General features: G+C 64.2%; 43 protein-coding genes (1 of these 43 running past the window's edge). 28 read left to right on the forward strand and 15 right to left on the reverse strand.

Annotated elements, in window-relative coordinates:
* From FRC96_RS22085 to FRC96_RS11275, 4 genes are all read left to right on the forward strand, one after another.
* Positions 1-378: tetratricopeptide repeat protein (locus tag FRC96_RS22085; RefSeq protein ID WP_230470159.1), on the forward strand; the 378-nt coding region annotated here is incomplete at its 5' end.
* Positions 379-1860, forward strand: coding sequence for an LA_2272 family surface repeat-containing protein (locus FRC96_RS11265; protein WP_146974596.1), 1482 nt, complete (start codon positions 379-381; stop codon positions 1858-1860).
* 109 nt (positions 1861-1969) lie between these two features.
* The gene (locus FRC96_RS11270) at positions 1970-3022 is read left to right on the forward strand and encodes a coproporphyrinogen III oxidase (protein WP_146974597.1); all 1053 of its coding nucleotides are present in this window, start codon (positions 1970-1972) and stop codon (positions 3020-3022) included.
* Between the two features lie 142 nt (positions 3023-3164).
* Complete coding sequence (locus FRC96_RS11275) at positions 3165-4043, forward strand: helix-turn-helix transcriptional regulator (protein ID WP_146974598.1); 879 nt, start codon at positions 3165-3167, stop codon at positions 4041-4043.
* Positions 4044-4170: 127 nt separating this feature from the next.
* On the opposite strand, the gene FRC96_RS11280 is transcribed toward FRC96_RS11275, so the two are convergent.
* The 3 genes from FRC96_RS11280 to FRC96_RS11290 all read right to left on the reverse strand — a co-directional run bounded on the left by FRC96_RS11280 (position 4171) and on the right by FRC96_RS11290 (position 6405).
* Positions 4171-5124 carry a hypothetical protein gene (locus tag FRC96_RS11280; RefSeq protein ID WP_146974599.1) on the reverse strand — a complete coding sequence of 318 codons (954 nt, stop codon included), beginning with the start codon at positions 5122-5124 and terminating at the stop codon, positions 4171-4173.
* An 88-nt stretch (positions 5125-5212) separates the two neighbouring features.
* Complete coding sequence (locus FRC96_RS11285) at positions 5213-5593, reverse strand: hypothetical protein (RefSeq protein ID WP_146974600.1); 381 nt, start codon at positions 5591-5593, stop codon at positions 5213-5215.
* A 296-nt stretch (positions 5594-5889) separates the two neighbouring features.
* Complete coding sequence (locus FRC96_RS11290; protein ID WP_230470160.1) at positions 5890-6405, reverse strand: SRPBCC family protein; 516 nt, start codon at positions 6403-6405, stop codon at positions 5890-5892.
* 230 nt (positions 6406-6635) lie between these two features.
* On the opposite strand from FRC96_RS11290, the gene FRC96_RS11295 reads away from it, so the two are divergent.
* A complete protein-coding gene (locus FRC96_RS11295; protein WP_146974601.1) occupies positions 6636-8069 on the forward strand; it encodes a hypothetical protein in 1434 nt (477 codons plus the stop codon).
* Positions 8070-8304: 235 nt separating this feature from the next.
* Here the strand turns inward: FRC96_RS11295 and FRC96_RS11300 are convergent, their stop codons facing one another.
* From FRC96_RS11300 to FRC96_RS11310, 3 genes are all read right to left on the reverse strand, one after another.
* Entirely contained in the window at positions 8305-8964 is a 660-nt protein-coding gene (locus FRC96_RS11300) for an SRPBCC family protein (protein ID WP_146974602.1), read from the reverse strand.
* Between the two features lie 264 nt (positions 8965-9228).
* Positions 9229-9915 (reverse strand): hypothetical protein, encoded by a 687-nt coding sequence (locus FRC96_RS11305; RefSeq protein WP_146974603.1) that lies wholly within the window; start codon positions 9913-9915, stop codon positions 9229-9231.
* A gap of 103 nt (positions 9916-10018) precedes the next feature.
* Entirely contained in the window at positions 10019-10411 is a 393-nt protein-coding gene (locus tag FRC96_RS11310) for a hypothetical protein (RefSeq protein WP_146974604.1), read from the reverse strand.
* A gap of 289 nt (positions 10412-10700) precedes the next feature.
* On the opposite strand from FRC96_RS11310, the gene FRC96_RS11315 reads away from it, so the two are divergent.
* The 8 genes from FRC96_RS11315 (at position 10701) to FRC96_RS11350 (ending at position 24884) form a co-directional block, all read left to right on the forward strand.
* Positions 10701-11963 carry a DUF7282 domain-containing protein gene (locus tag FRC96_RS11315; RefSeq protein WP_146974605.1) on the forward strand — a complete coding sequence of 421 codons (1263 nt, stop codon included), beginning with the start codon at positions 10701-10703 and terminating at the stop codon, positions 11961-11963.
* A gap of 237 nt (positions 11964-12200) precedes the next feature.
* Positions 12201-13241 carry a hypothetical protein gene (locus tag FRC96_RS11320; RefSeq protein ID WP_146974606.1) on the forward strand — a complete coding sequence of 347 codons (1041 nt, stop codon included), beginning with the start codon at positions 12201-12203 and terminating at the stop codon, positions 13239-13241.
* A 107-nt stretch (positions 13242-13348) separates the two neighbouring features.
* Complete coding sequence (locus FRC96_RS11325) at positions 13349-15664, forward strand: TonB-dependent receptor family protein (RefSeq protein WP_146974607.1); 2316 nt, start codon at positions 13349-13351, stop codon at positions 15662-15664.
* A complete protein-coding gene (locus FRC96_RS11330) occupies positions 15652-16794 on the forward strand; it encodes an imelysin family protein (protein ID WP_146974608.1) in 1143 nt (380 codons plus the stop codon). The genes FRC96_RS11325 and FRC96_RS11330 overlap by 13 nt, the downstream gene beginning before the upstream one ends.
* On the forward strand, positions 16795-18135 hold the full coding sequence (locus FRC96_RS11335; RefSeq protein WP_146974609.1) for an HTTM domain-containing protein: 1341 nt from the start codon (positions 16795-16797) through the stop codon (positions 18133-18135).
* A 172-nt stretch (positions 18136-18307) separates the two neighbouring features.
* The gene (locus FRC96_RS11340) at positions 18308-20302 is read left to right on the forward strand and encodes a type I restriction-modification system subunit M (RefSeq protein WP_146974610.1); all 1995 of its coding nucleotides are present in this window, start codon (positions 18308-18310) and stop codon (positions 20300-20302) included.
* Positions 20299-21636, forward strand: a complete 1338-nt coding sequence (locus FRC96_RS11345) for a restriction endonuclease subunit S (RefSeq protein WP_146974611.1) — start codon at positions 20299-20301, stop codon at positions 21634-21636. Before FRC96_RS11340 ends, FRC96_RS11345 begins: the two co-directional genes overlap by 4 nt.
* 53 nt (positions 21637-21689) lie before the next feature.
* Positions 21690-24884, forward strand: a complete 3195-nt coding sequence (locus FRC96_RS11350; protein ID WP_146974612.1) for a type I restriction endonuclease subunit R — start codon at positions 21690-21692, stop codon at positions 24882-24884.
* A gap of 455 nt (positions 24885-25339) precedes the next feature.
* Here FRC96_RS11350 and FRC96_RS11355 read toward each other — a convergent pair whose 3' ends face one another.
* Positions 25340-26206 carry a DUF6261 family protein gene (locus FRC96_RS11355; RefSeq protein WP_146974613.1) on the reverse strand — a complete coding sequence of 289 codons (867 nt, stop codon included), beginning with the start codon at positions 26204-26206 and terminating at the stop codon, positions 25340-25342.
* A 346-nt stretch (positions 26207-26552) separates the two neighbouring features.
* Between FRC96_RS11355 and FRC96_RS11360 the strand changes: the two genes are divergently transcribed.
* Complete coding sequence (locus tag FRC96_RS11360) at positions 26553-27485, forward strand: DUF808 domain-containing protein (protein ID WP_146974614.1); 933 nt, start codon at positions 26553-26555, stop codon at positions 27483-27485.
* A 9-nt stretch (positions 27486-27494) separates the two neighbouring features.
* Here the strand turns inward: FRC96_RS11360 and FRC96_RS22090 are convergent, their stop codons facing one another.
* Complete coding sequence (locus FRC96_RS22090; RefSeq protein WP_230470161.1) at positions 27495-28748, reverse strand: helix-turn-helix transcriptional regulator; 1254 nt, start codon at positions 28746-28748, stop codon at positions 27495-27497.
* A gap of 286 nt (positions 28749-29034) precedes the next feature.
* Here FRC96_RS22090 and FRC96_RS11370 point away from each other — a divergent pair, with 286 nt between their 5' ends.
* From FRC96_RS11370 to FRC96_RS11390, 4 genes are all read left to right on the forward strand, one after another.
* Entirely contained in the window at positions 29035-30111 is a 1077-nt protein-coding gene (locus tag FRC96_RS11370; protein WP_146974615.1) for a hypothetical protein, read from the forward strand.
* Between the two features lie 234 nt (positions 30112-30345).
* Positions 30346-32331, forward strand: coding sequence for an FG-GAP repeat protein (locus FRC96_RS22650; protein WP_283808929.1), 1986 nt, complete (start codon positions 30346-30348; stop codon positions 32329-32331).
* Between the two features lie 99 nt (positions 32332-32430).
* On the forward strand, positions 32431-35400 hold the full coding sequence (locus FRC96_RS11380; protein ID WP_146974617.1) for a hypothetical protein: 2970 nt from the start codon (positions 32431-32433) through the stop codon (positions 35398-35400).
* Positions 35401-35489: 89 nt separating this feature from the next.
* Positions 35490-36593: a hypothetical protein gene (locus tag FRC96_RS11390; RefSeq protein ID WP_230470162.1), complete on the forward strand. Its 1104-nt coding sequence runs from the start codon at positions 35490-35492 to the stop codon at positions 36591-36593.
* Positions 36594-36660: 67 nt separating this feature from the next.
* Here the strand turns inward: FRC96_RS11390 and FRC96_RS11395 are convergent, their stop codons facing one another.
* From FRC96_RS11395 to FRC96_RS11405, 3 genes are all read right to left on the reverse strand, one after another.
* Complete coding sequence (locus tag FRC96_RS11395) at positions 36661-36951, reverse strand: hypothetical protein (RefSeq protein ID WP_146974619.1); 291 nt, start codon at positions 36949-36951, stop codon at positions 36661-36663.
* 87 nt (positions 36952-37038) lie between these two features.
* Positions 37039-37524, reverse strand: coding sequence for a hypothetical protein (locus tag FRC96_RS11400; RefSeq protein WP_146974620.1), 486 nt, complete (start codon positions 37522-37524; stop codon positions 37039-37041).
* Between the two features lie 61 nt (positions 37525-37585).
* Complete coding sequence (locus FRC96_RS11405) at positions 37586-38101, reverse strand: IS4/Tn5 family transposase DNA-binding protein (RefSeq protein ID WP_146974621.1); 516 nt, start codon at positions 38099-38101, stop codon at positions 37586-37588.
* Positions 38102-38404: 303 nt separating this feature from the next.
* Between FRC96_RS11405 and FRC96_RS22100 the strand changes: the two genes are divergently transcribed.
* Complete coding sequence (locus FRC96_RS22100) at positions 38405-39565, forward strand: hypothetical protein (protein ID WP_230470163.1); 1161 nt, start codon at positions 38405-38407, stop codon at positions 39563-39565.
* A gap of 162 nt (positions 39566-39727) precedes the next feature.
* The gene (locus tag FRC96_RS22105; RefSeq protein ID WP_230470164.1) at positions 39728-40936 is read left to right on the forward strand and encodes a hypothetical protein; all 1209 of its coding nucleotides are present in this window, start codon (positions 39728-39730) and stop codon (positions 40934-40936) included.
* 91 nt (positions 40937-41027) lie between these two features.
* On the opposite strand, the gene FRC96_RS11420 is transcribed toward FRC96_RS22105, so the two are convergent.
* On the reverse strand, positions 41028-44699 hold the full coding sequence (locus FRC96_RS11420) for a HEAT repeat domain-containing protein (protein WP_146974622.1): 3672 nt from the start codon (positions 44697-44699) through the stop codon (positions 41028-41030).
* Between the two features lie 259 nt (positions 44700-44958).
* Between FRC96_RS11420 and FRC96_RS11425 the strand changes: the two genes are divergently transcribed.
* Positions 44959-46563: a WGR domain-containing protein gene (locus FRC96_RS11425; RefSeq protein WP_146974623.1), complete on the forward strand. Its 1605-nt coding sequence runs from the start codon at positions 44959-44961 to the stop codon at positions 46561-46563.
* A gap of 1 nt (position 46564) precedes the next feature.
* Positions 46565-47455: a WD40 repeat domain-containing protein gene (locus FRC96_RS11430; protein ID WP_230470165.1), complete on the forward strand. Its 891-nt coding sequence runs from the start codon at positions 46565-46567 to the stop codon at positions 47453-47455.
* Positions 47456-47563: 108 nt separating this feature from the next.
* Here the strand turns inward: FRC96_RS11430 and FRC96_RS11435 are convergent, their stop codons facing one another.
* Positions 47564-49546: an Ig-like domain-containing protein gene (locus FRC96_RS11435; protein WP_146974625.1), complete on the reverse strand. Its 1983-nt coding sequence runs from the start codon at positions 49544-49546 to the stop codon at positions 47564-47566.
* Positions 49547-49895: 349 nt separating this feature from the next.
* Between FRC96_RS11435 and FRC96_RS11440 the strand changes: the two genes are divergently transcribed.
* The 4 genes from FRC96_RS11440 to FRC96_RS11455 all read left to right on the forward strand — a co-directional run bounded on the left by FRC96_RS11440 (position 49896) and on the right by FRC96_RS11455 (position 55174).
* On the forward strand, positions 49896-52067 hold the full coding sequence (locus FRC96_RS11440; RefSeq protein ID WP_146974626.1) for a hypothetical protein: 2172 nt from the start codon (positions 49896-49898) through the stop codon (positions 52065-52067).
* A gap of 54 nt (positions 52068-52121) precedes the next feature.
* On the forward strand, positions 52122-52973 hold the full coding sequence (locus tag FRC96_RS11445; RefSeq protein ID WP_146974627.1) for a hypothetical protein: 852 nt from the start codon (positions 52122-52124) through the stop codon (positions 52971-52973).
* Positions 52974-53567: 594 nt separating this feature from the next.
* Complete coding sequence (locus FRC96_RS11450; protein WP_146974628.1) at positions 53568-53972, forward strand: YsnF/AvaK domain-containing protein; 405 nt, start codon at positions 53568-53570, stop codon at positions 53970-53972.
* A 26-nt stretch (positions 53973-53998) separates the two neighbouring features.
* Complete coding sequence (locus FRC96_RS11455) at positions 53999-55174, forward strand: YsnF/AvaK domain-containing protein (RefSeq protein ID WP_146974629.1); 1176 nt, start codon at positions 53999-54001, stop codon at positions 55172-55174.
* Here the strand turns inward: FRC96_RS11455 and FRC96_RS22110 are convergent.
* Both FRC96_RS22110 and FRC96_RS11465 read right to left on the reverse strand, forming a co-directional pair.
* Positions 55114-55485 carry a hypothetical protein gene (locus FRC96_RS22110; RefSeq protein ID WP_230470166.1) on the reverse strand — a complete coding sequence of 124 codons (372 nt, stop codon included), beginning with the start codon at positions 55483-55485 and terminating at the stop codon, positions 55114-55116. The two genes, FRC96_RS11455 and FRC96_RS22110, sit on opposite strands and share 61 nt — an antisense overlap.
* An 83-nt stretch (positions 55486-55568) precedes the next feature.
* Positions 55569-56048, reverse strand: a complete 480-nt coding sequence (locus FRC96_RS11465) for a DUF2231 domain-containing protein (RefSeq protein ID WP_146974630.1) — start codon at positions 56046-56048, stop codon at positions 55569-55571.
* A gap of 116 nt (positions 56049-56164) precedes the next feature.
* Between FRC96_RS11465 and FRC96_RS11470 the strand changes: the two genes are divergently transcribed.
* Positions 56165-56803 carry a helix-turn-helix transcriptional regulator gene (locus FRC96_RS11470; RefSeq protein WP_146974631.1) on the forward strand — a complete coding sequence of 213 codons (639 nt, stop codon included), beginning with the start codon at positions 56165-56167 and terminating at the stop codon, positions 56801-56803.
* A 353-nt stretch (positions 56804-57156) separates the two neighbouring features.
* Positions 57157-57671, forward strand: the 5' portion of a protein-coding gene (locus FRC96_RS11475; protein WP_146974632.1) for a hypothetical protein. It continues 448 nt past the right edge of the window; the window shows 515 of its 963 coding nt (coding positions 1-515); the start codon lies at positions 57157-57159; its stop codon lies beyond the right edge, outside the window.

Raw genomic sequence — 57671 nt, forward strand, 5'->3', positions numbered from 1 at the left:
GCCGATCCGGGCGCCGCATCGGCCCGCAGCACCGGCGCCGCCCCCGCGCGCCAGGCCAAAACCCGCGCCCCCGGTCCGGCCATCCTGCGCCTGGAGGCCGAAGAAGCCATGCGCCGCCGCAACTTTTCTGAAGCCGCCGATCGCTACGAAGATCTGCTGGAGGTGCTCGGCCCCCGCGACCGGGCCGCGGCCACGGTGCGCCTGGACCTGGCGCTGCTCTACTACCGTCAGCTGGGCGACGAGCGCCGCGCCATAAACCACCTGACCTACTTTGCCAACACCTGGCCCGACGATATGGCCGCGCCTATCGCCATCAATGAGCTCTGCCGGCTCCTGGGCGATCGCCGCGCGCAGAGCCCCCACTGCGGGGGGCGCTGAGTGCGCGCAAGGCTCGCCAGCACCCTCACCTTCACCCTCGCGCTCCTTGCGGCCCCCCTCCTCCGCTCCGCTGTAGCGCAGGAGACGCCGGCGGCGGAGCGCCTCGAGCTGCAGACCGTCTCGGCCTGCGCCGACAAAAACGCCGCCGACGAGCTGCGCGCCGAGCTCGCGTTGCGCCTCCCCGAGCTCGACGTCTCCGACGACACCACCTCCGCAGCGAGCTCGCCGGCGCGCTGGCGCCTCTTCTGGGTACCGGAGGGAAGCGATCGCTGCGTGGTGATTTTGCGCACCCCCAGCCTGGAGCACCGCGCGCAGCTGGGCCCCCAGGCCGACCCCGAGGCGATCCGGGAGGCCGCCAGCCGCCTGGCCTGGGTAATCACCGCCGCGCGCCAGGCCCACAGCGATGAGGCTCGCACCCTGGGCGAAGAGCGCGCGCTGGAGATCGTCGCGCGTGTTCAAAGCCTTGGTGAAGCACGCGCCGACGCCGCCCTCGATGACCTTTTCAACCAGGAAGCCGCGCGCCGGACCGCCCGCAGCGCCGCATCCCTGGCCAACCTCTCGGCGATGCGCACCCGCGAGGTCGCCGAGGCCGCAGCCTCACAGCCCACCTCCGCGTCGACGCTGCCCCCCCTGCCTCGCCCGCAGCTTGAGCCCCCCGGCGCGCTGCGCCTGGGGCTCTTCCCGGGCATCAGCATGGGGCCGCCCGGCGCCCCGCTGACGCTGAACCTCATCGGCAGCCATGAGCGCGCCGATGGCGCGCAGATCGGCCTCATCAACCACACCGCAAGCCGCGGCTCCGGCGCTCAGATAGGCCTGATGGCCAGCTGGAACGATGGCGAGTTTGAGGGCGCCCAGATCGCCTCAGCCTTCAACTACTCCCGACGCATCGAGGGGGCGCAGGTCGCCGCGGTCAACGTCAGCGACAGCCAGCACGGCGCCCAGGTCGGAATCGTCAACATTGCCGGCAGCATCGAAGGCACCCAGGTCGGGGTGGTCAACATCTCCAAAGACGCCAACTGGCCGGTGGGACTGGTGAACATTTCTACGGATTACCCCCCGAGGTTGTTTGGCTACTACGCGCTGCCCGGCCATCTCTACACGGGATTGAGCATGGGCGGTCGCCGGCTGCGCTACATCTTCCAAAGCGGCACGGCCTTCTTTGGCAACTCGGGCTCTATCGGGCTGGGCGCCGGGTTGCACCTGCCCTTTGACGATCGCCCTTACTTCGCCGATATCGAAGCGGTGGTCATGTTTGCAGACCTCAGCACGGCCTCGTCTGGGACACACGTCCATGTGCGCGCCCCCCTGGGCTGGCGATTTGCACAACGATTCGCGTTGATCGCCGGCCCCTCGCTCAACATCTATTCTACCGACTCCGCGTCCAACCGCGACTATGGGTCGCCGGTGGCCCTGATCGACCTGCGACAAAACAACGAACTTCTCCAGATCTGGGTGGATCTTATGGTGGGCGTCGTCTTCTAATAGGTCGCCCGACACGGGCGGCCTGACACCCTCAATCGATGCCCGTGCCGCGATCGGCCGACGATGCGATCCGGCGCGCTCTGCCTGAACCTTTTGCCCCTGAGCCCTCATGACCTCGACCGCACGCACAACCCCGGATTCGCCCCGCGCCGCCCGCGCCCTGCAGCTCGTCGAAGCTCTGCAATCCCAACTGGCCGCGCGCCTGGTCGCCGCGGCGCCCAACGACGATGAGCCGACGTTTAAGCCCATCTCCTGGCTGCGCGACGGGGGCGTTCACGGCGGCGGCACGCGTCTGGCCACCGCCGACACCCCCACCTTTAACCGCGCCTCGGTCAACGTCTCCTGTGTGCATTACGACGATCTGCCCGAGAAGCGCCTGGGCTCGGCCACCGCGCTCTCCACCATCGTGCATCCGGCCCACCCACGCGCCAGCTCGATGCATATGCACATCAGCTGGACCGAACTCAAAGGCGGCCCGGGCACCTGGCGCATCATGGCCGACTTAAACCCCTCGCACCCTGATGACGCGCAGACCTCGCGCTTTTTGAGCGCGCTGCGCGGCGTCAACGTCGATCTTTTTGAGGAGGGCAAGGCCCAGGGCGAGCGCTACTTCTACATCCCCGCGCTCAAGCGCACCCGCGGGGTGGCGCACTTCTATCTGGAGGGCTACTCCAGCGGCGACTTCGACGCCGATCTTCGCCTGGCCCGCGCCTATGGCGAGGCCGTGATCGCCACCTACGGCGCGCTGCTCGAAGAGAGCCTCGAAGGCGCGCCGGCTCCCACCGACGACGAGCGCCGCCGCCAGCTCGACTACCACACCCTCTATCTTTTTCAGGTGCTCACCCTCGATCGCGGCACCACCAGCGGACTTCTCGTCCACGACCAGAACGATGTGGGCATCATGGGCTCATTGCCCGCCGCCGTCGATCGGGAGCTCTTACGCAGCTGGGCCTCAAAGGTCCCCGCACCGCAACAGGAGCTCGTGGAGGCGCTGGCCGACGCGCTGCCTGAGGCCCACCCCGCCCCGGTCGATAACGCCACCCGCGCGCAGCTGGCCAACATCGTGCGCGCGCACTACCGCCGCCACCCCGAGGCCCTCAACCTCCAGGCCCGCGGCGAGGTGGTGCCGCCGACGGTGGATAACCACCTGGGTTCGCGTTGATACGCTCGGAGCGGGCGCAACTTCTGCGCCCGCTCGCTTGACACCCCGGCCTCCCACCCCCAAAAATCAAGGCTCGAAGTCCCCCTTCACGCCTCCGCTCTGAGGTCGTTTCCTCGCCAAAGAGCCTTTGCTTTGAGCCCTCATGCCGCGCTACTGGCAACGACTCAGCGACGCGCTCAGCACGCTCGCAAGCGCTCCTCAGCACCATCCGGATCAGATGGCCCGGAGCATCGCCGCGCAGGCCACCCATGCGCTGGCCGGGCACCGCGCGTTTTTGCTGATCATCACCCGCGACCGGGTGCTGCCGCGAAACTTAAAGGCCGAGCCCATCCAGGGCTGGACGCCCATCCAAAACTACGCCACCGGGACAACGCCCGAGCATCAGGCCCGCATCCAGGGGTGGATGCGCACCCGAGCGCCCCTCAACGGTGTACCCTCCTCGGTGACCATCGCGCGCTCCGCCGGCGTCTTTCGCGTGCTGCTTCGCGCCGACCTCATTGGCGAGCAACGCTGGGAGGAGACCCCCACCGGCGAGATGATGGCGATGCTGGGGTCGTGCGACCGCATCATCGGCGCGCTCCCCTTCAGCGAGACCGTTGAGGTCGTCATCGGCGTCGACCGGGCCATCGGCCAACCCCTCTTCAACCACGACGACCGCCTGGCCCTGGCGCGCTATATGGAGCGCTGCGGGCCTTACCTTGTGCGCCTGCTCATCAGCCACGGGCTGCTCTCCCATCAGGCCCCGCTGACCCCGCGGGAGCGGGAGTGTTACGAGCTTTTGCTCGACTCGCTGACCGAGCGCGAGATCGCCGAGGTGATGGGGCTCACCCCGCGCTCGGCCCACCAGTACGTCTCGCGCATCTACCAGAAGCTCGGGCTGAACAGCCGCGCCCAGCTGATGAGCGAGTGGCTCATCGCCGGCCAGATCTTTGAAGATATGCTCCCCTTCCCGCTTCATGAGCTGCTTGTCGAAGCCCGCGGGCTGCGTAGCGCCGAGATGGTCGAGAAGGCGACCGCCTGAACGCGTCGCGCCGCACTGAGCACTGACGCGCTGACCGTAGGTCGCATCTCCTCCTTGATTCGTGCGCTCTTCTCGGGGGTCCGCGCCGGTATCGCGCGAGCCCCGCATCGGCCCCCGACGGCCCTCCTCAGCGCTCCGGCTGTGACCGCAGCGGCCGGCGTCGACGCCGACGTTTTTTCTTCGGCGCCTCCGGCGCCGCGCGTCCCGGCGGCTGCCTCTTGAGCACGACCTGCTGCTCACGTACATCGTACGCGTCAATCTCCATCAACCTTTCGATCTCGTCCAACCAATGCGCGTAGATCTGATGGGTCGCGCGCCAGAACTCCACCCGAGGTGCAATCTCCAGACGTCGGTACGCCGCCTTTCGGTCATTTCGCAGACCCGCTACTACGGCCAGCGCAAACGCCATCGCCGACTGGGACATATACGCCAGCTTGCTCAAACGTATCTCTCTCGGGTTGCGCAAGACATCGCGCAGGCGAGTGCCGTCGTCGACCACCGGGCGCAGGGCGGCGTCGGAGGTGTAGGCCCCAAAACCGGTGAGGATGGCACAGAGGTCGGTGAGCTCCTCGTCGCGCGCTTCGCCACCGGGCCCCTCCTCCTCAATCTGATCAAGGATGTAGTGGCTGAGCTCGTGGGCGAAGATGCACACCAGCTCGCGTGGATCGTCTTCGGCCTCGGGACGATAGTTGATGATCACATCTTCGTCATCGGCGTAATAGACCGCCTGTGCCCGGGCCAGGGCCGGATTCGCCTCAAAGACCGACGCCTCGCGCAAGAGCGTGCAGGGCCAGTGGGCGATACCCATCTGCGTCTTCACCAACGAGAAGAGCTCCGCGGCCTGCTCCGCAGACAGCGCCCCCTGCCCCCCATCAAACTCGACAGGGAGCTCAAAAGGCGCACGCGCTCGCAAGGCCTCCGTCCCACCCAGATGGCGTAGAAGATAGTCCAGCCCATCCAAGATCCAGCGCTGATCGTCGAGGGGAACCTGACACCTGCGCTCACGCACATAAACGCGGTGTCCCACTAGCCCCAGTATCACGACCAACACCGCCGCCAGCCCGCTTATCATTGCGCTCATCGAATACCCGCGAAGCGTCCTTGTTTAGCCTCACTGCCCCGACCCGGAGTCGCGCCTGAGCCCTTTATTGACGCGCCCAAACGCTACTTCAGCGACCGAGCATCCGCTCCAGGCTCTGGCGATTCTCCGAGCGCCACACCGGCCGCTCCACCAGCACATCGTAGGTGAGAATCTGACCGGCGCGCCCCTCGTGGTGCAGGACGGCGTGCTGGTGAAAGATCACCTCTTTGGAGCGCACCGCGTGCTCGGGAATCGCCCCCACCGGCAGGTGCGCAAGCACCGAGTTGGTGGGCCCCAGGCGCTCACCCGCGGCGACATCCCGGGTGAGCACAATCACATGCTCCTGGTCTACCTCCGTGATGATCTCGTCAAAATAGATGCCCCACATCAGCCCGAGCATCACCGCGTTGCTCGCCATAAAGATCATCACCCCCACGGCCAACATCGCTCGCATCATCTTTGATCGCATCGCATCTCTCCTCGTTGTGCAGGTGCCCTCGTAAGCGCATCGCCTCGTTGAGCGTAGCGAAGTCTCTGTACGACGTCGACGCCCGGCCCGCGCCCCCACATGCCTCTCGCAGAGCTCTACGGGCTGGCCGGACCACCACACTAAAGCTGGTATAAACACGCCGCACAGACCTCGGAGGTCTGTGCGGCGTGCGTGTGTTGCGCTGGATGTCTCAATCGGATGGCGCCCTCTACAACAGACCCGTCTCACCCGCATGAATCAAGGACTTCATGCGACCCCGGGTCCTGCGCCTTCGTTCACTCGCCAGCGCCCTCAGCGGGTGCGGCATCGTCGGCCGCTTCGCCACCTTCGGCCTCGTCGGCGGGAGCTTCGACTTCAGTCGGATCCGCAGCCTCGGCGGGCGCAGCTGCCTCGGCGGGCGCGGGCGCGGCCGCGGCGGCCGCCTGCGCGGCGGTGTTCATCGCCGTCAGGCCTTTCTCGAAGTCCGCGCCGATGGCCGCATCCATATCAAAAAAGAGCCCGAAGGCTTTGGAGATGAAGTTGTTTTCTCCCTCCAAGATCCAGCTCACCTCGGAGGTCTCCCCGGCCGGTTTGAGCACAAAACGGGTGGTGTTGGTGGACTCAAAGGGTTTGATGAATTCCAGCTTGATCACCACCTCTTCGGGCGGAGTGCTCTCGAGAATGGTCATGCGCCCCTGGCCCACGTCGAAGATATGCTCCCCTTCCCGCTTCGTGAGCTGCTTGTCGAAGCCCGCGGGCTGCGCAGCGCCGAGATGGTCGAGAAGGCGACCGCCCTCGCCTGAGTTGATCAACCCGCGTCGAGCCCGTCACGTGGAGCGGACCCTCCGTATTTGTTTTGGTGTAGCTGCCCCCCCTCTCCACAGCACCGGCACGCTCTCTGCATAAAAGGCACCCCCGACACCGAATCGTGCCGGGAGTCAGCCTCTCAACGTGCACCAACCCGTTGTTTTATGCGGCTCATCGGCACGCTCTCGGTTGTTTGCTCAATGGATGCACGACCCTCAATTTTCTGGAGATGCCCATGAAGTTTCGACGTTCCTGGTCCACGCTGCTCGTCTTCGCGCTCCTGGCCTCGGCCTGCTCCGATGCCCCCGACACCTCCAACCCGCAGGAGCCCGACACCGATCGGAGTGACACCGACCTCAGCGACACCGGCCCCGACGCAGACGAGCCCGACACTGATGACACCCCTGACGTAGACGACGAACCCGACACCGACCCACCCCAGACCTGCCAACACGACTCCTGTACCGAGGAGGGGCGCACACGCTGCGAGGTTGTCGATGAGACGATCTCCTGCCTCTGCGATGAAGGACGCGTCGAGATCGATGGAGAGTGCGTCGAGTCCCTCTGTGAGGCGCAGGGCCTGAGCAACCCCAATGTGCTGTCGGACACGCCGGGTACCTACACCGACGCCTCCTATGCCATCGCCGCACTGGGCTCGACCTACGCGGTCGTCTGGGCCGATGATCGCGATGCCCATGGCCAGGAGGTCGATCTCTATATGGGACGCTTTGACCACCGAGGGCACAAGCTCGGCGGCGATGTCGCCCTTACCGACACGCCCTTCCACGATGTGATCACTCCCGATGCTCTGGCTGCCGACGAAGCGAGTTTCGGACTTCTACGCCTCGAAGAGACTGCGGACCCTGACCTACGAAGGCTGATCTTTGAGCGTTTTGATGACCAGGGAGCGCCCATAGGCCAGGCACACACCCTGAGCGATGGTACGTTCATCGAGTCTCCCGCTCTTATCGCCACAGATCAGGGATGGCTTGCCTCCTGGAGCGAAGGCTCCCTTTCCGATGCTTCGAGTTGGCGCCATCGTCTGGCGTCGCTTAGCCCTGATGGCGAGTTGAGCACCGAGGTGCGCACACTCAATACCCACGGCCCCGATAGCAGCCCCCATATGGTCTGGGCTGACGATCATGCTGCGGTGGTCTGGCGCGAGGCCATCGATTCAACAGGCTCTGCCCGCGAGACCTACTTCCAGCGTTTCGACGCGGCGGCTTCCCCGCTTGACCCCTCCCCCAGAACCATCGGCGCATCGCCGTCGCTGGAGCCCCGGCTCCTCTGGACCGGCGACCACTACGTGATCGTGAGCATCGCTTCGGGGCGCTCACTGACTCTGACCACACTCGACGACGAGGCCGAAGATGTTCTGGTCGACACGGAACTGACCGTGACCGACACAAACATCTACCACATCAGCGCCGCCTGGACGGGAAGCTCCATCGCGCTGAGTTGGCGTGACAGCGACGCTCTTGTGCTCCAGGGGTTCGCCCTTGACGGCACCTCGCGACACGACCCGATTATGCTGGAGGAGGGGGTCATGACCTCGCTCCCCACGCTGGCAAATCTGGGAGGGATTAGCGCTCTGAGCTGGGGGCATTTCGACGACGTCGGCGACCGTACCAACGTCGAGACGTATCTGGCGATTTACTGCGCGTACTGACCCTGCCGGCCTTTCAACCCACGCAGGCCCCCTCACCGCCCCCCACATGGCTCGCGCAGAGCTCTACGAGCTGGCCGGACCACCGCGTTGAGGCCGGCATAAACGCGCCGCACAGACCTCGGAGGTCTGTGCGGCGTGCGTGTGTTGCGCTGGATGTCTCGAGCCGATGGCACGCGCCACCGACCCGTCACACCCGCATACATCCACCAGGTGACCCCGGGGCATGCGCCGTCGCTTACTCGCCAGCGCCTTCGGCGGGTGCGGCCTCGTCGGCGTCGCCGGCCGCTTCGCCACCTTCGGCCTCGTCGGCGGGAACTTCGACTTCGGTCGGATCCGCAGCCTCGGCGGGCGCGGCCTCCTCGGCGGCGGCCGCCTGCGCGGCGGTGTTCATCGCCGTCAGGCCTTTCTCGAAGTCCGCGCCGATGGCCGCATCCATATCAAAAACGAGCCCGAAGGCTTTGGAGATGAAGTTCTTATCGCCCGCTATGATCCAGCTCACCTCGGTGGCCTCCCCGGCCGGCTTGAGCACAAAACGGGTGGTGTTGGTGGACTCAAAGGGTTTGATGAACTCCAGCTTGATCACCACCTCTTCGGGCGGAGTGCTCTCGAGAATGGTCATGCGCCCCTGGCCCACGTCGTCGTTGCCCTGCCAGGTGTAGATGGCGCCCTCGCCAGTCTCGGCGCCCTCGTAGGTCACCTCCATGCTCTCATCGAGCTGTGCCCAGGGCGACCAGTCCTCCCAGTTTCGAAAGTCGTTGATCTGAGCGAACACCACCGGCGCGGGCGCCTCTATGGTCTGTGTGCGCTCCACACGAAACTCGGAGGGTTGCAGCGCAATCACCACCACCAGCACCACCACAAGAGCGGTAAATCCCAGCGCAATCTTCTTGATCATGATCCATCTCCCATCGCGAGGCTCAGCGGCGCGGGACAGGCCCTGGCGAGCGTGCGGCCCGAGCGGCGCCTCGTCGTCAAAAAACAGCTGTTGTCGGCATCGGGGGTAACCCGCCACACGGATAGCGCAGCTGCCGGGGCGCGGCGAGTTTTTTGTGCGGCGAGGGTTTGAAACGAAAGGTGTTGTGTGAGCCCCGAGCCTCGTCACACCCGCATGAATCAACAATCTTGCGCGACCCACGGTCAGGCCACAGCCCGGTCCGACTCACCACAACGCGTCGCTCGAGGCGTGCTCACTCGCCACCTCACCGGCCTCGCCATCACCAGCACTCGCTGCGCCTTCGGCCTCGGGAAAGCGCCTCGCCCGCGCGTCGATCTTTGCAGCCAACTCGATGGTGGTGTTGATAAACGCCAGGAGATCGCCATAGGACGCGAAGAGGCTCTGGCGGCTTCGTCGGAGCTGGCCTGCGCGAAGCTCCAGGTTGTCACCGGCGGCCTGCACCCGCTCAAAGGCGTGGCGAAGATCCGGGTCGTCGGCAAGCCAGCCGGTCAGCGCAGCGTCATTTTGACGAAAGGCGGCGGCAAAACTCTTTGTGGTCGCTTTCCAGTCGCCGGTCTCGTGCGCATAGGGCGCGCGCGGATCGATGCGCACCTCGCCGACGCTCGCCACCAGCGCGTTCACCGCAAGGGTGGTGACGTAGTAGGTGTGCGTGGAGCGCCCCGACTTCACCGAGAACATCTCCGAGCTCACTCGCAGCTGGTAGCCGCGGTAGCTTCCCTCCAGCTCCTGATCGGCCGCGCCCCGATCCAGAAAGTGCAGGCTGCAGTGGTCGGCGACCTCCTGCCAGGCCGAAGCGCTCTTCGCCCGGTGGCGACGTTCGAGATAGGCCCCCAGAACGACAAGGGGAACAATGGAGAGGTTCACCACAAGTTCGATTGTATCCCAATCCATCACATGTCCCGGAACGATCGCATCGAAGGGCGACTTTTTTATCGTGAAGCCGCAACGCCCGGTCGAGCCTGGTGGCCGATGTCCGGCCCTCAGTTTAAAAACCTCACTCCGGCCGCAAGAGATCCGCAAACTCGCTCATATCCATGCTGATCTTTTTCGGCTTCCAGCGCGTCGGGTCGTCAAACTCAAACTGCAGGCGCAGCTCATAGTCCGGGCGAGTCAGGTGAATCAGGCATTGCACAAACGCGCCGTCGCCATTGGCGATCATGGCATGTTTGAGCTCCCGGAGCTTGCGCATCACGTCTCCGCCGTTATCAGGCGTGTCGGCCTCGAAGCTGCCATCCTCCAGATAACGAAAGCCCGTCATCCGCCGGGTGCCGTCTTGAATCGTCACGACCAGGCCCAACCCCTGCCACTCCTGGGCCTGCAGATAATCATCGCCGGCGATCATCTCGCCAATCTCGGTGATAAGGGCCGCCTGAATATCCTTGCTCATACGTATACACCCTGTGCGTGAAAGATGGCCGTCAGGGGCCCCGGGGTCGAAAGTCGCCCGAAGACGGTAGGTCGGGCTCCCATGATTTTCAATCATCTGGCGAGCGTGCGACGCTCTTTTGGCGCCAACGCCGCGGGTTGCGCACCATGATCACGCCGCAACCTCGCGCTCGCAGTACGGCACACCGTCGTCCTATCATCAACCTGGAAAAGCCACGATAACCCGCATAAATACCGGGTCTTGCACGACCCTCGGTCGGCCCTGTTGCCCTTTGTTGTCGGAGTTGCTCATGCCCTGTCGCCTGCCCTCTATCGCGCTCTCGCTCCTGGTCGCCCTCACCGCCTGTGGGAGCCCTGAAGGCGACTCGCCAGCCCCCCAGCACGACACCGATGTCGACGCGGGCACCGACGCCGACCTCGAGCCCGAGGAGCTTCTGCGCGCGGAGCGTCAGGTGCTCACCGAGGCGCGCGACGAGGTGCGCATCGCCGAGGTGCTCGCTGCCCGGCCCGGGTGGGTGGCGATCTACGCGCTCGCCAGCCCCGACGATCCGGGCAGCGCTGGCGAGCTGCTGGGCAGCGAGGCGGTCGACGCTGGCGGGTCGCAGGATGTGATGGTGAGCCTCTCGCGCGAGCTTGAGGACGGGGAGTGGCTGCTGGCCCGGCTGCACCGCGACGCCCCGGAAGATGGCGTCTTTGACTACGATGCCGACGCTGAGGCGCCCGACGATCCTCCCGCGCTTGACGCCGAGGGCCAACCCATCACCGCGGTGGTTGAGGCGCGCATCCCCACCGCCGGGCTCACCGTCGTCGACCAGACCCTGGAGTTCTCCACCCGCGTCACCATCGCCTCGGTGAGCAGCGAGCGCCCCGCACTCCTCGCCATCTTCGACGCCGACGAGGTCGCGATCGCCGTCGCGCCGCTGACACCCGGGCTGGTTGACGATCGTGCGCTGACCTTAAACCGCCCCATCCCCACCCCTGGCGAGACGCTGCAGGCCCGCCTCTTTGAAGACGTCGATGAGGACGGTGCGCTCGACGTGAGCGTCGACACGCTTCAGACCGACGCCGGCGGCGCGCCGCTCGACCTCACCTTCGAGGCCACCCACGCCGACCCGGCCGACCCGGCCCCGGCGGTGCGTTTTGAAATGACCACACTCGGCCCCAACGCCTACCTCTTTGAGAGCGCCGAGCCCGCCGAGTTCACCGACGCCATCAGCGACACGCAGGCCTGGAACCCCACCGTGACGCTGAAGCGCGGCTGGCGCTACGCGATCAACAACCAGAGCATCAACGTTCACCCCTTCGATCTCCTCGATCTGGCCGCGCAACGCCGCGACGACGTGCTCCTCGCCAGCCAGGGGCGCGGCCTCGACCCCGCCCCCGAGTCCGACCCGCAGGTCGCCTGGGTCGATGAGGGTCCCATCATGCGCTTTACCCTCGCCGGCGCGCTGCTCGGCGATCCCGACGATGACGGCGTCCCCTCACTGAGCGGCTACCGCTGCGCGGTGACCAACCACGCTCAGATGCGTGGTGCCTTTGTGATCGACGATTGACCTTCCGCCTGCTGCGCCGACCCTCCCGGGAGCGCACGAGGTTTGGCGCTCGCGCATGCGACAACCTGCCTCATCCTTGATCCGCCCCGTCCTGCGGCCTCCCGGCGCTATCGGCGCGGGTTTCTTCCCCTTTTTGCTTGCCAACCCTGTCGACTTCTTTTACCTATCCCCCGCGTTTCAGCGCGTTTATGAAAATCAATTTCATTTTCATCCCCACACCAACGACAGGTTGTACGCATGCTCAAGCGACGTAAGTTCCACTGGATCCTCTCCGCCATGGCCGCCCTCCTGATGGTTTCGACCGGTTGCGGTGAAGCCACGGACACCGAAGAGCCCAACACCGAGGCGATCGACTACTCGGAGTTTCGTCCTTTTGACGAACAGAACATGACCAACCAGCTCGCCCGGCTGGAGTCGCACGCCGAGATCGTGACCCTGCGCAAGACGGCCACCACCGAAAACGCCGCGGAGGTCTACGGGCAGATCGAAGATCTCTATGAAGCCTACGACCTCAACGCTAAGGTCGCCGGTCGCACCGACGATCACCTCGACACCGAGGGCTGGGGCCACGAAAACGTCGGCGAGTTCTGGGACGGTCAAATCACCAACGCGATCGCGATGGGCGCCGCCGGTGCCACCGAGGCGGATGTCGCCTGGGCCGGTCAGGTCATCGATAAGGGCCTGCAGGTCTTCTTCTACTACTCGGTCTACCACGAGCTTTACCTCAAGAAGCGCAAGAACTTCGACGAGGCCTACGGCTACTTTGGTCTGAACTTCGACGGCACCCCGCGCGACGCGGCCCCCCTGGCCAACAACGCCGTGGCCCGTGAGGCGGAGTACGGCCTGACCCTGGTCACGCCGATCTTCAACTCCTTCATTGAAGCCCGCTACGCGCTGGCCAACGGCACCGCGAGCAACGACGACGTGCTCGGCGAAGACGCGGAGTACGACGCGGCGATGGCCAACATCGACCGCCTGATGCTCTCGGCCCTGGGCCACTACGCCCTGCACGAAGTCGACGTACTCACCGAAGAAAACGCCGACATCAAAATCATCGAAGCCCGCGTCATCTGGGACGCCCTGGCCCCCTACGCCGAGAGCGTCGACGCCGACGCGGCCCAGGCCGTGCTCGACGGCCTCTACCCCGACGGCATGGTCGAGCGCGATGACGCCAACTACTTCTACACCGGCCTGACCGAGATCCGTGACGGCAGCACCACCATCGACACCGCCGCGCTGCGCAACGCCATGCTGGACATTCTGGAAACCCTCGAATAATCCGGCGGGGTGGCGGGCCGAGCCTTTGCAGGCGGCCCGCCACCCCACATCGTTTTGACCGTGGGTTGGCCCCCTTCGTTGTTCTCTGCCCTTCCCCGGGATGTCTGATGCGTCGTATCCCCCACCTGCTCTCCCCCTCCCTGCTTCTTCTGGCGCTGGCGCTGCCCACCTCCGCGCTGGCTCAATCGACCGACGCCGTTCCCGACACATCGGCGAGCGATGCTCAGCCCGAGGCGTCGCAAAGTCGCGAAAACGCTGAAGAATCCAACACCCCCTCCGAGGCAACGTCCACCGAGGTGACCCGCCAGCGCGCCCGCGCCGCGGCCATCAACGTGGTCGGTGAAGCCCCCGACGATCTGGAGGCGGTGCCCGGCAGCGCCGAGGTCATCACCCGCGAAGAGCTCGAGCGCCAGCGCCCCTTAAACGCCAACGAGGCCCTGCAGATGGTCCCCGGCGTGGCGGTGCAGGATGAGGAGGGCATGGGCCTGCGTCAGAACATCGGCATCCGGGGCCTGAACCCCAACCGCAGTCGCAAGGTCCTGATGCTCCAGGACGGCGTGCCCATCTCGCTTGCCCCCTATGGCGAGCCGGAGATGTATTACGCGCCGCCGATTGAAAACATGGAACGCATTGAGGTGGTCAAAGGCTCGGGCTCAATCCTCTTCGGGCCGCAGACCATCGGCGGGGTGATCAACTACATCACGCCACAGACCCCCGACGAATTTTCGATGACGGCCGACCTCTCGGGCGGCACCTACGGCTTTGGCTCCGGGCGCTTCTCGGTCGGCGACACCCACGAGGGTTTTGGCTACCTGGTCAGCGGCATGCACCAGCGCTTTACCGGCCCGCGCAACCTCAACCTGGTGCGCAGCGACTTTAACCTGAAGCTCTCCGGCAACCCGGCCGACAACCAGGCGTTGACCTTCAGCCTGGGCATCTACGACGAGACCTCGGCCTCGACCTACCTGGGGCTGACGACGCCGCAGTACGAAACCAACCCCGATTTTAACTTCGCCGAGAACGACCAGTTCACGCTGCGCCGCTACGCCGCCGCGCTCACCCACGCGGCGTTTCTGGGCGAGAGCGCCATCCTGGAGACGCGTTTCTACGCGCATAATATTGCGCGCAACTGGCGCCGCCAGGACTTCGACCGCACCGACCGCGGCTTCGACTACGAGCGCATCATCGACGGTCAGGGCCGCGACATCACCGGCAGCGCCAGCGCGCCCGAAGACGGCTCGACGATCTTCTTTCGCGACTCCTCCGGCAACCGCAACCGGGAGTTCAACGTGGCCGGCGTCGAGCCTCGCCTCACCCTGGCCTGGAGCGCCGGCGCGCTGACCAGCGAGCTGCAGACCGGCGTGCGTTTTCACTACGAGCAGACCGATGAGGAGCGCATCAACGGTGAGCACGCCGCCTCCTCCTCGGGCGTGATCTCCACCGATCAGGAGCGCCTGGGCTACGCGCTGGCCGCCTACGCCCTCAACCGCTTCATGCTGCTCGACGAGCGCCTCATCGTCTCCCCGGGCGCGCGCCTGGAGAGCCTGTGGACGAACCAGATCTTCTACCGCCGCCCGGTGGAGCAAGAAGGTGGCGGCACCGCACCCACCGATCTCAACCCGGCGCCGGAGAACCCCAACCACATCATGGCGCTGCTGCCGGGCGTGGGCGTCTCCTTTGAGGTGGCTCGCCCGCTGATCCTCTTTGCCGGCGCGCACCGAGGCTGGGCCCCGCCCCGCACCAAAGACGCGGTGACCACCGACGGCGACTCCATCACCCTGGAGGCCGAGTCCTCCTGGAACTACGAGCTGGGCGCGCGCCTGCGGGCCAACACCTGGCTCTCGGCCGAGCTGGCCGCGTTTTTGCTCGACTTCCAGAACCAGGTCGTCGCCCCCAACGAGGCCGGCGGCGCGGTGGCCGAGGGCGTGGTCAACGGCGGCGAGTCGACCCATATCGGGGCGGAGGCCAGCGTGAGCCTGGATGCGGGCCGCGCGCTGGGCCTGAGCTTCGGCATCCCGGTGATGGCCAACTACACCTACGTGCACAGCGAGTTCGGTGAGGGCTGGAGCGGCGCGCTATTAGGCCAGACGCTCCCCTATGCCCCCGAGCATCAGGTGGCCGCCCGCGTGGGCCTGGTGCACCCCTCGGGCCTCACCGTGCAGGCCGACGCCAACTACGTCGGCGCGCAGTACACCGACAAGGTCGAGTCCGAGGAGCCCTCCACCGACGGGCTTCGCGGGGTGATCGACCCGCGCTTTCTCCTGGGCGCTCAGGTCTCCTACACCTTTGAGCCTTTGAACCTGACGGTCTACGCCGTCGCCAAGAACCTGCTGGATCAAACCTACATCGCTTCACGCTCGCCACGGGGCATTCAGCCCGGCTTGCCTCGACACATCTTTGGAGGACTTCGATGGACGCACTGAATCGCACGACGCTTCGCAACATCACCGCTTTTTCCGCCGCGGCCCTGGCGGGCATGGCCCTCGTCGTGGGCTGTGGCGAGGACGAAGCCGAGTTCGACCGCGGCGCGGTCATCGAGGGCATGGGCACGGGCGTGATCATGCCCACGGTCGACGCGCTTCACGCCGCCTCGCAGGAGCTGGACACGGCCGCGCAGACCTTCTGCGACGCCCCCGACGCCACCACGCTGGAGGCCGCGCGCGACGCCTGGCTCGCCGTCAAAGCGCCGCTGAAGCGCTCGGAGTCCTTCTCCTTTGGGCCGGCGCGCGTGCCCCGGGTGCAGATGTCGATGAACGTCGACAAGTGGCCCGGCCGCGGTGAAAACATCGAGGCGGCGCTCGACACCGAGGCGACCATCGATGAGGCCTACCTCACCAGCCTCGACTACCGCGATCGCGTCTATGGCTACCCGGCGGCGGGCTACCTGCTCTTTGGCGCCCCCGAAGGCGCCGCCGACACCCTGGCCGCCTACACCGACGCGGCGTACCTGCCCGAGAAGCGCTGCGAGTACCTGCTGGCCGTCACCGACCACGCCGCGGGCATCGTGGCCGAGTACCACAACCGCTGGTCGCCCGAGGGCGATGGCTACCTGACACAGTTTGTGGAGGCGGGCTCTTCCGACGCCTTCCCCTCCGAGCAGGACGCGTTCACGGCCGTCACCGGCACGATGCTCTTCGCCCTGGTGCAGATCTCCGAGATGAAGCTCGGTGTCCCCCTGATGGGCAATGAGGGCGCGCCGAAACCCGAAGAGGTCGAAGCCCCCTACTCCAACACGTCTGTCGACCACGCGCTCTGGGCCTTTGAAGGCGTGGAGCGCCTCTACCTCGGCACCGACGAGGCGATGGGGCTGAGCGACTACGTGCAGTTCCGCCAGGCCGCCGGCAACGTCGACCAGACCGTGCGCGAGCGCATCGCGGCGGCCCGCAGCGCGCTCGAAGCCCTCAACGCGCCCCTGGCCGAGACGGTCGTCAACGACGCCGACGCGGTGCAGGCCGCCATCGACGCCGTCGATCAGCTCAACCAGGCCCTCAGCGGTGAAGTCTCCACGCTCCTGGGCATCAACCCCACGACCGTGGAAGGCGATAACGACTAAATGCGCGCCCTCTTCGCTCCGGTCCCGGCCTCCGCGCTGGCGTTTTTCCGCGCCGCCTTTGGCATCGCCATCTTCATCGGCGCGACCCGCTATCTGGGTTACGGCTGGGTCACCGAGCTCTATGTCACCCCCGAGTACCATTTCACCTACTGGGGGTTTGACTGGGTGAAACCCTGGCCCGGCATCGGCATGCACGTCCACTACGCCCTGATGGGCGTGTTGGGCCTGTGTGTCGCGGCCGGGCTTTTTTACAGGGCGAGCATCACGCTGGTCTTTGTGATGTTCACGTATGTGGAGCTGATCGATAAGACCGCGTATTTAAACCATTATTATTTCGTCAGCCTCGTCGCCCTGCTGATGATTTTCATGCCCCTGCACCGGGCCTACTCGCTCGATGTGCGGCGAAAACCGGAGCTGCGCCGCGACTGGATGCCGGCCTGGTGTGTGTGGATCGTGCGTTTTCAGCTGGGCTGCGTGTACGTCTTTGCGGGCATCGCCAAGCTCGAAAAAGACTGGCTCGTGCATGGCGAGCCGATGACGATCTGGCTGGCCGCCCGCACCGATTTTCCGCTGGTGGGCCACCTCTTCGATCTGCCCTGGCTGGGGCAGGCGATGAGCATCGCCGGGTGCCTCTTCGACCTGACGATCGTGGTCTTTCTCCTCTGGCGCCCCACCCGGCTGGGGGCCTACCTGACCGTGGTGGTCTTCCATGTCGCCACGGGGCTCTTGTTTAACATCGGACTCTTTCCGCTGATCATGATCGCGCTCACGCCGATCTTCTTTGATCCGGACTGGCCGCGCCGGCTCTGGGCGAAGTTCAAAAAAGTGCCCTACCAGGCCCCCGAGCTCCCCGAGCATCTGCCGGCTCGCTCACCCCTGCTTCGCCAGATTGGCACGGCGGCGCTGGCCCTCTACGTGGCGGTACAGCTCGCTCTGCCCATGCGCCACCTGCTCTACCCGGGCAACGTGCTCTGGAACCAGGAGGGCTGGCGCTTCTCCTGGCGGGTGATGCTCATCGAGAAGAGCGGCTTTTTGAAATTCAACGTCCGCGACGCCAACAGCGAGCGCCGCTGGGTGGTCTACCCCCGCACCTTCCTCAACGACCGCCAGCTCCAGCTCGCCACGGGCAGCCCCGACATGATCCTGCAGCTCGCCCACCACATCGCCGAGGATTTTCGCAGCCGCGGGGTCGCCGAGCCGCAGGTCTTTGCCGACGCCCATCTCTCCCTCAACGGGCGGCCCTCCACCCGCTTTATCGACCCGAAGGTGGACCTGGCAAAAGAGCCCCGGGGGCTCACCCATTTTGATTGGGTGCTCCCGGAGCTGAGCGCGGCGCGTTGACGGGGTGGCGGCTTCGCCTTGACCCTTCCATAACCTTCGTCTTACCTATCATCCCCCCCATGTAAGGGTCGCTTCGCTTGTTTTTACCGGCTTGAGGCGCCGCTTTGCTTGATGCAGTCCACATCCCTCGCTCGGTCAAACTGGCGAGGTGGTTCATAGCAGGAGTACCCGCGTGAATACCGAAAACCACTCTCAAACCGCCGCGTTCTTATGGTCCGTCGCCGACCTCTTACGCGGCGATTTTAAGCAATCGCAATACGGCCGCATCATCCTGCCCTTCACGCTCCTGAGGCGTATGGAATGCGTGCTCGAGCCCACCAAAGAAGCGGTCTTGAGCGCGGCCGCGGCCCATCAAACAAAGCCGGACGCGGTGCGCGAAATGCTGCTGCTGCGCGCCGCCGGGGACCTGCAATTCTTCAACGCCTCGCCGCTCACGCTGGCCACGCTCTCGGACACCCAGACCGCCGCGGATCTGATGAGCTATGTGCAGTCGTTTAGCAGCGACGCGCGCGAAATCTTCGAGCATTTCGAGTTCGAGAATTTCGTGCAACAGCTCCAGAACGCCAACCTGCTCTATATGGTGGTGCAACGTTTTGCCGCCACCGACCTGAGCCCGAAGCACATCAGCAATTTCGGCATGGGCATCATCTTCGAGGAGCTGATCCGAAAATTCGCCGAGAGCTCCAACGAGACCGCCGGGGAGCACTTTACCCCGCGAGATATCGTCCACCTCACCACCTCGCTGGTGCTCACCGGCCAGGACGAAAAGCTCGCCCCCCACAAGATCGTCACCATCTACGACCCCACCGCGGGCACCGGCGGCTTTTTGTCGGAGGGCGACGAATACATCGAATCCATGACCCGCCAGGTCACGGTCTCGCTCTTTGGCCAGGAGCTCAACCCCGAGTCCTACGCGATCTGTAAGGCCGATATGCTCATCAAGGGCAAAGAGGTCTCGCAGATCAAGCTCGGCAACACCCTCTCCGACGACCAACTCGCCGGCACCAAATTCGACTTCATGCTGAGCAACCCGCCCTTTGGCGTCGAATGGAAGAAGGTCAAAAAGCAAATCACCCGCGAGCATAAAGAGCGCGGCTTCAACGGGCGTTTTGGCCCCGGCCTACCGCGGGTCTCCGACGGCTCGCTGCTTTTTTTGATGCACCTGGTCAGCAAAATGCGCGACCCGCAGGACGGTGGATCGCGCATCGGTATCATCCTCAACGGCTCGCCGCTCTTCACCGGGGGCGCGGGGTCTGGCGAGTCCGAGATTCGGCGCTATCTGCTGCAGAACGACCTGGTCGAGGCCATTATCGCCCTGCCCACCGACATGTTCTACAACACCGGCATCGCCACCTATGTATGGATTCTGTCCAACAAAAAGGCCGCCGATCGCCGGGGCAAGGTCCAGCTCATCGACGCCAGCGCCGAGTTCGCCAAAATGCGCAAATCGCTGGGCAGCAAACGCCACTACATCACCGAGGAGCAGATCGACCAGATCGTGCGCCTCTACGGGCGTTTTGAGGAGACCCCAACCAGCAAAATCTTTTCCAACGACGCCTTCGGCTACCGCCGCATCACCGTCGAGCGCCCGCTGCGCCTGAACTTCCAGGCCAGCCCCGAACGCCTCGCCCGCGTACCCGAAGAGCGCATGATCGAAAAGATGGACGAGGACGACCGCGCCGAGCTTATGCAGGCCCTGCAGACCCTCGACCCCGACGAGCGCTACTTGAGCCGCCCCCGCTTCAAAAAGGCGCTTAAAAAGGCCCTGAAGGCCCACGGTATCGAGCTGCGCGCCCCCGAGCGCCGCGCCGTCCTCAGCGCCCTGAGCGAGCAGGACCCCGACGCCGATATCTGCCTCGTCCCCAGCGGCAAATACAAAGGCGATATCGAGGCCGACACCTCCCTGCGCGACTACGAGAACGTCCCCCTCGGCGAGTCGGTCTACGACTATTTTGAACGCGAGGTAAAACCCCACGTCCCCGACGCCTGGATCGACGAAGACAAACGCGATGAGTTCGACGGCGAGGTCGGCATCGTCGGTTTTGAGATCCCCTTTAACCGCCATTTTTATGTGTTTGAGCCGCCGCGCCCGCTTGAGGAGATTGACCGGGATTTGAAGGCCTGTACGGACCGGATCAAGCAGATGATCGAGGAGTTGTCGGCATGAGTTATTCTAAATATCCAGCGTATAAAGATTCTGGGTTGCGATGGTTAGGCAAAGTTCCAGAGCATTGGGAGATAAAACGTCTTGGACACTATTTTGAGGACCGACGCGAAAAAGTTAGTGATAAAGATTTCAAACCATTATCAGTAACTCAACATGGTGTTGTCCCACGGCTTGAAACTGCTGCAAAAACCCAGAATGGCGACAACCGTAAGAAGGTAGTTCAAGGTGACTTTGTAATCAACAGTCGTTCGGATCGGAAAGGCTCTTCAGGACTGTCGACGATGGATGGCTCCGTTTCCTTAATATACACAGTATTAAAACCATTCAACATCGCAGGAGAATTTGCACATTACCTTTTACGAAGCGAGTCATTTCAAGAGGAATATTACCGTTGGGGAAAAGGTATTGTTGCAGATTTGTGGAGCACAAACTTTTCCGACATGAAAAACATCCCATTAAGCATCCCACCAGTCCACGAACAAACCCAAATCGTCCGCTTTCTCGACCACGAAACCACCCGCATCGACGCGCTGATCGAAGAACAGCAGCGCCTGATCGCATTGCTCCAGGAAAAGCGCCAGGCCGTGATCTCCCACGCCGTCACCAAAGGGCTGGACCCGACGGTGCCGATGAAGGATTCCGGGGTGGAGTGGCTGGGGGAGGTGCCGGCACATTGGAGGATTGGCAGTTTTAGACGATTGGTTTCATCAATAAGTAACGGAACCACCATTAATCAAACTGAAGAAACAACCACCACTATTGCAGTTAGTCGAATTGAAACAATTTCCACTGGTGAAATCAACTTCAACAAGGTTGGCCACATTGATCACGCCGAAGCAATACCCAAATTCATACTAAACAAAGGCGACATACTATTTTCACACATCAACTCGCTCCCCATGGTAGGCAATGTTGCGATCTACAATCACAACGAGCCACTCTTGCATGGCATGAACCTATTGCGGTTACAGCCTCACCGTAACATTGCAAGCAATTGGCTGCACTACTTGTTGAAATCAAAAAACATTCGTCAAGAAGTAGAGAGTCGAGCGAAGCCTGCGATTAATCAGGCAAGTATTTCTATTGACTCAGTCAAAGAAATCCCTGCCCTAATTCCACCAAAGGCAGAACAAACCCAAATCGCCCGCTTTCTCGACAATGAAACAGATCGAATTGATATGTTAGTCTCAGAAGCAAAGAATGGAGTGCGACTCCTCCAAGAACGCCGCTCCGCCCTCATCTCCGCCGCCGTCACCGGCAAGATCGACGTGCGCGATTGGCAACCGCCCACCCCTTCCAAAACGCATGACGTGGAAGAGGCCGAGGCCGTATAAACCCTTTTCTCGCGAACGAAGCCCCTTCGCAGTCCCCACCAAAGGTCGTACCCATGGCGAAAAGCACAGAAGCCCCCTTCCAGCAGGATATCATCGACGCCATGTGCGCCCGGGGTTGGCTGACCGGCCCGCCTAAGGGCTACGACCGCGAGGCGGCGCTCTATACCGAGGATTTCCTCGCCTACTTTAAAGAAGCGTGGCCCAAACGTTGGGAGAAATTCGCCAGGCTAAACCCCAATGGGCCCGAGGCGGTGTTGGTGCAAAAATTGGTGCGGGAGCTGGCGCAACAGGGGGCGCTCAAGGTGCTGCGCCAGGGGTTTAAGGTGCCCGGGGTGCGGGTCGAGACCTGCAGCTTTAAGCCCGACCACGCCATGAACCCGGAGAGCCAGCGGCGCTACGCGTGCAACCGCCTGCGCGTGGTGCCCGAGGTCGCCTACTCGCCGCACGCGCGCACCGGCGCCAACGCGTACAACCCCCGCCTCGATCTGGTGCTCTTTGTCAACGGCATCCCCACCGCCACGCTCGAGCTCAAGAGCGAGTTCAAACAATCGATCGAGAACGCCAAGCGCCAGTACAAACAGGACCGCCCGCCTAAAGACCCGCTGACCCGCAAGGACGAGCCGCTTTTGACCTTCAAGCGCGGCGCGCTGGTGCATTTTGCGGTGAGTCAGAGCGAGGTGGCCATGACCACCCGCCTCGAGGGCAAGGACACCTTCTTTTTGCCTTTTAATCAGGGCAGCGAGGACGACGGGGCGGGCAACCCGCGCCCGGCCGACGACACCCAATACGCCACCGCCTACCTGTGGGAGCGCCTCTTTCAGCCCGACGCCTGGCTTAAGATTCTGGCCCGTTTTCTGCACCTGGAGCAAAAAACGGAGGAGCATTTCGACGGCACGCGCACCGTCAAAGAGACGATGATCTTCCCGCGCTACCACCAATGGGAGGTGGTCAATCGGCTGGTCGAGACCACCCACAAAAAGGGCGTTGGCGAGCGCTATCTGGTTCAGCATAGCGCCGGCTCGGGCAAGTCGAACTCCATCGCCTGGACCGCCCACCAGCTCGCGTCCCTCTACGACGATAGCGGCGAAAAACGCCTCTTTGATTCGGTGATCGTCATTACCGACCGCACGGTGCTCGACGACCAACTGCAAAAGACCATTGACCAATTCGAGCACGCCGCCGGGGTGGTTCAGCCGATCAACCGCGAGATCAGCAGCAAGAGCAAATCCGAGCAGCTCGCCAATGCCCTGCTCGAGCAGAAGCGCATCATTATTGTCACCATCCAGACCTTCCCCGCGCTCTACGACGCGCTGGACAAATACCCCCAGCTCGCCGGCGGTCGTTACGCGGTCATCGCCGACGAGGCGCATTCCTCGCAGACGGGCCTCTCGGCGGGCAAGCTCAAGCAGTTGCTGGGCAGCGAGGGCGCCGACGCCGAGGAGCTCAGCGCCGAGGACCTGATCACCGCCGCGGCAAAAGCGCGCGGGCCCAACGAGCACATCAGCTATTACGCCTTTACCGCCACGCCCAAGGCCAAGACCCTCGAGCTCTTTGGCCGCCTCCCGGACCCGACGCTGCCGCCCGGGCCGGGTAATACGCCCGAGCCCTTCCACCTCTACTCGATGCGCCAGGCCATCGAGGAGGGCTTTATTCTCGACGTGCTGGTCAACTACACCACCTACAGCACGGCCTGGCGGATCGCGCACCCCAATGGCGAGCAGGACGACGAGGTCGACTCCAAAAAGGCGCGGCTCAAATTGGCCAAATGGGTGCGCCTGCACCCGCATAATATCGGGCAAAAGGTCGAGGTCATCGTCGAGCATTTCCGCGCCCACGTGCGCCACCTGCTCGGCGGCCAGGCCAAGGCGATGGTCGTCACCAGCAGCCGCCAGGAGGCCGTGCGCTACCAACTCGCCATGCGCAAATACGTCCAGGATATGGGCTACGACGATGTGCACCCCATGGTGGCGTTCTCGGGCAGCGTTGCCCCCGACGCGGTCATCCCCGAGGAGGTCACCGAGACCAGCAGCCTGCTCAACCCCGGGCTGAACGGGCGCGATCTGGCCAAAGCCTTCGACACCCAGGACTTCAACGTGATGATCGCGGCCAATAAATTTCAGACCGGCTTCGACCAGCCCAAGCTCTGCGCCATGTACGTCGACAAAAAGCTGCAGGGCGTCGACTGCGTGCAGACCCTCTCGCGCCTCAACCGCACCTTTGGCGACGACAAGCAGACCTTCATCCTGGACTTTTATAACGAGGCGGCCGACATCCTGGCGGCGTTTTTGCCCTATTATAAGAAGGCCGAGCTCAGCGACGTGACCGACCCGCAGAAGGTCTTTGATCTGCAAAACCTGCTCAACGACGAGGGCATCTACCAGTGGCAGGAGGTCGAGGCCTTCGCCCGGGCGTTCTTTGACCCCAAAACCCCCAACGCCAAACTGGCCTACTATTGCAAGCCCGCCCACTCGCGCTTCGCCGAGCGCTACAGCGCCGCCCGGGACGCCCGGGAGCAGGCAAAGGCGCGTCGGCGCGACGCGCAGGCCGCCGGCGACAGCGTGGCCATCAACCAGGCCGAGCACGACCTGAAAGTCGCCGGCGAGGAGCTCGACGGGCTGGAGCTCTTCCGGAAAAACCTGCAGAGCTTTGTGCGCCTCTACGAATTCATGTCGCAGATCATCCCCTACGAGGACCCCGAGCTGGAGCAATTGAGCGTTTTTGCTCGCCACCTGCACCCGCTTTTGCGCATCGACCGCCTCTTTGAGGAGGTGGATATCGGCGAGCTTCGGCTGACCCATTACCGTCTCAATAAACGGGCCGAGCAGAAGCTACGCCTGCGGGATCACGATGGCGAACCGCTCAAGCCGGGCTCCGACGTGGGCACGGGCAAGGCGCGCGACCCCAAGAAGAAACGGATCTCCGAGATCATCGAGGCGCTCAACGAGCTCTTCGGCGCCGAGGTCAACGACGAGGATAAATTGCAATACCTCACCGGCATCGCCGCGCGCATGAGCCGTGATGAAAACCTGATGGCCCAGGTGCAGAACAACTCCGACGAGAAGCTTATCGGCAGCTCCGATTTCCCCAAAAGCGTCAAAGACAATGTGTTGGACGCCATGAAGGACCACGAAAAGCTGTCTCTTGAGGTGCTCAATACGGAGAAATCTCAGCGCGCGTTCACGCGCATGGTCTTGCGCTTGCTCAAAGACCCGAAATTTTTGGAGAGCGCGCAATTGCTCAGCGCGTAATCGCCCCCCATACCCCCCCTCCCCCCCACCCACATGCCCCCCCGCGCCCTCCCGGGCCACCGAGGGGGGGATTGGCATGGGGGGCGCGGCGCGCATCTGACGCAAAATTTGCGCTCCTATGGCGTCTTGAGGCCCCTGAGGCCACCACACCCCCCATTCGCATCCCCCCCTGCGCGGCGGCGGTGGCTTTTGGGGGGGCATCTGCATGGGGGGGCCACAGGGGTCGGGGCCCTGCGGCCGGCAGAAAACGCCAGCCTCAGAGCCCCCGGGGGTCTCAAGGGGGCATCGGGATCCCCCCTCTTTTGAAAAACGCGGCGGCGCAGGGGGTATGCAGATCGGGGGCCTGGAGGGGTCGGGGCCCTGCGGCTGGCATAAAATCTCAAAACGCCCCGACGCAAAAACGCCCCGGGCCGCATCAAGCGGTCCGGGGCGTCGTGGTGAGCGTTCGGCGCGGATCAGGGCGTATCAAGCGCGGGGCTGGGGTCGGCGACCGGCTCGGCGACCGGCTCCGCCGGCTCCCCCGCGTTCGGGTCGCTCGCCACCTCGTCGAGCACCTCGCCGGTCTCCGGGTCGATCGGAGGGGCGATGCGCCGGCGCTTATAATACGCGCGCACGCGCTGCTCCTGCTCCTCGACCGGGGCCAGGAGCTTCGCGCGGGTGGCCGGGTCGTGCAGGTAGTCGTTCCACACGCGCAGGATCACGGCGAAATACGCCTCCAGCCCGACGCGGTGGGCCTCCTGGACCTGGTCGTAGGTGATGGCGTTGGTTTTGAGCCCCGAGAGACGCTCGGTGTATTCGGCGTTCACCGTGGTCAGTTGCGTGACGTAGATCTGCAGGCCCAGCGCGTCGATCTGGCTGGAGTAGTCACTGTGAAGGCGCCCTAAAAGCTCATCGATGGCGGCGTTCTGGTCTTCGTAGCGCAGAGACGTGGTCACCCCGACGCCCTCGGGGAAGAGCGCGGCCTGCATCGTGCGGGCCATCTGGCGGTTGGGGTGGTCGAGCTCAAGCTCGGCCCAGTTGGCGATGGCGCGCGCCAGCTGGCTGAGCGCGCGGTCGGCGCGGGCGTCGACCTCGGCGATGCCCTCGCGTTGCAGGGGCGCGGTCTTGCGCTGATTTCGCCAGTCGAAGGTCAGCGACCGGTTTTTGGTGTTCACGGCGATGGCCTCTTCGACCATGCCTTTGAGCGCCGCGTTATCGATCTCGGCCGGCTGCCCGGCCTGCGGACTCAGGCGCGCGTGCTGCTTTTGCAGCGCAAAGAGCATCGCGCCGGCGGTGGGTTGGCGATAGTTCAGAAGGTCCGTCAACTGCACATGTGCGCTCATGGTTCTCTCCATGCAAAGGGACCGCCCCCACTGGGCGAGTCGACAGGTTTTTACTGCGAGTGGAGATACGTTAGGGCGCTCGGGGGTTCGGCGCAACCGGACTGCGTTGCTCGCCAGGCCTTGAAGCTCGGTCTCCTGGATTACGCGCGGGCGCCCACAAGGGGCGCCCCTACGAAAACGCCTCAAAGGCGCATAAATAAAGGGGATTGTTCGACCCTGGGTCGATCGCGAAGCTGACCCGGGGTCGAAGGCCGCTCCCACGCAGGGGTTGCAGTCTGCGCGACTTAAAGCGAGAGTCTGGCGCGCACGGCACACTTCAAAACGACTTTATTCAGGATGGATTGCCATGGCCGGAACAAGCCTGCTTACGCTGATCGACGATATCGCCACGCTCCTCGACGACGTCTCGGTGATGACGAAGGTCGCCGCCAAAAAGACCGCCGGCCTCATCGGCGATGACCTGGCGGTGAACGCCGAGCAGGTCACCGGCTTTGGTGCCGAGCGCGAGCTCCCCGTCATCTTCGCCGTGGCCAAAGGAGCGGCGATCAACAAGGTGATCCTCATCCCGGCCGCCCTGCTGATCAGCGCGTTTTTACCCTGGCTGCTCGTCCCGCTTCTGCTCGTTGGCGGCGCCTTTCTGGCCTACGAGGGGGCGCATAAGGTCCACCACAAGCTCTTTCATAAAGAGGAAGAGGCCCACGAGAAGGAAGAGCTCGTCAAGGCCGCCCGCGACGAGAAGGTCGACCTGGTGGCCTTTGAGAAAGAGAAGATCAAGGGCGCCATCCGCACCGACTTTATTCTCTCGGCCGAGATCATCGTGATTGCCCTGGCCGCCGTCGCCGAACAATCCAGCGATTTTGTCACCCAGCTCGGCGCGCTCATCGCCATCAGCGTGATCGTGGTCGTGGGGGTCTACGGGCTGGTCGCGGGCATCGTGAAGATCGACGACCTGGGCCTCAAGCTCATCAAGAAAAACAATGGCGAGAGCGCCCTGGGCAGCTTCCTGCTCAACGCCTCGCCAAAGATCATGAAGGGCTTAGGGATCTTTGGCACGGTCGCGATGTTTTTGGTCGGCGGGGGCATCTTCTCGCATAATATCGCGCCGATTGAGCACCTCTTTCACGACCTGGCGCACGCCGCCGGCCCGCTTGCCGGAGCGCTGCGCTACGGGCTCGACGGCATCCTGGGCGTGATCATCGGCGCGATCATCGTGGCGATTCTCAGCCTGGGCAGCCGGCTCAAGCCAACCAAAGAAGAGGCGGCCGACGGGGCCGCGTAAGGCGAGGGCTCAGCTCAAGTCGCCGCCACCAAGCCGTCGCACGAGTTCCTCGCGCGAGTTGAGCCCGAGCTTGGTGTAGATGGCGCGGAGCTGGTTCGCGACCGTTCTTGACGAGGTCTCCCGACGCGCGGCGATGTCTTCATTGCTGAGGCCTTCGTAGACCTGACGCGCCACATCGCGCTCCGCCTCGGTGAGCTGCGCCGGCAGGTCGCAGGGCCGGTCCGCGAGCGCAAGCAGCGCGCTGTCCTCCATCGGGACGGGGCTCGGCGCTTCAAAAACCGAGCTGACCAGGCGAATCAGCCCGGCGCGACCTTCGACATTGAGTTTGAGCATCGCCGAGCGCAGCTGCGAGCGCACCGTGGAGGGTGAGAGCCCCAGCTCATAGGCCACCAGCTTGGTGTGGTGGCCGCGTCCCACAAGATAGGCGACCTGCCGCTCTCGCTCGCTCAGACGCACGGTGCTGCGCACATCGACGGCGTTCTCCCGCAGGATCGTGTAGGTGCGCCCGTCGCTGTCGACCACATCCAGCAACGACCAGCGCCCGGCCACCAGCCCCTGCCAGAGCGTCATCGCCTCCAGCGGTCGGTGCTCGGCCAGAGCGTCGGCCTGGCGTCGGGCGGCGATCATGGTGCGGATCGTCTCCCGGCGCGCGGCGGGTTTCAGCGTGGTTTCGCGAACCTCCAGGCGGTCGGTGCGAGGATCGTAGATGGCGGCGGCGCCATCGAGATCGGCCCGATCCAGGCGTTGACGCAGCCTGGCGCCGGCGGCGATATGCGCGGCGACATGCTCCCAGAGGGCACGGCGCGCCGGCTCCACACCCGCGACCTCGTCGCGCATCACGCTGAACATCCACCCCTGGCAGCGCGCCTCATCGACCCGCAGCATCTCAAAATCGATCACGTCGCGATCATGGGCCAGCCGCTGCATATCCGAGTCGTCGCGAAGATCCTCTAAGGCCGGGTGGGCCTGCGCGATCTCCGAGAGGCTGCGGTAGCAATAGGGTTGCTCGTAGGCCAGGCGCGCCCGGGTCGGGTCGAGGTTTTGCAACAAGGCCCGAAACATCGTCTCGTCACCCTCCCAACCTCCGCGGGTGATGAACTCCTCGGGAATCACTCGCCCCTCGTCCACCCGCCAGCGAAACCCCACAAATCCTCGCCCCCGATCAAGCCGGGGCCCCATCATCTCGACCAGCTCGTTGAGCCAACCCTCGTCATCGCCATCGAGGCGGTAGGCGGCGTGGGCAATCTGTACAACGTGACTCAAAACGCTCCTCGCATGATGCCGTAAGCTCGCCGCGCGCTCGTCGAACCACGCGGGTGAAGCTCCAGGGTGCTGTAGGTCCCTCATTATAGGCGTCGGCGGCGGCGCTGACAGCCGACGGCCCCCTGATAGACGAATTGACTATACGCGTGAATGGCCCTTTCGGACGCGCTCATCTGCATGCGGCGGTCGGCTGATGGACACGATGACTATGGCTCGCCAGGCGGCCCCTGCCCTTTGATACGAATTGTCACAACAACCCCAACGACGCTTTGTATCGAGGTGTTTCATGCGTGCAACTCCCTTCACGACCTTTGTTCTTGCGACGAGCCTGCTGCCGCTTCTTCTGCTCGCGCCGGCCTGTGGCGAGGATGCCCCGGCCGACGATGACCCCGCTCCCGTGCAGTCTGATGCAGGCGAAGACGCCGACGCCGGCGAGGACTCGGACGCCGGAGACGATCCCGACGCTGGCGAAGATACCGACGCCGGAGACGATCCCGACGCTGGCGAAGATACCGACGCCGGAGAAGACCCCGACGCCGGCGAAAACAACGACTGCACGCCGGATGGCGCGGGCACCTCGTCCTTCGACGCCCCCATCGCCACCGCGGTTGGCGAAGCCATCTCCGGAGTCGCCGACAGCGAGTGGGACTACTACCGCATCGAGGTCCCCGACCCCGAGGGCTTCTGGCAGTTTGAGCTCGTCGCCGACGACGATGACCTCGACGCGGCGGGCATCGAGATCGAACGCGTCGCCGGATACAGCGATGAGGCCGGCGAAGATCCCTACTGGGACAGCGAGGAGCTCGGCAAGACGCCGGAGGGCTCGGCCATCTGGCGAGGCGCCTACGATAACAAGACGTCTCCTGGCTGGTTCGAGCCCTGGTTTGGCGACGACCTGGAGCCCACCTTCATTCGCGTGCGCGCCGCTGAAGGCCAGAGCTGCACCCCCTACGAAATCAACATCACCTTCGACGACACCTACACCTGCTCGTCCAATACCCCCGGCGGCGGCCGCTCCCTCGACGCCGTTCCGCTGCCCGACTCGCCATTCTACGGCAGCTTCTACTCCCCCGACGTCGGCACCGATGACAACGACTGGTACAGCCACTTCGTCCCCTCCGGCACCGCCCGCTACTACGTCGTGCGCTCCCTCGTGCCCTACCGCTTCGCCCTCACCAACGCAGACGGCATCACCCTGGGCGCTGATTTTGGCGTCATCAACGCCCCCAGCCCCCTGACCCTGGGCATCGCCTATACCGAAGAGGGCACCTACGACTACCTGCTGCGCATGGAGCATATCCACAGCAGCTCGTTCGGGTGTGTGCCCTTCATCATCGACGTGATCGACGAGCCCCACCCCTGAGCGTCCGCTTCGTCTCCCCTCATCCTCGATCTCGGTGTCCGCCGAGCGGGGGTGAGGGGGGGGTGAATGCAGGGCTCGCACGCTCCAGAACCCTGATCCCCGGAGCTTCATCATACTGCGATATGCCCCCCGCGTGGGATGGTGGGGGGGCTGGACGCAATGACCATTCAGGCCGAGGCGCACACCTGCTTTGATACATCTCGTCACAAAACCAACCTGTGTATGAGGTGTTTCATGCTCCATCCCAAGCCCTCCGGCTCACTCCTTCCGCTGCTCCTGACCGCCCTTCTCACGCTCTCCCCCACGTTGGGGTGTGGCGGCGAGGAGGAGGCCGATACCCCTGATGTTGATGCCGGCGATCCGGGCGACGTCGAAGACGCCTCGGATGGCGATGCGGACGCCGACGCCGGGGAGAATCCGGATGCCGATCCCGACACCGACGCGGGAAGCTCCCCGGATGCGGATGCCGGCGAAAACACCGACACCGATGAAGATTCGGACGTGCTCGATCCTCCCCCCTGTCTGGTTGACGAATACGTCGACGCCGGCACCTGCACCGCCTGCCCCGCGGGCACCACCAACGAAGCCGGCGACGACCCGAGCGGCGAAGACACCTCCTGCGACCCCATCCTCTGCGCGGCTGACGAGCGCGTGGACGCCAACACCTGCGTCCCCTGTGGTGCCGAGCTCTCCAGCGTCGAAGGCGCTGACGCCTCCGGTCCCGACACCCAATGCTTCAGCGACGACGCCTGCTTCACCATCCTCGGCGTCGACTGCGACGCCTTCAACGGCACCTACTTCAAGGCCGCCGAACCCAATGGCGACGACCAGTTCGGCCAGGCCAACGCCATCAACGCCGACGCCACCGTCCTCGTCACCGCCGCCCCTTATGACGACGCCCCCGGCGCCACCGGCTTCGATCTCCTCTCTGAATACGGCGCCGTCCACATCTTTACCCGGGACGATGAGACCTGGTCGCTCCACTCCGAGATCACCGCCTCCAACCAGGGCGTGGGCGATAACTTCGGCCTCCACGCCCTCGCCATCGACGCCAGCGGCGACACCCTCATCGTCGGCGCGCCCAATGAGGACAGCGGCCCCGATAACCCCACCGAAAACACCCACCCCGACGCCGGGGCCGTCTACGTCTTTGAGCGTCAGACCACCGGAAGCGGTGATGCCTGGGTCGAGAGCGCCATCCTCAAAGCCTCCGACCTGATCGGCGGCGGCGATCGCTTCGGCTCTGCCGTCGACATCAGCCCCGACGGCAACACCATCGTCGTCGGCGCCCCGCTGGAAGACAGCCTCGACGACCCCGAAGATTTCAACGCCACCGACTCCGGCGCCGCCTACGTCTTTTTCCGCGACGACCAGGCCGACACGGGCTGGCGTGAGGTCGGGTTCTTAAAGGCCGATAACGCCAGCGGCGGCGATGGCTTCGGCGGCCATGTCGCGGTCGACGGCACCACCATCGCGATCGGCGCGCAGTACGAAGACAGCACCGCCACCGGCGTTAACCCCACCGACACCACGAACCCCGAAGGGTTGGAGTACGACGCCGGTGCCGTCTACGTCTTCAGCTTTGAGCCCGGCGTCAGCTGCTGCACGCAAGAGGCCTATATCAAAGCCTCCAACACCGACACCCGCGACCGCTTCGGCTACCGCGTCGAGCTGGCGGGCGACGTCCTGGCCGTCAACGCCCCCATCGAAAAGAGCAACGCCAGCGGCATCGACGCCGAGCAGATGAACAACGGCCAGCAAAGCGGCGCCGTCTACGTCTTCCGCCGCACCAACGGCACCTGGGCCCAGGAGGCCTACATCAAATCCCCCCTCAACCGTCAGGGCCACAACCCCGCCTTCGGACAGGGATTAGGCCTCAACGCCGACGGCTCCATGCTCGCCATTGGCGCCTTCCTCGACGACAGCAGCGCCGTCGGCCTCAATGGCGAGGAGCAGGATTGGGACCTCCCCGCCTCCGGCGCCGTCTTCCTCTTCGCCTTTGAGGGCGGGCAATGGACCTACTCGGCCTTTCTCAAAGCGCCGAACTCCATCAACGGCATCCGCTACGGCCAGGACCCCGAGTTCAGCGCCAGCGGCGAACACCTGGCCATCGGCGCCTACCACGAATCCGGCAATTCAAGCGGCATCGACGGCGACATGAACAGTTTTGGCACCACCCGCGCCGGCGCCCTCTTCATGCACCGCGTCGCGCCCTGGTAGCCGATCGTCGTGTCATGAGGCTGCGATGTCCTGTCGTGGCCTCATGACGATCCCTTCTTCGATCTCACCCCCTTAAACATACCGATCTGGAAAGCCGTCATGACGATCAAAACCCTGCACTCCTTCGCCCATCTAACCGCCATCGCCGCGCTCGGACTCCTCACGACCGGCTGCCCCCCTCCCGACAACGACCTCGATGACAGGCCTCCGATCGAAGATCCGGACGTGGGCACAGACGAGCCCGACGTCAGCCCGGACGCATTTGCCCTGTGCGAGGTTACGTCCGCCTCACCAGCGACCTACGCCCTCGACCAGGCGGAGCACGCCCTGGAGCTTCAGCTCCTCTGCGACACCCTGCCTCCGAATCGGCAGTTCGGTGAGTCCATCGCCTTTCGTGGGGAACGCACCCGCAGCGATGAGCCTGCCCTTCGCGTCGAGGCCTTCGACTGTGTGCCGGCCGAAGCGCTGCACGCCTGCTCGCTCAGCCTGGGCGGTCTTACTGCCCCCGAAGGCGTCGCCAACGAACATGTTGGCCCAGAGCGTTTGACCCTTGAAGACGCGTCGGGCCAACCGCTGGAAGTCCCCATCCGCTGGGCGCTTTCGGCGCAACAGATCGCTGACCTCATCCCGAACCGAGACATCTCGCGGCTGCCGGCTGCATTCTCGGAGCGCGGCCTCGACCTCTATGTCAGAGCGACCGAACAAGGCCGACTTATCGCCGGGACCATGCGCGCCGCCGAAGGCGGCGGCATCGAGATCGTTAGCGTCAACGACGAGGGCGAAGCCACGGTTCACGCGACCCTGGACGTCGATGACGAGGACCTCTCCGGATCGACGATCTCCCGGGAGACGGGCCCTTATTTCGAATTGGATGCGTGGAGCTTTGACCCGGACGAGGGCGTCTTTACCGGCACGACCGTCCTTTTTGACGCCGCCGGAGACTTCGAGCGCAGCGCGGGAGTGGACTCGGGCAGCTACGAGGGCCCGCAGCTCACCGAACTTCTCGGGATCACCTTTACCCCCGGCGACGCTCCCGGCGGACGGCGCCAGCACGGCACCGCGCTGATGCGCACCGCCAACGCCACACTCGCCATCATCGGTCTCGGCTACGGCTTCGACCCCGACGCCGTCATTCTGAGCAACCAGCTCGACGCCCTGGGCACCACCCCGGCCGCCGAGCTTGCCGAGGGGCAGGTGGGTCTGACCTCCATCCAGAACACCCCGCGTATCTGGTTTGTCGACGAGGCCCGGCAATTCAACCTCCTCACCACCTCCGGCGAAGCCCTGGGCTCGGCCTCCCTCGCCAGCTTCGGCGTCCAGTACCCCTTCGAACTCAAGCTACTCGCCAGCACCGACACCCGACTTCTCGTCGAGATCACCCGGGAGAACCAGCGTGCCCTGGCGTCGATTGAGGTCGATGGCGAAGGCATGGTTAACGGGAAGGTCGATCACCTCAACCTCCCCGAGAACTGCCGCCCCGACGGCCGCCGGTCCATCCTCGCCAGCAGCCCCTCCAGCCTCGCCATCCTCTGCAACGACTCCGCCACCGGCGCTCCCCTGCGCGTCGAATGGACTGGGCTTGGCGGCGAGGCTGCTGAGACGCCCAGCGCCCCCACCGCGGTGACGCCTCTGGTGCCCTCGCGACACTCTGGCCTCACCGCCGGTGACCTCGCCATGCGCACCCTCCTCCCGGACGGCACCATGCGCCTGGACAAGGTCAGCGACCTGAGCACCTCCTGCACCACCGCTGGCGACTGCAGCCTCCCCGTCACGGACTTTACCCCCGATGGCTGGCGCCTGAACCTGGCCCCCGGCAGCACGAGCTCCACCTGGTCGGTCGCCGCCTGCTGCGGCGGCGGCGATATCCTCATCGACGGCGTCCCCCTCTGCTGCGAGGGCCCGCCCTGGGAAGGCGAAGGTGGAGAGATCGACCTCAGCCTGACCGCCCCGCCCATCATCGTCGACGCTCCGGGTGCTTCCGCCGCCGACGACGTGGCCATGATCCTCATCAACGTCCGCCACGAGCGGGCCACCCACGCCGTCTGGACCCTCAACGCCCGGGGTGAAATCTCCGAGCCTGGCCTGCTGCACATCGATACCGGCGACGCCAACACGGCCGTGGTCTTCCAGAACGCCGAGAGCGAGGACAACGATGACGACGAGGCTCAGGAGGAAAGCGGCTTTATTGAAATTGAGCTTGTTGTCGAGTTCAGCGAGGGCGTCAGCGGCGACACCGTCGGGAGTACGTCCGGCACCTTCACCCTCACCGCCGCCCGGCTCGCGCAGGCCATCGGCGCCGACGAGCCCCTGAGCTTCTCCCTCGACGACCCCGCCTTCGATCTCTCCGACACGACCGTTCACACCGTCGTCAGCGCCCCGGCCACCCGCATCGCCACCGAAGATTCTGGCGATGGCGATCACCACGAGGTCCTCGCCACCCTCACCGCCGCTCAGGCCGCTCGCCCCCTGGTCTTCACCTACGGCAGCGAGGGCCTCGTCATGCGCAGCGCCGGCGGCAATGGCGACGAGGGCGATGCCCCCCTCGACGTCCTCCTCGACGACGAACCGCTCTCCTCGGAGAACCCCATCTTCGTGGGCGGCCAGGGCCCCGGCTCCAACATCCTGCAACACTCCGCGGCCGCTGGCGGTGTTCCCTTCCGCGGCAAGATCAAACGCATCGCAATCAAGAAAAGACGTGTGGGGACGAACCTCCACGCCTCATCGCGCACCGATGGCGAGTCTGAAGCCGTCATCTTCGAAGTCGTGCTCGAAGAGCTCACCCTCCCCGAAGCCCTGGCCGACCAGGAGCTCCGCCTCCTGGAGACCGGCGACTTCAACGGCGACGGCTTCGAAGACCTCGTCGTCCGCTCCTCCGAACGCGCCGGCGCCATCGTCCTCTTTGACGACGGCAACGGCGGACTCTCCCAAAACTTCCTCGAAGTCCCCGGCGGCCCCACCACCGTGTTCCCTCCCGGCGCCAACGCGGCCACTTCCGGAAATGGCAAAGGAACGCGCAAGGCCACAGCAGCCGTGGCCCGGCAAAGCAACACGGTACTCGAGCTTCTCTAAGTCCACGTCATCAACCCGGGTGATTCATGACAACGCGTCGCTAAATCACCCGGCCTTAACGCTCACGCAGAACACCTGGAGTGACACCCATGAACCCACGCATACTGGCCCTTCTCATCACCTTTGCCCTGGCCATTTCGGCCTGCAGTGGTGACTCCGATCCCACCGACGCCGACACCACGTCCGACTCCGGCGACACATCCGACTCCGGCGACACATCCGACTCCGGCGACAACCCCGACTCCGGCGACAACCCTGACTCCGGCGACAACCCCGACTCTGGAGACACCCCGGACTCCGGCGACAACCCCGACTCTGGAGACACTCCGAGCTTTGAGGCCTCCTGGTCCTGGGAGCTTATGATCGACAGCGCCCAGGCCGGCAGCCTGCAATTCGATGAGCACTATACAAACAGCACCATCGACGTGGCCTGCGAGATCGACGACACCGGCCTGCGCCTTCAGGCCCGCGTCCCCAGCCCGGTCTCCGGCTGTGAAGACGAAGAAGACGTCCTCCCCCTGATGGTCTTCGACTACGACGAGAACGGGTCGGTCAGCCAGACGGCCTATCCCGGCCCCTGGTCAGGCCTGGCCATCCCCCTCATCCATACCTTCAACGGAGACAACGGCACCTGCCACACTCGCCCCCTCTTCGAGCAGGACTATAGCGCCGACTTCACCACCGACGCCGAGGGCATCACCACCGTCGACATCGTCATCTCCGGCCAATTCGACGACAGCTTCGGCGGCACCTACCTCGAATTTACGAGCACCTTCGTCTTCGACGCCGACGCCTGCCAGTCCTATGACTCCGGCGACCCGGCCTGTGGCGGCGGTCAGACCGAGTGCGCCTACCTTCCCGCAGGCGAGCTGTGCACGGACTCCGGCTGCAGCACCGGGAGTCGGTGCACCTACCCCACCCAGGAGGAATGTGCCGCTCTGGACGCCACCGCGTGCCAGCAGAACCAACAATGCGAGTACTTCAGTGCTCAGGATCGGTGCATGTTAGGAACAGGCTTCTCCTTCTACCCGGAGAACTGCCAGCTTCCTCAGGTCACGGACCAGGGGCAGGCGTTCTGCGAAAGCCAGGGATGTGTCTGGCGAGAGGCCTGCACCGGCAGCGCCATCTCCTGCCAGGATGTTGCCCTGGAAGACGACCTGATGTGCTCCGGAGTCTTCGGCTGCACCTGGTAACGCCCCACCCGGCCGCCTCCCTCAAAGGTGAATATCTCCGGGGAGGCGGCCGACGGCTCATGATTGATCACATCTCCTCCATCATCTGCTTCGCGATCAGAAAGCCCTGCTCCAACTCCAGCAGATGAGCCCAGCCGCGGCCGAGCACCTGCCAGCCCGCCGGGCCATTGTTCTTGATGTGCCCGCCCAGCGAGGCGACCGCCGCCATAATGCGTCCGGCGGTGGCTTTTCGCTTCATGATCTTGGGGCGTTTCATCCTCAAAATCGCGAGCTGTGCGGGGGTGATCCAACCGCTGGCTTCGACGTCTTCGTGGTTGCGGCCCAGGTAGCGGATCACGAGCAGATTCGAGGCGATCATCGCCTTGACGCTCAACGCGGCAAGCAGCGTGTGGGCGCTCCGATGCTGCAATTTGGAGTAGGCCGCACCGGTCTTAAGTGCCTTAAATTACTCCTCAATCTGCCAGCGGGCGCGGTACCAGTCGACGATTTGCCAGCAGTCCTCGTCGGTGTCGATCGGGCGGTCGGTGACGAGCAGCCAGCGCACCGGATCTTCGCCTTCAGGCGCGCGGATCTCGCTGACCTCGACGACGTTCACACCGAAGCGCGCCGGAGAGTTGGCCGCCGGCAGATTGTCGGGGCGACGAAGCTCCACCCGGGTGGCGCGGATCTTGAGACGAGCGCTGCGGAAACGGCGAGCGCGGTGCGACTTGCTGGCCTTGCGTTTGGGCCGGGCGGAGAGCTTTATGGTGCGCATTGATTTCGACCATTCGACCTTATCGAGAACCGCCTCAAGCGGCGCTTTCTCGCTGCGTTTTGGGCCGGTGGAGACGTTGCGATCGCCGGTCATACGCACCACAAATCCATAGCCGGAGAACACCATCGGAAAGAGCGTGTTGAAGTCATCGCCCTCGCGATCCATGACGTGAATCACCTCGTCGACACCCTCCAGCCTGGCTTCGGCAGCCTCTACTCCGTCGAGCCAGCGCGCCTGTTCATTGTCCAGAAGTCCATTCTGCGCGCGCCAGAAATCTAAGCGCCTCCTGGCCCTCGATCTGCGAGGCGTGCACGTAGGGGCGACTGGCGACAAGTCCAAGCGGCGCGCGGGTTCCATCGGCGCTCACCGCCAGCGAAGCGTGCCAGTGAAAGCCCTGCTGATTCGCCCGCAGGCGCGCAAGATTCTCCCGAGATGGCTCGTCGTGAATGGCGTACGCAAACTCGGTGGTATCGTGCGCCACCAGCACGGTTTGCGACGCTTCGCTGCGCCGGGAAGTCTTGTCAAAATGCGGCTCAAGAAGGGTTTGGTGCTCGGCCGCATCGTTGCTCATCAGGCGATAATAGGCCTCAACCTCAGCGTGATTTTCCATCGCATCAGGAACCGATTTATCGGGTTGCGCGGCCAGTCGTCCGGCAATTCTGACGTAACGCTCGTTGCGCCGTTTATCGCCCAGATCCACGTCCTGGAGTTCATCGCTCAACGTCAGATCTGCCATCATCGTGGTCGCTTCCATCGCGCTCGTCCTTGTCTTCGAGTTTCATCGCTGTTGTCGGTGGCCAGTCGATCAAATTGAGGACGATTGCGCAAGGTGGGGCTGGGAGGGAAACGGGGAAGGCTGTGAGCGCGAGTGTTTATGCGGTGTTTAGGAGATGTGGGGGATCATGAGGGCCTCGGGCCTCCCCCTGGATTAACCTGGCCTATGGCATCGCCTCACGGCATTTTAGACAAATTACCTATTGCCACACTCCAACTGTAATAATATGTTACCTGACCTCGTTTTTGAATGCTGAACCTACCCCACAAGAGTGAGAAGACCATGCTTCAACGCCCGAACTGCCCCCTCAGCCTCATCCTTCTGATCATGCTCGCCAGCCCCCTGGCCTGCTCCTCCGACGACGGTGAGACTGACACCTCGCCAGACACCGGAGTGGTCGACACGGACACCGACACCAACACCACCCCCGACGCTGACACCACCCCCGACGCTGACACCACCCCCGACGCTGACACCACCCCCGACGCCGGCGACACCCCCGACGCCGACACCACCCCCGACGCCGACCCCAACCCGAGCTGCCCGCAGAACGGTTTTGACGCCCTCACCCTGGAAGACGCCACCGTCTGGGCCCCCCACTCGCTTAAGGCGTCCTTTCTGGGCGAAGCTAACGGCCAGGGCAAAGCCCGCGGCCTGATCATCAACTGGAACTTCAACAGCGGCGCCAGCAGCGACGTGGCCGACTACAACCCCTACGTGCTGCCCACCTTTGCCAACGGAAGCACCAACACGGTTGTGGTGATCGGCTACACCGGCTGCACCCCCGGCGTGCTTCCCTCGATCAACAGCTGCGAGGCCTCGTACTTCAACCAGTCGGGCAACCTGACCCTCAGCGCCCTGGGCACGCAGACTGGCGAGCAGCTCACCGGCGAGCTCTCCGAGCTGGTGATGGACGTTGTGGACTCCGAGGGTGAGACGAGCTGGTGCATCGACGCCTTCGACTTCGATCTTGGCGTCGTCTCCAACGTGCCCGCCCCTGGCGAGTGCCGCGTCGATGCGGACTGCGGCGGCAGCTCCTGCTTTGACCCGGAGGAGGCCCGGCGCTTTGCGATGTGCCCGCCGCAGAGCTGCAACTCCGAGCTGACCTTCTGCCTGGACGACGCGTCCTGCGGCGCCGGCGGCGTCTGCCAGCGCGCGCCGATGCACGAATGCGCCTGCAGCGCGGAGATGCCCATCTGCCAGCCCCGCTGCGTTGAAGACATGGACTGCGAAGCCGGCGAGGCCTGCGGCGACGATGGCCACTGCGGCCCGATCCCCTGCCAGGGCCTCGGCGCCAGCCCCGACTGCCCCGCCCACTACTCCTGCACCATCGACAACATCTGCGAGCGCACCACCTGCATGATGGATGACGACTGCGTAGACGGCCGCTGCGTCGAAGGTCGCTGCTACGAGAGCTTTGGCGCCTGCGCCTCTCAGTTCTGATTCTCGCTACTGAACACCGAAAAGCCCGGCTGCCGCCCACGCAGCCGGGTCTATTGATCGACGCCTACCCTTCACCCATCTGCGCTTGAAGCAGGTGGGTGAGGGTCTGGGTGTCGTCATCACCCCGCCTCCGCTCAAACCCACATCACACAGGTTCCAACCATGCACATGTTCACTCGCCAGACCCTCGGCCTCCTTCTGCTGCTGATGCTCGCCAGCCCCCTGGCCTGCTCCTCGGATGATGGTGACACCGACACCTCCCCAGACACCGGAGTGGTTGACACGGACACCGACGCCACCCCCGACGCCGACGACACCCCCGACGCTGACACCACCCCCGACGCTGACGCCGACGACACCGACGCCGACAACACCCCCGACGCCGACGACACCGACGCCGACAACACCCCCGACGCCGACGACACCCCCGACGCCGACGACACCCCCGACGTCGGGGATGACGACCCCGTGCCCGGCTGCGACTTCAGCGGGTTTGGCCCTCGCACCCTTGAGGTGGCGCGCTATGACCACAACGGCATCAACGCCATCTTCCACGGCGAAGCCGACGAGAACGGCAAAACCCGCAGCCTGGTCATCTACTGGCCCCAGGGCGGCAGCACCGATCTGGCCGACTACGACCCCTTTGTGATGAGCACCCCCGAGCAGGACGTGCCGATCAACGCCTTTGTGAACGGATGGACCGGCTGTGATCCCGGCGCCGACCCCACCCCCTTCACCTGCGAAACCTTCTTCTACACCGCCTCTGGCGAGATGACGCTCAGCGCGATCGGCACCCGCGCCGGGGCCTCGGTCACCGGCCGAATCAGCGACCTGGTCCTGCACCTGCTCGACTCCGATGGCGAGACCAAATGGTGTCTCAACGGCTTTGACTTCGACCTGACCCTGCCCGCTACCACCAACGATCTGGGCATGTGCAACGTCGAGGATGACTGCTACGCATTCGGGAGCAACTCCTGCCTGACGCCCGTGCAACATGAGCGCTACACCTACTGCGCGCCACGCACCTGCGTGCCCGCCGGTCAGATGACCGCCTGCGGCGACGACAGCGAATGCGGCACCGACGAGGTCTGCCGCCGCGCCGAAACGACCCGCTGCGCCTGCGACGGCTTTAATACCTTCTGCCTGCCCGGCTGCACCGCCGACGCCGATTGCGCCGAGGCCGAGTTCTGCGCCGCAGACGGCCACTGCAAAGCGATCGCCTGCGAGGATGGCGGCTGCCCCGATAACTTCTCCTGCTCTTCCGAGAACACCTGCCTGCGCACCTCCTGCACGACCGACGCCGAATGCGCCGGCGTGGGCTTCTGCGTAGAGGGCAAATGCCACGCCGAGATGGGGTACTGCGTCGACTAAGATCAGCGTTACACCCCCACAAAAAAGGGCCCCGCGGGGCCCTTTTTTGCGTTCTGCGCTCAGGGGTGCGAGCGCCCACCTCCCTACCGATTCACGACGCGACCTCGATCATCACAAGCTCCCCATTCTTTCCACCCACCACAATCGTCGGCCCCGGCCCAACGCCAAGGGACTCGATGGCGATGCCCGTCTCGACCTCCTGAATGAGCTCAAAGGTGTGTTTGTCGAACACCTTAACCGTCGTGCCGCTGCTGGCGCTGACCAGGTGCTCCCCGACCACCCGGATCGTGTAGAGGCTCTTGTCGAAGACGCCGCGGCGAATCACCTCGCCATGCGCGTCGAACACCACCACCGAGTCATCGCGCCTGCTGACGAAGACCTCACCATCGGCCGCCGCCATGCTCCAGAGCCCGCCGTAGCCGCTGACCGGTGGTAGCTTCCACTGCGCCGTCACCTTCAACGTGAAGGGGTTGACGACGAGTAAGCGCTCCCCCTGGTATTTGGCGACCAGGAAGTGGTCGTCGTCCAGCCGGACCATGCGTTGGAGGCCGAAGAGCGTCTTGGAGGTGTAGATATCTTCGCCCGTATGACGGTTGAGGATCCGCAGGGTGTCGTAGGGCGGGCTGATGAAACGGTCTCCCATCAGCGCGATCCAGTAGTCGAAGACACCTTCGCGCTCCCAGACCACCTCGCCATCGAGCGTACGACAGGCGGCAAACTCGCCACTGATGGCGTAGACGTGCTCGTCGTCCATGACCGCGTCGCGTAACCCGTCCTTAAACGCGTACTTCGCGAGAAGCGTGCCCTCGCGCGACCACCGAATCACCGACTTATCGTCGCAGGAGGTCAGCACCTGGTCGCCCAGGATCTGCACCGATCGGATGCGCGAGGTGTGGCCTTCGGCGTGGGCAGAGGCGCCAAAGGGTCGCGCGGAGAGTCCGAGCCCTGCCTTTTTGGCCTCCGCGTTGGCTTTTGCTTCGGCCTCGGCAGCGAGCGCCGCTTCGACCTCGGCGGCGTAGGGCCGCATGCGGGCGTGCAAATCGTCGAAGTTGTGTTTGATGTACTCCGCGCCCCTGTAATGCGGGTTGCTCGACTTCCAGAGCCGACACAGACGCCGCAGCATCGCCTCGGTGTCCAACTTCGACATCGCCTCAATGAGATAATAGGTGCGTCGGTGCGCATCCCTCACATAGCCGTTGGTGTAGCCGGTGAAGCGACAGTAGAGGTCGGCCAGCGCGAGCACCTCGGCGTCGAGCGCGTCGCCGACGCCCTCTTCCGCGGCCTTGATCACGAGGTTATGCCGGAAGATGGCGTTGGGGTCGGCCAGCGCTTCGCGCAGGCCCTCCACACCACGGCTCTCCCAGATGAGCTCGACTGTCGGACGGTCCATCCAGCGCAACCCAAGGTCGACGCCCGGCGCCTCCAAACCTTCGATCGCCGCCGTGCGCACCACGGCATACTCGTGATGCAGGTACTCCCGCAGCCGCGCTTCTGCCACAGCGGCGTCGGGATGATGCCGATACAGCCTGGCGAGCGTCTCATGCAGCTCCCGGTCGTCGTAGGTGGAGTTCTCAACGATCAGGTTGAGCTCCGCCACGAGTGACCAGTCGACAGCGTCGGCGCCGCCGGTCTGGAAGGCCGCAAACTGCTGCATGCCGTGCTCGTAGGCCAGGTTGAGCAGCGATCCGTTATTTTTGACGATGTAGGCGTCGATGGCGGATCGGGCCTCCTCGGTGCCGATATGCGCCAGGGCAAAGAGCACGGGCCGCGTCGCCTCCGAATCGACGTACGCGATCAGGGTCTGGGTCGCCGCCGCGTCGCCGATGCGTCCCAATGAGGCGGCCGCCCGGGGACGCACCTTGTCGGGCCCCTTCTCCATCAGTTTCATGAGGACTTCGACCGCCTCACTGCCGCCCAACGCCCCGAGCGCTTCAATCGTCGCGAGCAAGGGGTCGCTCTTCGACATCTCCATCAAGAAGTTGCCGTTCGGCCACCACAACTCCTTGACCATCGCGACCAGTTTGCCGACGTGCGCGGGATCGCCGAGCGCGGCAAACCCCCGCGCCGCCGCGGTCTGCGCGCGCCGGTACTCATCGCGCGTATCGAGCGCCGTCAGCAGATGCGGCAGCATACGCTCACCCGCCGCCGCGGCCGCCAGCCCCAGGCGCTTCCAGTCGTGGCCGGTCCAGCTCTCCGGCTTGCCGAGCAGCGGGCCGATAAGATCCGACGGCTCGCGCCAGATGATCTCGTAGAGCTCCTCGTCTTCGTAATCGTGCCCCCGGCCATCGCGGCTGCTTCGGTGCTCATCGATGAAGTGCCACCGGCGCGCCCACAGCTCCCCCTCGGGCGACGCCTCGATGACCCGGGCAAAGACGCGCTCGGTCGCCTCCTTATCATCGAGCTCCCACAGCGCTTCCTTCATCGCGTCGACATCCCCCTCGGCGATAAGCTGGTCGGCGCGCTCCATCGCAGCGTGGTGCGCCGCGTTCGCCAGCCGCTCGGCCTCTTCGTCCTCGCGGGCGCGCTCCTCGGCCCGGTCGGGGTCGAGATCGAGCGCCAAAAACTTCTCGCGCAGCGCGAAGATGTCTTCGATCGTGCCCAGCTTGGTGCGACCCTCCAAAAACGCTCGCACCAGCGCGACGCAATCGCGCACCACCGGCGAATCGTGCGATGCCACAAGCTGAAGACACTCTTCGAGCTCGGGCTTGTCGAACCAGAAGAGCCGCCAGATCCAGTAGAGCGCCGACGACGCATCAAAAGGCCTCGTTTTGGCCTGCTCGAAGTTCAACTCGGCGTGCAGGCTTTCGTAAAAGACCTCGGCGAGCTCCTCAAACGCGCCGATGCTGGTGTTGCGCAAGAGGTCGCTGATCCAGACGAATTTGTGGAAGAGGTAGAGCGCGTCGGACTTCGCCTCATAGCCCGGCTCAAACTCCGTCCCCTCTTCCAGCTCGTCGAAATGCCACGAGAGCGCGACGCGGCCCTCCAGCCGGCTCATATCCTCGGTGATCTGCGCCAGGCCGGGCGCTTCGTCCTCCGCGTCCTCGTTGTCGAAGAAGGCCACGTAGCAGCGGTTTAGCCAGGCGAAGGACGAGAGCGAATCGGCGCAGACAAAGCTCGGCGAACTCGTCTCATGATCATAAAAAACCACCTCGACGCGCTGCGGGTCGAGGTCGTCGATGTGCGCAAAATACTGATCGCCATTGCCCGCGCTGCCGATGCTCACCCAGCGGGCAAACTGGCCCATCATCGCCGTAGCCAGCACGTTCTCCTGATCCATGAGCACGAGCTGCTCGAAGAGGTTTCCTCGCTCCGCCTCCGGCAGCCAGAGGTCCTCATCCCACATCCGCCACTCGCCGAAGTTGCAATAGCCAAACCGGTGCGAGGAGCGCCAGGTCAGGTACTGGTCCAACTCCTCGGGCAGGGGTTTGGCGAGGTAGGCCTCCCACCGGTCGCGGTAGGCGATCGAGTCGGCCTCAGTCACGCCCATCGCTTTCCACACCTCGAGGACCTCGTGTTGCCAGTACGCTTTGACGCGCTCGTCCTGGCTGAAGCGCTCGTCGGGCGGAAGGCGCTGCACAAACCCGAGATCGCGCTGCGCTCGCGCCCTCTCGCGCATCAACGCCAGCGCCTCGCCTTCATCGGCGACCTCGTGCGTCTCAACGACCGAGCCGGCTTCGCCCAGGGGGCCTGAGCGGACGGTGACGATGTCGTCCTGATAGTCGACACGCCAGAATTCTTCAGCGTTCTCAAGGTAATACGTCATCGCGTCTCCAACACATGATGTCGCGCTAAGCGATCATTGACGGCATAAACAGCGGTCGCCATTCAGGGTGAGTACGCCGATTCTGGCCTACAGCGCCAACATGCGCAAACACGTTCCGGAGGCGCAGAATCATAAGTTTCCGTCGATTTTCTCGCTCTAACTTGGTATATCCGCGGCACTCACGAACATTGCAGGCCCGATTCAGCTCGCCCTCGCCGTCCCATGCGCATCACCTGGATTCCCCTCATCGGAGTACACCATGACGCATTACCTTGAGTACGTGGACGACACGTCCGCCAAGTTCTGGATGATCAAGCTTCTCGGCAACTCGCACACCGTCACCTACGGAAAGATCGGCTCCGAGGGGCGCGCCAGCACCAAAGAATTCGACTCCGCCGAGGAGGCGCAGAAGAGCGCCGCCAAACTCATCGCGTCCAAAAAGAAGAAAGGATACACGGCGAGCGCCAGGACCGACGCCAAACCCGCCGCTCAGCTCACCAATGACGAGGCTGTCGAGAAATACGGACTCGCCGACCGCTACGTGGGAAACATCCGATTCGCCAAAGTCATCGTCTTCGAGGGTGATGTCGAGATCTACGGTGACGTCAACAAGAACACCGTGGAGTCCCTCTTCTTTGATGGCGAGCGCGAGCCCACCGACGAGCTGGTGATCATCGACGGCAACCTCACCGTCCACGGCAGCCTGGATCTGACCGAGTATTACCCCTGCCTGCTCGTGCTCGGAGATCTTCACTGCGACTTTGTGACCAGCGTCAACTCCTACAAAGAAGTCACCGGCGACGCCTACATCACCACCGCCTTCATCGGGAACTACAATCACGGGCAGATGGTCGTGGAGGGGACCACCCACGTCCCGCTGATCCTCAACAGCGATCACGGCTGCACGATGACCCCCAACCTCAAAACGGTCTGCATCAATTATTGCGGCTACCACGACGACTTTTTTAAGTACGATTATTACGTCGACGAGCTAAAGAACCTTTTCCCCGACGAGTTCTTCGAATGGTTTGATGAAGATGACGACGAGGACTTCGACTTCGAGTGGTGGTCGCTGGCGGCGACCCTGAAGTCGGGTGCCTCGCCATTCCTGGAGGGCGCCGCGCCCGACCTCCTCTCCGCAGAAGAGATCCGCGCCATCGCATCGGGTGACGCGCCGGCCGGCGAAGCGCCGGCGAGCAACCCCAAACCGACCACGATGAGCCCGGCCGAGGCCAAAGAAGCGTTTGAAGCCTTTCGAGCCGAGCCGGCCCTGACCTTTTTGAGCATGTGCGGCGACGCCACGGTCTACCGCGGCAATGTCACCAGCGACGTGAGCGATATTTTGGATCTGGCGCTCACACTTGGCGAGCAGGGCACACCGATTGTCATCGACGGTGACCTCACGCTGACCGCCGATTCCGTGGAATGGGGCTCGGAGTCGGAGTGCAACCTGCTGCTCGTCACCGGCGACCTCCGCGTCAATCACCTCGTCATGTCGGAGGTCGGCGACATCACCGTGCAGGGCGACCTCCACGCCAAGACCCTCGTCGGCATGTACGGCGACAACGGCGGCAGCCTCAACGTCGCCGGCGATGCCCAGGTCGAGGTCCTCGTCGCCACGACCTATTTCTGTTTCGGCTTCGGCGGCAACGTCCAGGCAAAACACATCATCGGCGACACGACCTACGCCACCGACTTCACCGAGGACTACATCTCCACCGCATCGATCAACCTCTTTGTGCCCGAGATGATCGAAGGTGGCGAATTCTCAGCCTGGAAGCTCTTTGAGGCGCGCGTCGCCGGCAAAGAGGTCTTCGTCAACAATGGCCAGGCCCTTGAGGGCGCCTACGAACAGGAGTGGTAGTATGAAGCGTCCATCTATGTCGGCCGTTTATGGCCTCGCGCTCAACCCGGACGGAACTCTCCTGGCCGCCGCCGGGCCGGGCAAGGGCATCATCTTCGACACCGCCAGCGGCAACGCCGTCATAAAGATTCCCGGCGCCACCGGCCACGCGTATGACGTCGACTTCGCCCCCGATAGCAAGAGTGTCGTGATCTGTTTTCACGGCGGGCATGTCCGTCAGTACGACGTGCAGAGTGGCGATGAGATCGCCAGCTACACCGGACACGCCGGCGTCCCGCAGGGTGTGCGTAAGGTGAAGTTCAGCCCCGACGGCCAGCAGTTGGCGTCGGTCGCCGAAGACTCCACGCTGCGCATCTGGGACACCCAATCGACCGACGAGGTGCAGCGCTTCAAAGCCCGCGCCGACGTCAACACCGTGGCCTGGGGGCCGGGCGAAAGCCACATCACCTTCGCCACGGACGTCGGGCTGCACACCGTCGAGATCGCCTCGCGCCGCGGCAAGACTCTGGACACCGGCGCCATCGCCGACGTTCAAGTCGTCAATAACCAGATCCTTGCGGCCTGGGATGAGGCGATTCGTTTTCTCACCCCCGACCTCGAGATCACACGCACGCTCGAACAGAGTGCGGTCTCCCGGATGCGGGCCTACGAAGGTTATCTCTTCGCGGCCTCCTGGTCCGGCGCCGACGCCGGCGTCCACCGCTGGGATCTCTCCGACGGAACGCGCCAGCGGCTGCCGCTGCCCGCGCCCGTTGGCGATGGGCCCCACGCCGTCTGGGCCCTCGCCATCGACGCCGCTCGCGGGGTGCTCTACGCGGGCTGCAATCCCATGAAAGGTTCGTCGAACATTGTGGCCTGGGATTGCGCGTCGCTTGACCTGCTCGATCTCTGAGCCTGAATGACGGCGATCGTCATTCTGCTCACAAAAAAGGGCCCCGCGGGGCCCTTTTTTGCGTCTTACGCTCAGCGGTGCGCGCACCGCCGGCACAAAACGATTTTATTAATAATCGTCGAACACCACCGCCGCCGGCGTCGCGCCGGCCCCGGGCGCCTGACCCCAGCAGAAGATCTCCAGCGCCTCGGTCCACCCGCAGGTCAACCCGTCGCCGGCGTCGATCTGCACAAAACGCTGCGCGAAGCTTGCGGCCTGGGGGTTGGACTGGTCGGCGCTGAGCTCGCGGCCGAGGCGGCCACCGTCGAACGCTCCCCAGCAGAGCGCCTGGCCGGCGGAGAGGCCGCAGGCATGGTCGCGACCCACGGTCAGGGCCGTCAGGCCGCTCCCAAGGGGCAGGGCGAGCGTGCGGGGCACGTTGACGTCGGCGGTGGCGCCGTTGCCGATCTGCCCGCGGTCGCCCGCTCCCCAACACACCGGCAGCCCCGAGGGGCTCAGCCCGCAGCTGAAGTCCTCGCCGGCCTCCAGGTAGGCGAAGGTGTAGCCGCCGTCGATAAATTTTGGCACCTCGCTCGGGGTGGTGGGGGTGGTGCCATCGCCGAGCTGGCCGCGATCGCCCGCGCCCCAGCAGTAGGCAAAGTCATCGCTGGTGACCCCGCAGCTGTGGCGACTTCCGGCCGCCACGAGCACAAAGTCATGGCCGCCGCCGACCTTTTGAATCACGTGCGTCGACGCGCCAGCGTGGCCGGCCTGGCGCGCGTCGTTGCGGCCCCAGCAGTGGATGTCGCCCTGATCGTCGACCGCACAGGTGTGCTCCTCTCCGGCCGACACCGAGACAAAAGCCGCGCGTCCGCCACCCGAGAGGCGCGCGCCCAGGATTTGCGACGGGACGAGCACCGGATCGCCCGCGGAATCTCCCGCCTGCCCGTAGTCATTGCGGCCCCAGCAATAAAGTTCGCCGGCCGCGTTGATCAAACAGCCGTGCCCGCCGCCCAGGCTCACGTCGCGCAGGCCCGGGCCGTAGCCCAGGCGCACCGCCGCGCCGCGATCGTCGAGATCCCCCACCCCGAGCTGACCCTGGCTGCCCTCACCAAAGCAATAGAGCTGCTCACCCGAGATCACACACCCGGCCCCCTCGCCAGCCAGCACCTCCTGCACCGAGAAGATCACCTCGACCTCCACCTCATCATGGAGGTCACCGACCGACGCGGAGATCGTCGCCGTGCCCGGCGCCACGCCGGTGATCACGCCATCTTCGACGGTGGCCACCGAGGTGTCTGACGAGGCCCAGCTCAGCTCCACCCAGGGCATCGGATCGCCGAGCTCGTCGAGGGCCATCGCCTCCAGCGTCACGCTCCCGAGCGGGTAGATCGCCGCGGGGTTGCGCGGGCTTATCGCCACCGCGTCCACCGGGGCGTCCACCACCGTGAGGGTGGCGCGCCCCTCGATGCCGTCGATGGTCGCGACCACCTCGACCGTCCCCACGCTCAGCGCGCGGGCGATGCCACGAGCGTCGATCGAGGCCACACCCATGTCGGTGGTCGTCCAGGTCGGCTCACCGGCGTCTTCGATCACCACGTCGCCGGCGTCGCGCGCCACGGCCACATACTCGACCGCCTCACCAAGCTGCAGCGTGTAGTTGGCCGGCACCACATCCACGCTTGCCACGGGCGCCGAGACCACCCGCGCCGGCCAGTCCTTCTGCACATCGCCCGCCCGCGCGGTCAGCGTCACCGCCCCCGGCGCACGCCCCACCGCGATGCCCGCCGACGAGATCTCCATCACCTCCGGATCGCTGCTCTCGAAGCTCACCCGCACCTCCAGCTCCTCGCCGGACGCGTTCACCGCCTGCGCTTCGGGCCGCAGGATGGTGTCGAGCTGCACCACAAAGGTGTCTGAGGGAAACACAATATCGGCCACCACCCGATCGGGCTGCGCGTCGACGTCGCTCCCGGCATCCTCCTCCACGTCGGGGCCGCCGGTGTCGGCGGTGGATGGAGGCGGCGAGTCGGACTGGCCGCAGCCGGCGGCCAGGAGGAGGGTGAGCAGGAGGGTGGGGAGGGGGCGAAAGGCATGTTTCATCATCATCATCCATAGTCCGGGAGATCAGACGTGGCTCGTGGGTCAGGGTATCCGATGTATCTATGACAGATTATGGCCCGATATACACCTCGGACGTCCATATGGGGAGCATGTGCCGACGAGCAGAATGAATATCCAGGCGATCATGAGGTCTTTTTCGCCACATAAGAACAACGCTCGGGTCGAGGTGTGACGGCACCGTTCAACAACGTGTTATCAGGTCATTGGACGTGATCTACCCTGGCGACGCTAAAACCATACACATGAAAACGCTTCATTCGTTGACCCGATCGAAGACGTCGACTAACCCTGTTCAGGCTATTCACAACGAGCTCTTCTTCTTTACGGAGATTTTGAGATGCGCCCTTCCCCCTGGCCGCTGCGCGCGCTCTGCCTCAGCATGGCTGCGCAGGCGATCGCCTGTACAAATACGCCCGATGTCCCGGCTGACATGCCAACCCGCGCGACCCATCAGGTGTTAGAGTATTCGGGCGCGATTCAAAACAACGACGCCCCCCTGGGGAGCGGGCTGTATCGTAACGATCTCGCGTGGCACGCCGCGCCGGCAGGCGTATGCCTGCCGGAGTTCTTCCCCAGGATCTTCCCTCAATGGTCTGCCCCCCTCATCGCCGGATTTCTCCGCAGCGAGCAGGACGTCGATTGGGAGATCTCGGGCGCTTTGAGCGTCGCGATGAGTGATGAGGCTGACGCGATCGAGGCGTTAAAAGCCAGAGCGCGCGCGAAGCTGGCGGCGGGCGACGAGGGCACACGTCTGCTCTTTATGGTTTCAAAAATCACCACCGCGATGCGTAGCGTGATCCCCAGCCGTGAGGGGGGATGGCCACAGGGATCCAACTCGCGATGCGCCGGCGACGACGCTATCTCCGATCTCGAGGACTTTGTGTCCAACTGTGGCACGCATTATATCGATAAAGAAACCCTGGGAGGCTATGTCGTGATGTTGGCAGACATCACCTCACTTGATGAGCGTGATGTCGAAACCCTGGCCGACTACCTTCAAGTACAAAGTCCGCTTTCTGTCGACGAAGAACTCCCCCCTCTTTCTTTCGACTGGGCGATCGACGCCACGACCGGATCGCTTCTCAGCGACGTGCCCCTCGATGTGTATGTGTACGGGCTACCCTCTCCGCCCGTAGCGCGTGTGCATGAGCAGGCCTGGGGCACCACCGACCTGAAAGACTGGGGGCGCTATATCGCAAACCTCCGCCGGTCCGTTGAGGAGGCGATTCGCCAGGAATCCATCGACTCACCGGATTATGGCCGCCGCGTCGATGTCGACATTTTGGAATATACTCGAACTCACCTTGAAGACTGTGAGGCTGTCTCGGAGAGCATCCACAGAGAATTAGCCTGTGTGCAAGAGCTCGACACGCACGAGGCCACGCTCATGGGGCCAAACGTCCTCATCGACCACACCATCGCGATGTACGCGCGGATGCTGGAAAACCCGCACCTCATCATCTGGCCCAATCTGGGGTCAGGCCCCGAAGACGCGCAGGCGTTGTATCGGAGCGCGAAGGAGCAGCTTGAGACCTGTGCCGACACCATCACCCGCACTCAGGAGGCCTGCGACGCACGCGTGAATGGGGATGACTCCTCCCCCGGGGCTTCTGGAACGTCGGTGTGTGAAGCCTGCGCCATCCCGGAGGGCTGCAGCGAGCGCGACCTCTCCACGCTAATCGAGAGCCTCCCGCCACTCGACAGCGCCGCGCTCGCCGGGCCCCTGCTGATCGAGCGTTTGGGCTCCGCACGCGAGGCGATCGCGGGCTACCGGCAGATGCAATGCGTCTTAACAGGGCTGGGAGGAAGGTTTGCCGGCGGAGGCGAAGGGGTGTTTCTGGAAGCAGGCACCTTCCATTCATCTCAACATCATTGGATCTTGCATACCTACTCCCAACACGATGACCCCTCCCAACCGATCTATTCTCAATACAGCTGCGTACGTCGCGACCGCTTCATCGGCCATGACCACTCCCTGTGGTTCACACACGGCAATCTCACCCTGGTGGATACGCGCACCCGGGGTGACCGTATTGAGTACCATGGCGACCTATCGAACCTGGTGGCTTTAAGTGGAATTCGAGGTCGCCTTGCCGGACTTGGGGAGGGCGCCGAAGTCCATATGCCCGTCGACCGGCTGGATTGGAGAATCGTCGCCAGCTCCCAGCAAGGTCCCCTTCAAGCCTCATTTATGGAGTTTGGCCTGAGCTCAACGTACACGGGCATGCACCAGCTCTACCACGATCCGACGACCTATATGGACGTGTTCACCGCGCACGCCAACCCCTACGGGAGCTCACGCCCGCATGTCCAAACGCGCATGGCCCCGCTCAACGACGCGCTCTGTTATTTAACCGAAGTCGGTGGACAATTTGATGGGGGAGCAGAACGCATCTGGATGTCGAAGAGCGAAGGCTTCTGGATGTTGAACGCGCGAGCAGCGGCCGGGAAAGAAGTCAAAGCCTCCGCCTCCTGCGTCTATTACGATCAGCGCAGGCAGAGCCTGTGATCAGGCTTTCCCTCAACGCGTTCGCAGCCCAAAAACTCTCTATTGGATGCCATCATGACTCGCCACACCTACGCCCTCCTCGCATCTCTGGCGCTCCTCGTCACGGGCTGCACCGATCCCAATACAGTGGCCGCTGAGTGTTCACCGGGGCAGCTTCAAGACTGCTCCGAGGAACCGCCTGACTACCGGCCGCTAGACGCCGATGACATCCCGCGTCTATGTGAAGAGGGGTGCACCCACGTCGCGTTTTTTGATCTGGGTGGCCTGAGCGATGTCACCGAGCTGGATAGTTTCAATCATTTAACGCGGCTCGGCGAGCTCTTCTATCGGTCTCAATATAACCTGAAAATTCTTGATGGGTTCTCCTCGGTGGAGCGCCTGGGTGGTGTTTCACTCGACGACAGCAGCACGCTGGAAGCGTTTCGAGGGTTCGACCGGCTGGAGCGTATCGATGCTCGTGTGGAGATAAAATCCCATCCCGAGCTGCGGGCGATCACGGCGTTTCAGAATGTTCGAGAGATTGGAGAGCTGGTTGAGCCGCTGGACGAGCGTCTTCCCACCGAGCAGAGTTTCCGACTTGAAATCAGCAGCGCTAACAAGCTCACAGACTTGAGCGGCTTCTCCAGCCTGGAGGTCGTCAACTTCCTCGCGCTCCGCCATCTGGGGGCGCTGACTTCGATGGATGATTTCGGATCGCTGCGGGAGACCAAGACCTTCGTATTGCAAGATCTGGCATCGCTGGAGTCGATCGAAGGGTTGGCGTCTATGGAGCATATCCATCAGGCCGCGCGTTTTCTGGATCTGCCCAATGTGAAGCGCTGTGAGATCGAGGCGTTTATTGATGGATTGGAGACGCCGCCCGTCGATCTGATGATCGAGCGGGTGAGTGAAGATCCCTGCGACTGAGCGCTTTAAGCGCGACGCAAAGGGCGGATCGGAGCGCGGGCGCGCCGGGGCATCTCGGAGGTGAGAGATGCGACGGGGCGCCCACGTTGCTCTGGCTCGACGCAACATACGGGCGGTGGATGAAGGTCAGGCGTCGAGGGGGTCACTTCACACTCACAGTGCCTCTTCGCCACGGGTCGAGGGGGTCAAAACAGGCACACCCTGCCTCTTCCCTGGGGGGCGAGGGGGTCAAAACAGGCACACCCTGCCTCCTCGCCGGGGGTCGAGGGGGTCAAAACAGGCTCATGGTGCCTCTCCCGACCCCCTTTACGCCCCCTTCGGGGTATATCGTTGGCGTGTTCTTAGCCCCGAGCGCCCTCGGAGCCCGCAGGGCCGGCGTTTCGCGCGCCCCCCCTCCCGACGCCCGGTCCTCGTGTCCCGTCGACGCCCTATCTCGACGCCTTCCTGGCACGCCGAGACAGGCGCGCAAAACGACTGCAACACATTGAAATCTTTGGGGATTTACGTCTCGCGCACACATTACGCCTGTGCTTCGATGAGCGCGGCCCCGGTGCCGTGCCGCGAGTTGGGACGCGTCTATGAGCGGGTTCGGTCATGAGTAAAGACGACGAGGTCAAACGCACGATTCTCCCGGTAGCACGGGAGGAGATCCGGGTGGGGGTGCGCGAGGTGGAGGGGGCGAGTGTGCGCGTGACGAAGCGCGTTCACGAGCGTGACGAGGAGGTCGAAGTGCCTCTGGAGGCCACCGCCCTGGAGGTGGAGCGCGTGCCGGTGGGGCGAGTGGTGGAGGCGCGTGAGGGCGCGCGGCGGGAGGGGGAGACGACGATCATTCCGGTCTACGAGGAGGTCGCCGTCGTGGAGAAACGCCTCGTGCTCAAGGAGGAGCTTCATATCACGCGCCGTCACTCGCAGCGCGTTCACCACGAGGAGGTCACCCTCCGCCAGGAGGAGGCGATCATCGAGCATACAAGCCCCCCGCAAAGTCGGGAGTCATCGTAGTTGCACCTTCTGCAGACGAGGTAGGTATGAGCATGTCCGTCATCGCATTGTACGAAAACGTCGATCAGGCCAAGAGCACGGTCAAAGAGCTCAAAGACGCCAACATCAACCGCTCGAACATCGACTTCATCAAAAACGCTCACGAGGATCATCAGGGCTTCTTTAAGGGGCTCTTTAGCGACACCGACAGCGACCAGGCCGAGGCCAAAAAGTCGCTTAAAAAACTACAAAAAATCGGCATCCAGCCTCGGGAGGCCGAGCGCTACGCGGCCGGGGTTCGCGACGGCTGCTCGCTGATCATCGTTCACTCCGACGACCGGGCCAAGATCGAGCGCGCGCGCCAGATCATGGACCGCTACGCCCTCTCCAACGTCGGGGATCGTTACGGCTCCGAGCCACGCTCCACGCTGAAAGGAAGCCAGGCCGGGGCCGGCTCGACGGCCTCCTCATCGACGAGCTCAGCGTCGACGGACACTGGCAAGGTCGGCGCCGGCGCGGCCACGGGCTCGGAGGTGGGCCTCACCGACGCCGGCCCCTCCGGCGGCGCCAGCAAAAAGCTGCAGGCGGCCGAGGAGGAGCTCAAGGTCGGCAAACGCGAGGTGGAGACCGGCGGGGTGCGCGCCTTCACCCGCGTCACCGAAACCCCGGTCGAAGAGACCGTCAACCTGCGCGAGGAGAAGGTCGACGTGCAGCGCCATAAGGTCGACCGCCCCGTCAGCGAGGGCGATCACATCTTTGAGGAGGAGAGCGTCGCCTTCACCGAACGCCATGAAGAGGCGGTCGTCAGCAAAGAGACCCACGTCACCGAAGAGGTCGTGATCAACCAGGAGGTCGAGGAGCACCCCGAGACGATCCGCGAGACCCTGCGCAGCCAGGAGATCGACATCGAGACGCTGAGCGAGGGCGGCAATACCGGGCGTTTCTCGCAGTTTAAGGGCGACTTTGACCGCCACTACGCCGCGAACTACGCCGGCTCCGGTCACAGCAAAGAAGAGTATGAGCTGGGCTACCGCTACGGCATGGCGCTGGCCGAGCACGGCAACCACCGCAACCGCAAGTGGGACGACGTGGAGCCCCACGCCCGCAAAGGCTGGGAGACGCGCAACCAGGGCACCTGGAACGACTTTCGCGACGCGATCCGCTACGGCTGGGATCGCATCCGCGGCAAGGAGGAGGGAAGCCGACCGAGCTCGGGGATGTGAGGCGGGGGTGAGAGATTGAGCTGAGTATTTGAGTTTGCGTTGCCGGGGCGTCTGGCGCCCTTCCGTTGGGAGGGGGCGTCGGGCGTTTTTTTGGTTTGAGGGAGTTGGGGTGGAGGTTGGAGGTCGGGGTGGTACTCAATCTCGGACTCGGGCTCGATCTCGGGCTCGATCTCGGGCTCGATCTCGGGCTCGATCTCGATCTCGGGCTCGATCTCGGGCTCGATCTCGGGCTCGATCTCGATCTCGGGCTCGATCTCGGGCTCGATCTCGATCTCGTGCCGTTCTTGACCGGGTGCCAGGCGTCCGAACATCCACGATCGGGTGCCAGTCGTCCGAACATCCACGATCGGGTGCCAGGCCTTCGATCACATCGCCCCTGCGGACGACCTCGTACTTATTCGTCCTGAGCACTACCGCCGGCGCGATGCGCTTCAGCCGCGCCGTGTTCATACACCAGGTCGCCACCAGCGTCGCCAACCCGATATCCCAGCCCGGCCACCACCACCGTGCCCGCAAGTGCAGCCACGCCGAGCCCTTTTGCGAGCGACTCCTTCCTGACCACGCTCGGTCCGACCATGAGCACCAGCACGATCACCACCGCCCAGAAGAACTGGTCGGCGGCCTCCTCATGCGCCTCGATGGCCTCGTGCGGCACCACCCGCTCGGCGATCTCCTCATCGACCTCGCCAGTCTGCAGCGCCGCAAAGCTGCTCACGCCCAGCACCAGCTGAAAGAGCAGCGCGATGATGAAGGCGCGGCGCGGCAACCATTCTCGCCACCACGCCAGCAAGAGCCCCCCGGTCAGAAGGGGCGTCAAGACGGCCAGGGCCATCGGAATATGAACGACTTTGGGATGAAGTAGGACGAGCTCCATCGGGATCCTCCGCAGCTTCGGGTGAACGTAACCTCTCGACCGGCACCGGTCGGGACTTAGTGTGGCCACGATGGCGACACCGCCCGACACGCTCCATCCTACAGACGTGATACACCATGAATATCAACACCTTAGCGCACCCACACACCACAGATGACGGATACGATCGTAGTCGCCTCCTCCTCTACCTCACCCTCTTTCTGCTCGTCTTCACCCTGGCCGGCCTCGATCTCCTCGCCGATATCTCCCGTGGGGCGGGCCTCGTACACCTGGGCCTGGAAGGCCTGCTTGTGCTGGGAGCGCTGGGGGGAAGCCTCAGCATGATGGGCGAGCTGCGGAAGACCACCGCGCGCGTGCATGCGTTGCAAAGCAACGCCGACGCCCTGCGCGTGACGCTTCTAGCGCGCGTGCGCGAGACGCACGCGCTCCACCGGGAGCTCTCAGAGACGCGCGAAGAGGCGCGGCAATGGCAACACGAAGCCCGCGAGCTCCTGCGCGGCCTGAGCGCGGCCATCGATCATCAATTTGATCGCTGGGAGTTGACCGAGGCCGAAAAAGAGGTCGCCCTGCTCTTGCTCAAAGGTTTTGCTCACAAAGAGATCGCCGCGTTGCGCCAGACCAGCGATGCCACCACCCGCCAGCAGGCCCGCGCCGTCTACAAAAAGGCCGATCTTTCGGGCCGCAATGAGCTCGCGGCGTTCTTTCTCGAAGATCTGCTGCTGCCCCCCGACCCTGTAGAGAAGGCGGCTTCCTGAGTCCGATCGGGTGCCAGGCATTCGATCGTTTCGCGCTCGGGTGCCAGGCCTTCGATCTATTCTCGTTCGGGTGCTATCGATCGGGTGCCAGGCGTCCGAACATCGGCGATCGGGTGCCAGGCCTTCGATCTTTTCTCGAAATGGTTTGCCCCGGGGTCGCACATTGTCCTTTATTTATGTGGTTTTTAGATGATTGCGGCTGTCGCTTAGCCCAAGCGCAACGCATGGTTCTCTGGAGGTTGAACACGCCGAAGAGCGTCACCGCTCCTTCCCACCTCCGACCCACCTGAATATCGCTCGCCATGCGTCGTCTATGCTCCCCCATCGCCAACCCGTGTCGCTATGGAGCTACAATGCGTCTTCAATCCCTGTTCACTTGCCAGATGCATCCCCTGCTGCTCGTTGCAGCGCTCACCTTCTCAAGCGCCGCCTGCTCGACCGCGACCGATGTTGTGGATGATTCGCCAGCTGGCGAGCCCGAACATGCCGCGCCGTCGCCCGACGAAATCGGAGCAGACGCCTCGTCAAACCCTTCGTCGATCTGCAACGCGGACGCCTCGCTCCCCTGCGACCCGGTGCTCTGGATGGCCTGCCACCCGCGCCAGGAGATCGCTTCGCGCTACTGCGAGAGCTGCGCTGGTGAGCCGACCTGCCCCACCGAAGACGCCCGGCTGGAGTCGCAGCTCACCTCCCGGGAGCGTCTGGCGGGCTTTGCCTGCGAGGAGTACGGCTATGCCATCAACGCGATTCTGGCGTTGCACGGCCACCCCCTGGAAGACGCCTCCTGGCAGGGTTACCTGGCCGCCCAAGCCTGGCAGGCGCAGCGATCCCCGGCACCTCTGCCGCCGGCGGCACAGGCCAACCTGCG

The sequence above is a fragment of the Lujinxingia vulgaris genome (assembly GCF_007997005.1).
Taxonomy (GTDB): domain Bacteria; phylum Myxococcota_A; class Bradymonadia; order Bradymonadales; family Bradymonadaceae; genus Lujinxingia.

What these genes read in the sequence shown, in the direction of transcription:
- FRC96_RS11270 (WP_146974597.1), top strand. Translation starts at nt 1,970, where the DNA reads ATGACCTCGACCGCACGCACAACCCCGGATTCGCCCCGCGCCGCCCGC.
- FRC96_RS11275 (WP_146974598.1), top strand. Translation starts at nt 3,165, where the DNA reads ATGCCGCGCTACTGGCAACGACTCAGCGACGCGCTCAGCACGCTCGCA.
- FRC96_RS11280 (WP_146974599.1), bottom strand. Translation starts at nt 5,124, where the DNA reads ATGAGCGCAATGATAAGCGGGCTGGCGGCGGTGTTGGTCGTGATACTG.
- FRC96_RS11285 (WP_146974600.1), bottom strand. Translation starts at nt 5,593, where the DNA reads ATGCGATCAAAGATGATGCGAGCGATGTTGGCCGTGGGGGTGATGATC.
- FRC96_RS11295 (WP_146974601.1), top strand. Translation starts at nt 6,636, where the DNA reads ATGAAGTTTCGACGTTCCTGGTCCACGCTGCTCGTCTTCGCGCTCCTG.
- FRC96_RS11300 (WP_146974602.1), bottom strand. Translation starts at nt 8,964, where the DNA reads ATGATCAAGAAGATTGCGCTGGGATTTACCGCTCTTGTGGTGGTGCTG.
- FRC96_RS11305 (WP_146974603.1), bottom strand. Translation starts at nt 9,915, where the DNA reads ATGGATTGGGATACAATCGAACTTGTGGTGAACCTCTCCATTGTTCCC.
- FRC96_RS11310 (WP_146974604.1), bottom strand. Translation starts at nt 10,411, where the DNA reads ATGAGCAAGGATATTCAGGCGGCCCTTATCACCGAGATTGGCGAGATG.
- FRC96_RS11315 (WP_146974605.1), top strand. Translation starts at nt 10,701, where the DNA reads ATGCCCTGTCGCCTGCCCTCTATCGCGCTCTCGCTCCTGGTCGCCCTC.
- FRC96_RS11320 (WP_146974606.1), top strand. Translation starts at nt 12,201, where the DNA reads ATGCTCAAGCGACGTAAGTTCCACTGGATCCTCTCCGCCATGGCCGCC.
- FRC96_RS11325 (WP_146974607.1), top strand. Translation starts at nt 13,349, where the DNA reads ATGCGTCGTATCCCCCACCTGCTCTCCCCCTCCCTGCTTCTTCTGGCG.
- FRC96_RS11330 (WP_146974608.1), top strand. Translation starts at nt 15,652, where the DNA reads ATGGACGCACTGAATCGCACGACGCTTCGCAACATCACCGCTTTTTCC.
- FRC96_RS11335 (WP_146974609.1), top strand. Translation starts at nt 16,795, where the DNA reads ATGCGCGCCCTCTTCGCTCCGGTCCCGGCCTCCGCGCTGGCGTTTTTC.
- FRC96_RS11345 (WP_146974611.1), top strand. Translation starts at nt 20,299, where the DNA reads ATGAGTTATTCTAAATATCCAGCGTATAAAGATTCTGGGTTGCGATGG.
- FRC96_RS11350 (WP_146974612.1), top strand. Translation starts at nt 21,690, where the DNA reads ATGGCGAAAAGCACAGAAGCCCCCTTCCAGCAGGATATCATCGACGCC.
- FRC96_RS11355 (WP_146974613.1), bottom strand. Translation starts at nt 26,206, where the DNA reads ATGAGCGCACATGTGCAGTTGACGGACCTTCTGAACTATCGCCAACCC.
- FRC96_RS11360 (WP_146974614.1), top strand. Translation starts at nt 26,553, where the DNA reads ATGGCCGGAACAAGCCTGCTTACGCTGATCGACGATATCGCCACGCTC.
- FRC96_RS11370 (WP_146974615.1), top strand. Translation starts at nt 29,035, where the DNA reads ATGCGTGCAACTCCCTTCACGACCTTTGTTCTTGCGACGAGCCTGCTG.
- FRC96_RS22650 (WP_283808929.1), top strand. Translation starts at nt 30,346, where the DNA reads ATGCTCCATCCCAAGCCCTCCGGCTCACTCCTTCCGCTGCTCCTGACC.
- FRC96_RS11380 (WP_146974617.1), top strand. Translation starts at nt 32,431, where the DNA reads ATGACGATCAAAACCCTGCACTCCTTCGCCCATCTAACCGCCATCGCC.
- FRC96_RS11390 (WP_230470162.1), top strand. Translation starts at nt 35,490, where the DNA reads ATGAACCCACGCATACTGGCCCTTCTCATCACCTTTGCCCTGGCCATT.
- FRC96_RS11395 (WP_146974619.1), bottom strand. Translation starts at nt 36,951, where the DNA reads ATGATCGCCTCGAATCTGCTCGTGATCCGCTACCTGGGCCGCAACCAC.
- FRC96_RS11405 (WP_146974621.1), bottom strand. Translation starts at nt 38,101, where the DNA reads ATGGAAGCGACCACGATGATGGCAGATCTGACGTTGAGCGATGAACTC.
- FRC96_RS22100 (WP_230470163.1), top strand. Translation starts at nt 38,405, where the DNA reads ATGCTTCAACGCCCGAACTGCCCCCTCAGCCTCATCCTTCTGATCATG.
- FRC96_RS22105 (WP_230470164.1), top strand. Translation starts at nt 39,728, where the DNA reads ATGCACATGTTCACTCGCCAGACCCTCGGCCTCCTTCTGCTGCTGATG.
- FRC96_RS11420 (WP_146974622.1), bottom strand. Translation starts at nt 44,699, where the DNA reads ATGACGTATTACCTTGAGAACGCTGAAGAATTCTGGCGTGTCGACTAT.
- FRC96_RS11425 (WP_146974623.1), top strand. Translation starts at nt 44,959, where the DNA reads ATGACGCATTACCTTGAGTACGTGGACGACACGTCCGCCAAGTTCTGG.
- FRC96_RS11430 (WP_230470165.1), top strand. Translation starts at nt 46,565, where the DNA reads ATGAAGCGTCCATCTATGTCGGCCGTTTATGGCCTCGCGCTCAACCCG.
- FRC96_RS11435 (WP_146974625.1), bottom strand. Translation starts at nt 49,546, where the DNA reads ATGATGATGATGAAACATGCCTTTCGCCCCCTCCCCACCCTCCTGCTC.
- FRC96_RS11440 (WP_146974626.1), top strand. Translation starts at nt 49,896, where the DNA reads ATGCGCCCTTCCCCCTGGCCGCTGCGCGCGCTCTGCCTCAGCATGGCT.
- FRC96_RS11445 (WP_146974627.1), top strand. Translation starts at nt 52,122, where the DNA reads ATGACTCGCCACACCTACGCCCTCCTCGCATCTCTGGCGCTCCTCGTC.
- FRC96_RS11450 (WP_146974628.1), top strand. Translation starts at nt 53,568, where the DNA reads ATGAGTAAAGACGACGAGGTCAAACGCACGATTCTCCCGGTAGCACGG.
- FRC96_RS11455 (WP_146974629.1), top strand. Translation starts at nt 53,999, where the DNA reads ATGAGCATGTCCGTCATCGCATTGTACGAAAACGTCGATCAGGCCAAG.
- FRC96_RS22110 (WP_230470166.1), bottom strand. Translation starts at nt 55,485, where the DNA reads ATGTTCGGACGCCTGGCACCCGGTCAAGAACGGCACGAGATCGAGATC.
- FRC96_RS11465 (WP_146974630.1), bottom strand. Translation starts at nt 56,048, where the DNA reads ATGGAGCTCGTCCTACTTCATCCCAAAGTCGTTCATATTCCGATGGCC.
- FRC96_RS11470 (WP_146974631.1), top strand. Translation starts at nt 56,165, where the DNA reads ATGAATATCAACACCTTAGCGCACCCACACACCACAGATGACGGATAC.